Source organism: Gemmiger sp. An50, from assembly GCF_002161595.1.
Lineage (GTDB): Bacteria > Bacillota > Clostridia > Oscillospirales > Ruminococcaceae > Allofournierella.
The window spans coordinates 1-57,671 of sequence record NZ_NFID01000014.1 but is presented as its reverse complement, the minus strand read 5'-3'; the positions used below and the strand labels follow the sequence as shown (position 1 = coordinate 57,671).

50 protein-coding genes, 2 tRNA genes and 3 other RNA genes (1 of these 55 running past the window's edge) are annotated in these 57,671 nt (G+C 57.7%); 41 read left to right on the top strand and 14 right to left on the bottom strand.

Annotated features, from left to right (window positions below; genetic code table 11):
• The 8 genes from B5G03_RS12320 to B5G03_RS12285 form a co-directional block, all read left to right on the top strand.
• Positions 1-286: the 3' end of a ribonuclease J gene (locus B5G03_RS12320; RefSeq protein ID WP_087181993.1), read on the top strand. Its footprint begins 1,547 nt before the window's first position; 286 of the gene's 1,833 nt are visible here — the last part of the coding sequence; its start codon lies beyond the left edge, outside the window; the stop codon is at positions 284-286.
• A gap of 28 nt (positions 287-314) precedes the next feature.
• Entirely contained in the window at positions 315-2,300 is a 1,986-nt protein-coding gene (locus tag B5G03_RS12315) for a DHH family phosphoesterase (protein ID WP_087181992.1), read from the top strand.
• Between the two features lie 72 nt (positions 2,301-2,372).
• Positions 2,373-2,816 carry a 50S ribosomal protein L9 gene (gene rplI, locus B5G03_RS12310; protein WP_087181991.1) on the top strand — a complete coding sequence of 148 codons (444 nt, stop codon included), beginning with the start codon at positions 2,373-2,375 and terminating at the stop codon, positions 2,814-2,816.
• 155 nt (positions 2,817-2,971) lie between these two features.
• Positions 2,972-4,369, top strand: coding sequence for a replicative DNA helicase (gene dnaB, locus B5G03_RS12305; RefSeq protein ID WP_087181990.1), 1,398 nt, complete (start codon positions 2,972-2,974; stop codon positions 4,367-4,369).
• Positions 4,359-5,744, top strand: coding sequence for a tRNA lysidine(34) synthetase TilS (gene tilS / locus B5G03_RS12300; RefSeq protein ID WP_087181989.1), 1,386 nt, complete (start codon positions 4,359-4,361; stop codon positions 5,742-5,744). The genes dnaB and tilS overlap by 11 nt, the downstream gene beginning before the upstream one ends.
• A gap of 7 nt (positions 5,745-5,751) precedes the next feature.
• Positions 5,752-6,297 (top strand): hypoxanthine phosphoribosyltransferase, encoded by a 546-nt coding sequence (hpt, locus tag B5G03_RS12295; RefSeq protein WP_087181988.1) that lies wholly within the window; start codon positions 5,752-5,754, stop codon positions 6,295-6,297.
• A 62-nt stretch (positions 6,298-6,359) separates the two neighbouring features.
• Positions 6,360-8,528, top strand: a complete 2,169-nt coding sequence (ftsH, locus tag B5G03_RS12290; protein ID WP_087181987.1) for an ATP-dependent zinc metalloprotease FtsH — start codon at positions 6,360-6,362, stop codon at positions 8,526-8,528.
• Between the two features lie 21 nt (positions 8,529-8,549).
• Entirely contained in the window at positions 8,550-9,539 is a 990-nt protein-coding gene (locus tag B5G03_RS12285; protein ID WP_087181986.1) for a hypothetical protein, read from the top strand.
• Positions 9,540-9,622: 83 nt separating this feature from the next.
• Here B5G03_RS12285 and B5G03_RS12280 read toward each other — a convergent pair whose 3' ends face one another.
• Positions 9,623-10,324 (bottom strand): DUF6199 family natural product biosynthesis protein, encoded by a 702-nt coding sequence (locus B5G03_RS12280; protein WP_087181985.1) that lies wholly within the window; start codon positions 10,322-10,324, stop codon positions 9,623-9,625.
• A gap of 314 nt (positions 10,325-10,638) precedes the next feature.
• Here B5G03_RS12280 and B5G03_RS12270 point away from each other — a divergent pair, with 314 nt between their 5' ends.
• The 8 genes from B5G03_RS12270 to B5G03_RS12235 all read left to right on the top strand — a co-directional run bounded on the left by B5G03_RS12270 (position 10,639) and on the right by B5G03_RS12235 (position 20,096).
• Positions 10,639-12,615, top strand: a complete 1,977-nt coding sequence (locus B5G03_RS12270) for a DNA gyrase/topoisomerase IV subunit B (protein WP_087181983.1) — start codon at positions 10,639-10,641, stop codon at positions 12,613-12,615.
• 18 nt (positions 12,616-12,633) lie between these two features.
• Positions 12,634-14,883 (top strand): DNA gyrase subunit A, encoded by a 2,250-nt coding sequence (locus tag B5G03_RS12265; RefSeq protein WP_087181982.1) that lies wholly within the window; start codon positions 12,634-12,636, stop codon positions 14,881-14,883.
• A gap of 91 nt (positions 14,884-14,974) precedes the next feature.
• Positions 14,975-15,226, top strand: coding sequence for a preprotein translocase subunit SecG (gene secG, locus B5G03_RS12260; protein ID WP_058967158.1), 252 nt, complete (start codon positions 14,975-14,977; stop codon positions 15,224-15,226).
• Between the two features lie 88 nt (positions 15,227-15,314).
• Positions 15,315-17,411, top strand: a complete 2,097-nt coding sequence (gene rnr, locus B5G03_RS12255) for a ribonuclease R (protein ID WP_087181981.1) — start codon at positions 15,315-15,317, stop codon at positions 17,409-17,411.
• 145 nt (positions 17,412-17,556) lie between these two features.
• On the top strand, positions 17,557-18,732 hold the full coding sequence (locus B5G03_RS12250) for an MFS transporter (protein WP_087181980.1): 1,176 nt from the start codon (positions 17,557-17,559) through the stop codon (positions 18,730-18,732).
• A 4-nt stretch (positions 18,733-18,736) separates the two neighbouring features.
• Positions 18,737-19,420 carry a cyclic nucleotide-binding domain-containing protein gene (locus tag B5G03_RS12245; RefSeq protein WP_087181979.1) on the top strand — a complete coding sequence of 228 codons (684 nt, stop codon included), beginning with the start codon at positions 18,737-18,739 and terminating at the stop codon, positions 19,418-19,420.
• Positions 19,421-19,560: 140 nt separating this feature from the next.
• Positions 19,561-19,845 carry a DUF2508 family protein gene (locus B5G03_RS12240; protein ID WP_087181978.1) on the top strand — a complete coding sequence of 95 codons (285 nt, stop codon included), beginning with the start codon at positions 19,561-19,563 and terminating at the stop codon, positions 19,843-19,845.
• Positions 19,842-20,096, top strand: a complete 255-nt coding sequence (locus B5G03_RS12235; RefSeq protein WP_162613404.1) for a pro-sigmaK processing inhibitor BofA family protein — start codon at positions 19,842-19,844, stop codon at positions 20,094-20,096. The genes B5G03_RS12240 and B5G03_RS12235 overlap by 4 nt, the downstream gene beginning before the upstream one ends.
• A gap of 50 nt (positions 20,097-20,146) precedes the next feature.
• Here B5G03_RS12235 and rnpB read toward each other — a convergent pair.
• Positions 20,147-20,484: RNase P RNA component class A (rnpB, locus tag B5G03_RS12230), an RNA gene on the bottom strand.
• A 300-nt stretch (positions 20,485-20,784) separates the two neighbouring features.
• Here rnpB and gdhA point away from each other — a divergent pair.
• The 9 genes from gdhA to B5G03_RS12185 all read left to right on the top strand — a co-directional run bounded on the left by gdhA (position 20,785) and on the right by B5G03_RS12185 (position 31,677).
• A complete protein-coding gene (gene gdhA, locus B5G03_RS12225) occupies positions 20,785-22,134 on the top strand; it encodes an NADP-specific glutamate dehydrogenase (RefSeq protein WP_087181976.1) in 1,350 nt (449 codons plus the stop codon).
• Positions 22,135-22,252: 118 nt separating this feature from the next.
• Positions 22,253-23,113, top strand: coding sequence for an RluA family pseudouridine synthase (locus B5G03_RS12220; RefSeq protein ID WP_087181975.1), 861 nt, complete (start codon positions 22,253-22,255; stop codon positions 23,111-23,113).
• Positions 23,114-23,283: 170 nt separating this feature from the next.
• Positions 23,284-25,080 (top strand): peptidoglycan DD-metalloendopeptidase family protein, encoded by a 1,797-nt coding sequence (locus tag B5G03_RS12215; protein ID WP_087181974.1) that lies wholly within the window; start codon positions 23,284-23,286, stop codon positions 25,078-25,080.
• A gap of 116 nt (positions 25,081-25,196) precedes the next feature.
• On the top strand, positions 25,197-27,020 hold the full coding sequence (locus tag B5G03_RS12210) for a peptidoglycan DD-metalloendopeptidase family protein (protein ID WP_087181973.1): 1,824 nt from the start codon (positions 25,197-25,199) through the stop codon (positions 27,018-27,020).
• A 331-nt stretch (positions 27,021-27,351) separates the two neighbouring features.
• Complete coding sequence (locus B5G03_RS12205) at positions 27,352-28,635, top strand: UDP-N-acetylglucosamine 1-carboxyvinyltransferase (protein ID WP_058967148.1); 1,284 nt, start codon at positions 27,352-27,354, stop codon at positions 28,633-28,635.
• Positions 28,636-28,712: 77 nt separating this feature from the next.
• A complete protein-coding gene (locus B5G03_RS12200; protein ID WP_087181972.1) occupies positions 28,713-29,501 on the top strand; it encodes an MBL fold metallo-hydrolase in 789 nt (262 codons plus the stop codon).
• A 4-nt stretch (positions 29,502-29,505) separates the two neighbouring features.
• Positions 29,506-29,991 (top strand): 23S rRNA (pseudouridine(1915)-N(3))-methyltransferase RlmH, encoded by a 486-nt coding sequence (rlmH, locus tag B5G03_RS12195; protein ID WP_087181971.1) that lies wholly within the window; start codon positions 29,506-29,508, stop codon positions 29,989-29,991.
• 105 nt (positions 29,992-30,096) lie between these two features.
• A complete protein-coding gene (locus tag B5G03_RS12190; RefSeq protein WP_087181970.1) occupies positions 30,097-30,537 on the top strand; it encodes a WapI family immunity protein in 441 nt (146 codons plus the stop codon).
• Between the two features lie 111 nt (positions 30,538-30,648).
• Positions 30,649-31,677, top strand: coding sequence for a WG repeat-containing protein (locus tag B5G03_RS12185; protein ID WP_087181969.1), 1,029 nt, complete (start codon positions 30,649-30,651; stop codon positions 31,675-31,677).
• Positions 31,678-33,018: 1,341 nt separating this feature from the next.
• On the opposite strand, the gene B5G03_RS12175 is transcribed toward B5G03_RS12185, so the two are convergent.
• From B5G03_RS12175 to B5G03_RS17110, 4 genes are all read right to left on the bottom strand, one after another.
• A complete protein-coding gene (locus B5G03_RS12175; RefSeq protein WP_087181967.1) occupies positions 33,019-33,465 on the bottom strand; it encodes a DUF6650 family protein in 447 nt (148 codons plus the stop codon).
• A 130-nt stretch (positions 33,466-33,595) separates the two neighbouring features.
• On the bottom strand, positions 33,596-34,324 hold the full coding sequence (locus B5G03_RS12170; protein ID WP_087181966.1) for a hypothetical protein: 729 nt from the start codon (positions 34,322-34,324) through the stop codon (positions 33,596-33,598).
• 58 nt (positions 34,325-34,382) lie between these two features.
• Positions 34,383-37,457, bottom strand: coding sequence for a type I restriction endonuclease subunit R (locus B5G03_RS12165; RefSeq protein ID WP_087181965.1), 3,075 nt, complete (start codon positions 37,455-37,457; stop codon positions 34,383-34,385).
• 6 nt (positions 37,458-37,463) lie between these two features.
• Positions 37,464-38,012 (bottom strand): hypothetical protein, encoded by a 549-nt coding sequence (locus B5G03_RS17110; RefSeq protein ID WP_140401691.1) that lies wholly within the window; start codon positions 38,010-38,012, stop codon positions 37,464-37,466.
• 92 nt (positions 38,013-38,104) lie between these two features.
• On the opposite strand from B5G03_RS17110, the gene B5G03_RS12160 reads away from it, so the two are divergent.
• Positions 38,105-38,674: a restriction endonuclease subunit S gene (locus B5G03_RS12160; RefSeq protein WP_206423624.1), complete on the top strand. Its 570-nt coding sequence runs from the start codon at positions 38,105-38,107 to the stop codon at positions 38,672-38,674.
• Here B5G03_RS12160 and B5G03_RS12155 read toward each other — a convergent pair.
• From B5G03_RS12155 to B5G03_RS12135, 5 genes are all read right to left on the bottom strand, one after another.
• Positions 38,671-39,261 (bottom strand): restriction endonuclease subunit S, encoded by a 591-nt coding sequence (locus B5G03_RS12155; RefSeq protein WP_087181963.1) that lies wholly within the window; start codon positions 39,259-39,261, stop codon positions 38,671-38,673. The genes B5G03_RS12160 and B5G03_RS12155 overlap by 4 nt on opposite strands.
• Positions 39,262-39,277: 16 nt before the next feature.
• On the bottom strand, positions 39,278-40,261 hold the full coding sequence (gene xerA, locus B5G03_RS12150; RefSeq protein ID WP_087181962.1) for a site-specific tyrosine recombinase/integron integrase: 984 nt from the start codon (positions 40,259-40,261) through the stop codon (positions 39,278-39,280).
• A 107-nt stretch (positions 40,262-40,368) separates the two neighbouring features.
• Positions 40,369-41,529 carry a restriction endonuclease subunit S gene (locus B5G03_RS12145; RefSeq protein ID WP_087181961.1) on the bottom strand — a complete coding sequence of 387 codons (1,161 nt, stop codon included), beginning with the start codon at positions 41,527-41,529 and terminating at the stop codon, positions 40,369-40,371.
• Positions 41,519-43,021, bottom strand: a complete 1,503-nt coding sequence (locus tag B5G03_RS12140) for a class I SAM-dependent DNA methyltransferase (protein WP_087181960.1) — start codon at positions 43,019-43,021, stop codon at positions 41,519-41,521. The genes B5G03_RS12145 and B5G03_RS12140 overlap by 11 nt, the downstream gene beginning before the upstream one ends.
• Before the next feature lie 37 nt (positions 43,022-43,058).
• Positions 43,059-43,271: a helix-turn-helix domain-containing protein gene (locus tag B5G03_RS12135; protein ID WP_058964391.1), complete on the bottom strand. Its 213-nt coding sequence runs from the start codon at positions 43,269-43,271 to the stop codon at positions 43,059-43,061.
• Between the two features lie 173 nt (positions 43,272-43,444).
• Here B5G03_RS12135 and B5G03_RS17105 point away from each other — a divergent pair, with 173 nt between their 5' ends.
• The 9 genes from B5G03_RS17105 (at position 43,445) to B5G03_RS12095 (ending at position 51,086) form a co-directional block, all read left to right on the top strand.
• Positions 43,445-43,723, top strand: a complete 279-nt coding sequence (locus B5G03_RS17105) for a hypothetical protein (protein WP_140401690.1) — start codon at positions 43,445-43,447, stop codon at positions 43,721-43,723.
• Positions 43,724-43,735: 12 nt separating this feature from the next.
• Complete coding sequence (locus tag B5G03_RS12130) at positions 43,736-43,975, top strand: helix-turn-helix domain-containing protein (RefSeq protein ID WP_087181959.1); 240 nt, start codon at positions 43,736-43,738, stop codon at positions 43,973-43,975.
• Complete coding sequence (locus B5G03_RS12125) at positions 43,965-45,080, top strand: tyrosine-type recombinase/integrase (protein ID WP_087181958.1); 1,116 nt, start codon at positions 43,965-43,967, stop codon at positions 45,078-45,080. The genes B5G03_RS12130 and B5G03_RS12125 overlap by 11 nt, the downstream gene beginning before the upstream one ends.
• A 21-nt stretch (positions 45,081-45,101) precedes the next feature.
• Positions 45,102-46,610 carry a hypothetical protein gene (locus B5G03_RS12120; protein ID WP_087181957.1) on the top strand — a complete coding sequence of 503 codons (1,509 nt, stop codon included), beginning with the start codon at positions 45,102-45,104 and terminating at the stop codon, positions 46,608-46,610.
• 13 nt (positions 46,611-46,623) lie between these two features.
• On the top strand, positions 46,624-46,914 hold the full coding sequence (locus B5G03_RS12115; protein WP_087181956.1) for a DUF6809 family protein: 291 nt from the start codon (positions 46,624-46,626) through the stop codon (positions 46,912-46,914).
• A gap of 207 nt (positions 46,915-47,121) precedes the next feature.
• Positions 47,122-48,693, top strand: a complete 1,572-nt coding sequence (locus B5G03_RS12110) for a hypothetical protein (protein WP_087181955.1) — start codon at positions 47,122-47,124, stop codon at positions 48,691-48,693.
• Positions 48,677-50,392, top strand: coding sequence for a site-specific integrase (locus B5G03_RS12105; RefSeq protein WP_087181954.1), 1,716 nt, complete (start codon positions 48,677-48,679; stop codon positions 50,390-50,392). Before B5G03_RS12110 ends, B5G03_RS12105 begins: the two co-directional genes overlap by 17 nt.
• A 50-nt stretch (positions 50,393-50,442) precedes the next feature.
• Positions 50,443-50,685 (top strand): hypothetical protein, encoded by a 243-nt coding sequence (locus tag B5G03_RS12100; RefSeq protein WP_058964398.1) that lies wholly within the window; start codon positions 50,443-50,445, stop codon positions 50,683-50,685.
• Complete coding sequence (locus B5G03_RS12095) at positions 50,682-51,086, top strand: type II toxin-antitoxin system death-on-curing family toxin (protein ID WP_087181953.1); 405 nt, start codon at positions 50,682-50,684, stop codon at positions 51,084-51,086. The genes B5G03_RS12100 and B5G03_RS12095 overlap by 4 nt, the downstream gene beginning before the upstream one ends.
• Before the next feature lie 270 nt (positions 51,087-51,356).
• On the opposite strand, the gene B5G03_RS12090 is transcribed toward B5G03_RS12095, so the two are convergent.
• The 3 genes from B5G03_RS12090 to B5G03_RS12080 all read right to left on the bottom strand — a co-directional run bounded on the left by B5G03_RS12090 (position 51,357) and on the right by B5G03_RS12080 (position 53,399).
• A tRNA-Ala gene (locus B5G03_RS12090) sits at positions 51,357-51,432 on the bottom strand.
• A 235-nt stretch (positions 51,433-51,667) separates the two neighbouring features.
• A tRNA-Ala gene (locus B5G03_RS12085) sits at positions 51,668-51,743 on the bottom strand.
• A 387-nt stretch (positions 51,744-52,130) separates the two neighbouring features.
• Positions 52,131-53,399 (bottom strand): amidohydrolase family protein, encoded by a 1,269-nt coding sequence (locus B5G03_RS12080; protein WP_087181952.1) that lies wholly within the window; start codon positions 53,397-53,399, stop codon positions 52,131-52,133.
• 189 nt (positions 53,400-53,588) lie between these two features.
• Between B5G03_RS12080 and ffs the strand changes: the two genes are divergently transcribed.
• From ffs to ssrA, 6 genes are all read left to right on the top strand, one after another.
• Positions 53,589-53,687, top strand: an RNA gene (gene ffs / locus B5G03_RS12075) — signal recognition particle sRNA small type.
• Between the two features lie 84 nt (positions 53,688-53,771).
• Positions 53,772-55,592: a DNA polymerase III subunit gamma/tau gene (dnaX, locus tag B5G03_RS12070; protein ID WP_087181951.1), complete on the top strand. Its 1,821-nt coding sequence runs from the start codon at positions 53,772-53,774 to the stop codon at positions 55,590-55,592.
• Positions 55,593-55,610: 18 nt separating this feature from the next.
• The gene (locus tag B5G03_RS12065) at positions 55,611-55,949 is read left to right on the top strand and encodes a YbaB/EbfC family nucleoid-associated protein (protein WP_058965836.1); all 339 of its coding nucleotides are present in this window, start codon (positions 55,611-55,613) and stop codon (positions 55,947-55,949) included.
• A gap of 12 nt (positions 55,950-55,961) precedes the next feature.
• Entirely contained in the window at positions 55,962-56,561 is a 600-nt protein-coding gene (gene recR / locus B5G03_RS12060) for a recombination mediator RecR (RefSeq protein WP_087181950.1), read from the top strand.
• Positions 56,562-56,639: 78 nt separating this feature from the next.
• Complete coding sequence (gene smpB / locus B5G03_RS12055) at positions 56,640-57,107, top strand: SsrA-binding protein SmpB (RefSeq protein WP_058965841.1); 468 nt, start codon at positions 56,640-56,642, stop codon at positions 57,105-57,107.
• A 56-nt stretch (positions 57,108-57,163) separates the two neighbouring features.
• Positions 57,164-57,513, top strand: a transfer-messenger RNA (tmRNA) gene (ssrA, locus tag B5G03_RS12050).
• Positions 57,514-57,671: the final 158 nt, after the last annotated feature.

Genomic DNA, 57,671 nt, shown 5'->3' with positions numbered 1-57,671 from the left:
GTCCGAGGACGGTCTGGTCATCGTGGTGGCTACCGTGAATTCCCGCACCGGCCAGGTCATGGCCGGGCCGGACCTGGTCTCCCGCGGCTTTGTGTATGTGCGTGAGAGCGAGCAGCTGATGGATGAGGCACGCCGTCTGGTGACCCAGTGCTTCGAGAAGTGCGCCGCCGAGAATGTGCGGGACTGGAACAGCGTGAAGACCCGCGTGCGGGAAGTGCTGTCCTCCTACATCTACCGCAAGACCAAGCGCAGCCCCATGATCCTGCCCATCCTCATGGAGGTCTGACCCCAAACGCAAAGGAGGCTGTTGGGCCATGGATCTGAAACCCCGTTTCACACTGGAGGTCTTCGCCGGCGGGCTGGTGGTGTTGTGTGCGTTGCTGGCCGCTCTGGTGGGCCTGATGAAGCCGCGGCTGCTCTGGGTGCTGATTCCTCTGGTGGCTCTGGTGGCGCTGGCGGTGCTGCTGCTGGCACGGCGGATGCGCCGGGGACTTGCCCGGGTGCTGCAGTGCGAGAGCTTTGAAAACAGCCAGGCCCAGCTGAGCCTGGGCGCGCTGGCATTGCCGGTGGCGCTGCTCAGCGGCAAGACCCTGGTGTGGTACAACACCCCATTCCGTCAGCGTATCCTGGCGGACGAGGACCGGCTGCTTGCTCCGGTGGGCAAGGTGCTCTGCGGGCTGGACCTGCACCAGTGCGGCGAGCCTGCGGGCCAGGTGCTGGAGCACGAGGGCCGCAAATATAATATTTTTGCGTCGGCCACCGCTGGGAGGGAAGCGCTCACCGTGCTTTACCTGGTGGACGAGACCGACCTGCGCCAGCGGGCGGCGGAATACGACGCCACCCGCCCGGCGTATATGATCATCGAGATCGACGCCTACGCCGAGCAGCTGGCCGAGCTGAAGGACTCGGAAAAGGCCCGGGTGCTGGAAGGCATCAACCGGGTGCTGGAAACCTATATCGGCCGCACCACCGGCTTTTTGCAGCGGGTGAGCAACGCCCGCTACATAGCGGTGGTGGAGGAACGCCACATGAAGGAAATGGTGGCGGCAAAATTCGATGTGCTGGACAAGATCCGCGCCCTGGAGGGCGAGGTGAACGTGACGCTGTCCATCGGCGTGGGCCGGGGCGGCGATACCCTGCGCCAGTGCGAGGAGATGGCCCGCCAGTCGCTGGACATGGCCCTGGGCCGTGGCGGCGACCAGGCGGCGGTGAAGACCCCCGAGGGCTTCGCCTTCTACGGCGGCGTGTCCCGCAGCGTGGAAAAGCGCAGCCGGGTCAAGAGCCGCATCGTGGCCAAGGCTTTGTGCGACCTGATCCGCCAGGCGGACAGCGTGCTCATCATGGGCCACCGGATGAGCGATCTGGACTGCGTGGGCGCGGCCATCGGCGTGCTGCGCATCTGCAAAGGGCTGGACGCCCCCGCCGCCATTGTGGTGCGGCGGGAGGCCACGCTGGCCCAGAGCGTTTTGCAGGAGTTCGAGGCCGCGGGCCTGGGCGAGGACTTCATCTCGCCGGAGGTTGCGCTGGACGGCATGACCGACAACACCCTGCTGCTGGTGGTGGATACCCACATCAAGGGCCTGTTGGAAAGCGGCGATATTTACCGCAAATGCCGCCAGGTGGCGGTGATCGACCATCACCGCAAGGCGGTGGGCCATATCGACAACGCGGTGCTGTTCTTCCACGAGCCCTATGCCTCCTCCACCTGCGAGCTGGTGAGCGAGCTGCTGCAGTATGTGGAGGGGCAGCAGTTCCGCCCCACCTCCCTGGAGGCGGAGGCGTTGCTGGCCGGCATCATGCTGGACACCCGCAACTTCGGCATCCACACCGGCGTGCGCACCTTTGAGGCGGCGGCCTACCTGCGCCGCATGGGCGCCATGACCGAGCGGGTGAAGCTGCTGTTCAATTCCAGCTTGCAGGAATACACCGCCAAGTCCAATCTGGTGGAAAACGCCGATATTTATATGGGCTGTGCGGTGTCGGTCTCCGGCGAGCTGCCGCCGGATATGGCGGTGGCGGTGCCCCAGGCGGCCAACGACCTGCTCACCATCCAGGGGGTGGGAGCAAGCTTCGTGGCGGTGCAGCAGGGCAGCGGGGTGAACATCTCGGCCCGCAGCATGGGCGCCGTGAACGTGCAGGTCATTATGGAGCAGCTGGGCGGCGGCGGTCATCTGACCATGGCGGGCGCTCAGATGAAGGATACCACCATCGACGAAGCGGAAAAGCGCATCCGCCAGGCCATTGCCCGCTACCGGCAGGAGCAGGCCGAGGAAGAAGCCCGCTCCGGCAAAAAACGATAAACCCGGCCCCCGCGGCCGGCCAAAATACGCGGCGGTCCAACCAATGCCGCGCACATAAGGAGAGAGATACCAATGAAGGTTATTCTGAAGCAGGATGTGAAGAACATCGGCAAAAAGGACGAGATCCACGAAGTGTCGGACGGCTACGCCCGCAACTTCCTGTTCCCCCGCGGCCTGGCCGCCGAGGCGGACGCCACCGCACTGAACCTGGTGCGCACCAAGAACGAGGCCAAGGAGCATCACGCTGCCGAGGCTCTGGCCGCTGCCCAGCAGCTGGCCGCCACCATCAAGGACAAGACCGTTCTGATCAAGAGCAAGGGCAACGGCGGTCGTCTGTTCGGCAAGATCACCTCCAAGGAGGTGGCCCAGCACCTGAGCCAGATGGTGGGCACCGAGATCGACAAGCGCAAGGTGGAGCTGGAGCGGGACATCAAGGAGTTCGGCACCACCAACGCCACCGTGAAGCTGCACCCCGGCGTGACCAGCACCTTTAAGGTGAAGGTCGAGGAGCAGTAAAAAAGCGGAACTGCTGCGCCCAGTGGGGCGGCCATGGGGAAGAATGGCCCCGAAGGCCGCGCCCGCTGGGCGCTGCTTGCTGAAAGGCAGGCCGCGGCCCAAACCGGCAAAAGCCTGCCCGAAAAACCAACCGTAGCGAAAGGGAACGATGCCTGATGCAGGATACAAATTTTGAGCTGGACAGCATGAATCTGGCCGAGCCGTATAATATGGAAGCGGAGCAGTCGGTGCTGGGCGCCGCTCTGCTGGACAGCGAGCGGGTAATGCCCGCGCTGATCAATACCCTCAAGCCGGAGATGTTCTACTCCCGCCAGAACGCCGAGATCTTCAGCCAGATGGTGGAGCTGTATTCCGGCACCGAGCAGCTGGACGCGGTGACCCTGATCGACGCGGTGGCTTCCACCGGCGTGTTCGAGAGCATGGAGGCCGCCAAGGTCTACATTGCTCGCCTGGGCGAGGTGGTGCCCTCCATCAGCAACTTCTCCGCCTACGCCCGCATCGTGGAGGAGAAGTACCTCACCCGCCAGGTGATGCAGCTGGCCCAGAACATCCTCAAGCAGTCCAGCGCCCAGCCGGACGCGGATATGCTGCTGGAGAGCGTGGAGCAGCGCCTGACCGACATCCGCTCCAACCAGAAGCGGGAGGAGCTGACCAAGCTGTCCGACGCGTTTCTGGAGACCATGGCCACCCTGCAGAAGATCGCGGGCCCCAACAAGGACAAATATGCCGGTATCCCCACCGGCTTTACCTATCTGGATTCCATCCTCACCGGTCTGGGTCGGTCCGACCTGATCATCCTGGCCGCCCGCCCCGGTATGGGCAAGACCAGCTTTGCGCTGAACATCGCCACCAACGTGGCAAAAAAGAGCCACATTCCGGTGGCCATCTTCAGTCTGGAAATGAGTAAGGAGCAGCTGACCAACCGTATCCTCTCGGCTGAGGCCGGTGTGGACAGCCACTCCTTCCGTTCCGGCGCGCTGAGCGGCAACGACTGGGACGACCTGGCCCACGCCATGGACGTGCTGCACGATGTACCTATCTTCATGGACGACACCTCCGGCATCACCATCCCCGAGGTGAAGGCCAAGATCCGCAAGATCAACCAGGACCCGGAGAAGACCCCCATCGGGCTGGTGGTTATCGACTACTTACAGCTGATGACCAGCGGCAAGCGCACCGAGAACCGGGTGCAGGAAATCAGTGATATCACCCGAAACCTGAAAATCATGGCCAAGGAGCTGAACGTGCCGGTCATCGCCCTGTCCCAGCTGTCCCGTGCGGCGGAAAAGAGCAGCGGCCGGTCCGACCACCGACCCCAGCTGTCCGACCTGCGTGACTCCGGTTCCATCGAGCAGGACGCCGACATTGTGCTGTTTTTGTACCGCGAGGGCTACTACACCTCCATGAGCGGCGAGAGCCTGGAGGAGAGCGATTCCAGCACCGCCGAGTGCATCATCGCCAAGAACCGTCACGGCGAGACCGGCAAGGTGGACCTGGGCTGGGACGGCGCGCATACCCGCTTCGTGAACGTGGACTACAACCATGCGGGATGAGTGCAGGCAGCCGCAGGCCTTTGAGGAGCAGGTGCTGGGGAGCATCCACAGTCTGAACCTGCTGCAGCCCGGTGACCGAGTGATCGCGGCGGTGTCCGGCGGGGCGGATTCCATGGCACTTCTGCGCTTTTTCCTGCGTCGGGGCCGGGAGCTGGGCATCACGCTGGAGGCGGCCCATGTGAACCACGGCCTGCGGGACGCGGCGGACGCGGACGAGGCCTTTGTGGCGGAATTCTGCGCAAAAGAAGGCGTGGTGCTCCACTGCCACCGGGCCGGGCGGCAGAGCGAGCGGCGCAGTGAGGAATGGGCAAGGCGGCTGCGCTATGATTTCTTTGAACAGCTGACGAAACAAGACCCGGCGGTGAAGATCGCCACCGCCCACACCCTCACGGACCAGGCGGAAACGCTGTTGTTCCGGCTTGCCCGGGGTACCGGGCTGGCGGGCGCAGCGGGCATCCCGCCGGTGCGGGGGCCGTTCATCCGGCCATTGCTTGAATTGCCCCGCCAGGCCACCGAGGACTATTGCCGGGCCACCGGCACCCCCTTTGTGCTGGACGAGACAAACGCCAGCGATGCATACGCCCGCAACCGGCTGCGCAATCAGGTGCTGCCCCAGCTGGAGCAGATCAACCCGGAGGCCCAGCGAGCGCTGGGGGAATATTGCCGCCGGGCCCAGGGCTGGCTGCAATATTTTCGCCGCCAGGGGGAACACTTGCTGCAAACGGCCCGCTGCGGGGACGGCTGGAGCACGGCAGTGCTGCAAAAGGCGGACCCGGTGCTCCGGGCCGAGGCGCTGCGCTGCCTGGTGGAGGAAAAAACAACCCTGCGCCAGGCGGACCTGCCCAAGCTGGAGGCGCTGATCGCGGGGAGCAGCCGTGCGGCTCAGCTGGCGGGCGGCGTGCGCATCGAGCGGTGCGCCGGGGTGCTGCGCTGGGCGCAGAGCACCGAAGAGCAGCCCGCTCCGCCACAGCCTGCCGAGCCGGGGGAATACCGGCTGCCCGGCGGCTACCGGCTGCGGCTGGAGCTGGCGGAAGGCGAAGAATGTGAACAAATCAAAAAATTTGCCGGGGGCCGGAAAAAGGGCTTAAACAATTGTGTGGATTATGATAGAATAAGGAGTAGTTTGTCTCTGCGTACCCGCCAGCCGGGCGACCGGTTCCAGCCGGAGGGGCGCAGCGGTAGCAAGAGCCTGAAAAAATACTTCAACGAGGCGGGAATTCCCGGTGCACAGCGTGCGCTGGCGCCCCTTCTGGCCCAGGGCAGTCAGGTGGTCTGGCTGTGGGGCGGTGGCGTGGCCCAGGGGTTTGCCCCCACAAGCGCCACCAGCCGTATCCTGGTGATCCGCCCGCTGGAACCAAGCGACAAGGAGCAGTGAATTAACAATGAGTCAGAGCAACGATATCCTGCAGGTATTACTCACCGAAGAGCAGCTGAAAGCCAAGTGCGCCGAGATGGGTGCCCAGATCACCAAGGACTACCAGGGCAAGAACCTGCTGCTGGTCACCGTGCTGAAGGGCGCGGTGGTCTGCCTGGCCGACCTGATGCGCTGCATCGATCTGCCCTGCGCCATCGACTTCATGGTCGTTTCCTCTTACGGCAGCGGCGTGAAGACCAGCGGCGTGGTGAAGATCGTGAAGGACCTGGATCAGGACCTGTCCGGCAAGGACATCCTGATCGTGGAGGACATTCTGGACTCCGGCATGACCCTGAGCTATTTGAAGGGCCTGCTGCAGGGCCGCAACCCCGCCAGCATCCGCATTGCCACCCTGCTGGATAAGCCCAGCCGCCGCAAGGTTGACCTGCAGGCGGACTATGTGGGCTGTGAGGTGCCGGACGAGTTCGTGGTGGGCTATGGCCTGGACTACGACGAAAAGTACCGCAACCTGCCCTATGTGGGCATTCTCAAGCCCGAAGTGTACACCAAATAACATGCGCACGGGGGCGCGAAGCAACGGCCGAAACGCGGCCGGGCTCCCGTGCGGAATAGGAGATGAAGTCTTTGCAGCGTAAACCAAAATTCAACGGCATGATCATCGTCGTGCTGCTGGCGCTGAGCGTGTTGGCTCTGAATCTGTGGAGCCTGATGAACACCTCCACCACCACCATGAGCTACTCCCGGGTGCTCAGCTACTTCCAGTCCCAGCAGGTGGTCGGTTTCGAAATGGACCTGAACACCGGCGACATTAAGCTGGCTCTGGTGGAGGGCGACGTGGAGCTGCCCTCCAATGCGGTGGATACCGGCAAGCAGCCCGCCACCCGCGGCCAGCTGACCCAGGGCGGCATGTTTGATCTGATCCGCAGCCAGAGCCAGAGCGCCACCGGCGCCAAGGAGACCGTGGACCGGCTGCCCAGCGGCGAGGGCATCTGGCAGGTGGAATACCGCGTGCCCTATTTCAGCATTTTCTACGAAGAGGTGCAGCCCTACGTCCAGGCCTACAACGAGGCCCATCCGGACGCCCCCATGTATCAGGACTACACCCCGGTGAAGAGCAGCGTGCCCATCTGGGACATCATGATGATGGTGGTCATGGTGGGCAGCATGATCTTCATTTTCTACGTGATGTTCAAGGGCAACCAGGGCGGCAACATCATGAACGTGGGCCGCGCCAAGGTGAAGGACCAGAACGACGACAAGCGCAAGACCACCTTTGCAGATGTGGCCGGTGCGGATGAGGAAAAGGCCGAGCTGGAAGAGATCGTGCAGTTCCTCAAAAACCCCGGCCAGTTCAACAGCCTGGGCGCCCGCATCCCTCACGGCGTGCTGCTGGTGGGCCCTCCGGGTACCGGTAAGACCCTGCTGGCCCGTGCCTGCGCAGGCGAGGCGGGCGTGCCCTTCTACTCCATCTCCGGTTCCGATTTCGTGGAGATGTATGTGGGCGTGGGCGCCTCCCGTGTGCGCGATCTGTTCGACAAGGCAAAGAAGACCGCGCCCAGCATCATTTTCATCGACGAGATCGACGCGGTGGGCCGCCAGCGCGGCACCGGTCTGGGCGGCGGTCATGACGAGCGCGAGCAGACTTTGAACCAGATGCTGGTGGAGATGGACGGCTTCGGTGCAAACGAGGGCGTCATCGTCATCGCGGCCACCAACCGGGCCGACATCCTGGATCACGCGCTGCTGCGCCCCGGCCGGTTCGACCGTCAGGTCTATGTGGGCCTGCCGGACGTGAAGGGCCGCGAGGAGATCCTGAAGGTACACACCCGCAAGAAGCCGCTGGCTCCCGATGTGAACCTGAAGACCATCGCCCAGTCCACCGCCGGTTTCGCCGGTGCGGACCTGGAAAACCTGGTGAACGAGGCGGCCCTGCTGGCTGCCCGCCGGGGCAAGAAGGCCATCACGGAAAAGGAGATCGAGGAAGCCTCCATCAAGGTGGTGGCCGGCCCCGAGAAGAAGAGCCGTGTGGTCACCGAGAAGGAGAAAAAGCTCACCGCGTACCACGAGGCAGGCCACGCCATCACCAGCTGGTTCTGCCCCACCAACGATCCGGTGCATCAGATCAGCATCATTCCCCGCGGCCAGGCGGGCGGCTACACCATGTACCTGCCCGACAAGGACGCCAGCTATGTGACCAAAACCGCCATGCAGGAGCGCATTGTGAGCCTGCTGGGCGGCCGTGTGGCCGAGAGCCTGGTGCTGGACGATATCTCCACCGGCGCGTCCAACGACCTGGAGCGCGCCACCCAGACCGCCCGCAGCATGGTCACCCGCTACGGCTTCTCCGAGCGGCTGGGCCCTGTGGTGTACGGTTCCGACCCGGAGGAGACCTTCCTGGGCCGTGATTTCAGCCAGGGCAAGGGCTATTCCGATTCCATTGCCGCCGAGATCGACAGCGAGATCCGCGACATCGTGGACGAAGCCTACGAGAGAGCTCGCCGCATCCTGAGCGACAACATGGATAAGCTGCATGTGGTGGCCGCCGAGCTGATCAAACGGGAGAAGCTGTCCGGCGAGGAGTTCAAGACCCTGATGGAGGGCGGCACCCTGCCCGAGACCGAGCAGCCCGCCCCGGCGGCAGCACCCGCTGAGCCGGTGCAGCCCGCGGAGCCTGCCCAGGCCGCAGAGCCTGCTGAGCCCGCCCAGCCTGCCGAGACCGCTGAGACCGCCGAGCCTCTGCCGGAGCAGCCGGACCAGGGCGAGAAGCCCGAGGGCTCCCTGTAACAGGAAAGGAGTAACGCTCTTATGGAAGAGAATTTCGACCTTTTGGCCCAATCCCGCGCCAACTATTACACCAAGGGCAGCCCCATTCAGTTCGTGAAGGTGGAGCTGCTGAAGGGCGACCAGAGCGGCGACATCGCGGTCTGCCTGTCCTTTAAAAACATTTCCAGCCAGCCGGTCACCGGCCTGCTGGTGGAGTTCAAGTGCAAGGACCGCACTGGCACCGTGGTCTGCCAGGACCGGTTTGAGTACCAGGGCCTGAACGCTGCCAATGGCCAGATCTTCGGCTCGGACGACGCGGTCTACATCAGCCAGTCTCCGGTGGGCAGCGTGGAGGTGGACCTGCTCCAGGCCTACCTGGCCGACGGCACCGCTCTGGACTTGACCGGCTATGTGCGCACCCGCCTGCCCGCGCCGAAAAAGCTGCCGGAGGACCTGGCCAGAAAGCTGAGCGAGCGCACCGGCAAAGAGGGGCTGCAGTTTGTGCCCCAGGTGCTGGATCAGGGCTGGTACTGCGCCTGCGGCGCCTTCCATCCCCGCGAGGAGAGCGGCGTGTGGTGCAGCGAGTGCGGCTCCGACCGCATTCTGCTGCAGAACACCCTGTCCAGCATGCTGCAGGCGGCACAGACCGCCCAGCAGCCCGCGGCGGACCAGCAGCCCACCCGCATGGTGCCCCCGGTTCGCCCGGAGGAGCCCACCCGCGCGGTGCCTCCGCTGCGCAACCAGCCGGACCCCAGCTATGATGTGCCCCCGCTGCATCCCGATGAAGAGGACGACGCGGACATGACCCTGGCCGATGACCGGGGCCGCGGCCATTATTCCGCTCCCCGCGGCTACAAGGCCGCCCGGGACCTGTACGAGGAAGAGGACGGCTACGAGGAGGAGTACGAGGAGTACGACGACGAGGAGATGGACCCCCGGGACGTGATCGCAGAAAAGATCATCCGCTGGGCCCCGCCCATCACTGCCGTTCTGTGCGCCATCGTGGCTCTGATCGGCTTTTTGCTGGCCTGATACCCGCTGAACGACCAAAACAAAAAGACCTTCCGCATTGCAAGCCGCAGTGCGGAAGGTCTTTCTTTCGCTGTGGAACCGGTTCAGTGCATGAACAGGCTGGCTCCCACGCAGTACAGCATGGCCAGCACCAGAACCACCCGGCCAAACTTCTGACCGGCACGGTACCAGTCGCTGGGCTCTCCGCCGTCCACTTCCAGGCCGTGGCGCATCAGGAAGAAGTTGGGGAAGCGGATGTCCACCGCAAGGCAGGCGGCCAGCAGTAGAAGGGGCAGCAGGAACATGGGGCTGCCAAAGGTCTCGCACCGGTCCGATACCGCCCAGGTGTAGAGCTGGTTGCGGCTGGGAAATTCCGGCGGCGGTTCTTGCGGACCCACATGAATCTGCACGATCTCATCCAGGTCAAAATCGCCCGCTGTGTCGGTCAGCATGTACCAATCCCCCATGGAATGGGCCTGGCCGGTAAAGGTCAGGGTTCCGTCTTCATAAATTTGGGTGGAAAAGCCGTCCGAGCCGAGCAGCACCCGGTAGTTTCGGGTCTCACCGTTCAAGGTGAAGGAAAGCGCGGCTTCGCTTTCGCTCTGTTCCATCCGCAAAGTGCAGGCGGCTCGGTAGTCCTGCCCGGAAAACACCCCCGCCTGCCGCCGGGCCAGGAAGATCCCGTCGTACCAGTAGCCGGGGCGGAAGAGGGCCCAGAAATAAAGCGCCAGCAGCAGGGCGGCCAGCACGGCACCGGCGGCGAGAAGAGGCTTTTTGCGGCGTATCATCCACTGAGGAAACGTCATGAGAAATCATCCTTTCACGGTGAAGATGGAAGGGGAAATCTGCTCTGCCCTCATGATACCATGCCCGCATTTTTGCCGCAAGGGCAGGGAGAAAAAGGCCGCCGAGCAGCCGCCCGGCGGCCCGCAAACGGCCCGGCAGAGCGCCCTGCCGGGCCCGGCGCGCCTTGACATTTTCCGGCGGGGCGTGGTTAAATAATATGGTATGCATTCAAGAACGTAAGAAAATCCCCGGTGCGCGAGGGCTTGCCTTCGACACAGACAGGCGGGGAAAACGGGGGACAGAAGCCCCCAAAACCAACAGGAGGTAGAACAGGTTGGCCAAAAAACAGGAATATGGCAACGACAGTATTTCCAGCCTGAAAGGCGCGGACCGGGTGCGCAAACGCCCTGCCGTTATCTTTGGCTCGGACGGCGTGGAGGGCTGTGCCCATTCCATCTTCGAGATCCTTTCCAACTCCATCGACGAGGCCCGCGAGGGCTACGGTGAGAAAATTCTGCTCACCCGCTTTGCGGACGGCAGCATCCAGGTGGAGGATTTTGGCCGGGGCATCCCGGTGGACTATAACCCCAAGGAGCAGCGCTACAACTGGGAGCTGGTGTTCTGCGAGATGTACGCCGGCGGCAAGTACTCTGCCGGGGAGGACAACTACGAATATTCTCTGGGACTGAACGGCCTGGGTCTGTGCGCTACCCAGTATGCCAGCGAGTGGATGACCGCCGACATTTACCGGGACGGCTTCCACTATCATCTGGACTTCAAGCAGGGTGAGCCTGCGGGCGAGATGGTGAAGGAGCCCTTCAAGGGCCGCCGCACCGGCAGCGTCATCCGCTGGAAGCCGGACACGCAGGTGTTCACCGACGTGAACGTGCCCACCGAATATTTCACCGACACCATGAAGCGGCAGGCGGTGGTCAATGCGGGCCTGGACCTGATCTTCGTGGACCAGACCGGACCGGAAAAGCAGACCATCGAGTTCCGCTATGAAAAGGGCATCGAGGACTATGTGAACGAGACCGTGGGCCTAGATTACATCACCCCCACCCGCTTTTGCGAGTCCACCGCCACCGGCCGGGACCGGGAGGACCAGCCGGACTACCGGGTGAAGATGAGCGCCGCCTTCTGCTTCTCCAACAAGGTGCAGATGCTGGAATACTATCATAACTCCAGCTGGCTGGAGCACGGCGGCAGCCCGGACCGTGCGGTGCGCACCGCCTTCGTGAACCAGATCGATAACTTTTTAAAGACCAAGGGCCTGTACAAAAAGAACGAGAGCAAGATCACCTTCGCCGACGTACAGGACTGCCTGGTGTATGTGTCCAGCACCTTCTCCACCCGCACCAGCTACGAGAACCAGACCAAGAAGGCCATCACCAACAAGTTCGTGGCCCAGGCTATGACCGAGTTCCTGAAGCACAATCTGGAGGTGTACTTCCTGGAGAACCCGGAAGAGGCCCAGAAGATCTGCCAGCAGGTGCTCATCAACAAGCAGAGCCGCGAGCATGCGGAAAAGACCCGCCAGAGCATCAAAAAGACGATGACCAGCCAGATCGACATCGCCAACCGGGTGCAGAAGTTCGTGGACTGCCGCACCAAGGACGTGAGCCGCCGCGAGCTGTACATCGTGGAGGGTGATTCCGCCATGGGCGCGGTCAAGACCAGCCGGGACTCCGAGTTCCAGGGCATCATGCCGGTGCGCGGCAAGATTCTGAACTGCCTGAAGGCGGACTATGACCGCATTTTCAAATCCGACATCATCACCGATCTGATCAAGGTGCTGGGCTGCGGCGTGGAGCTGGGCGGCAAGGCCAAAAAGGACCTGGCCACCTTCAACCTGGACAACCTGCGCTGGAACAAGGTGGTCATCTGTACCGACGCCGACGTGGACGGTTACCAGATCCGCACCCTGATCCTGACCATGCTCTACCGGCTTACCCCCACCCTGATCAACGAGGGCTACGTGTATATCGCCGAAAGCCCGCTGTACGAGATCAACACTAAAAACAAGACCTACTTTGCCTACACCGAGCCGGAAAAGGCGAACATCCTTTCCCGCATCGGCAAGGAGAAGTATACCATCCAGCGCTCCAAGGGTCTTGGTGAGAACGACCCGGAGATGATGTGGCTCACCACCATGAACCCGGAAAGCCGCCGCCTCATCAAGGTGAACCCGGAGGACGTGGAGCACACCGCCGCCGTGTTCGACCTGCTGCTGGGCGACAACCTGGCCGGCCGTAAGGAGCACATCGCCCAGCACGGCGTGGAATACCTGGACGATTTGGATCTTTCGTAAGGGGAGGAGAGAAGAGCAATGGCAAAAAAACAGACCAAACGCGCCGCCCCCGCCCGGCCCCAGCTGGGCGATAACGTGGAGATCCTGGACGCGGGCGTTGTGATCCAGAGTCCCATCACCGAGACCCTGGAAAAGAACTACATGCCCTACGCCATGAGCGTCATCGTCTCCCGCGCACTGCCGGAGATCGACGGCTTCAAGCCCGCTCACCGCAAGCTTTTGTACACCATGTACGGCATGGGCCTGCTGAAAGGCGCCCGCACCAAGAGCGCCAACATCGTGGGCAGCACCATGCACCTGAACCCCCACGGCGACGCGGCCATCTACGAGACCATGGTGCGCATGGGCCGGGGCAACGAGAGCCTGCTGGTGCCCTTTGTGGATTCCAAGGGTAACTTCGGCAAGGCCTACAGCCGCGACATGGCCTACGCCGCCAGCCGATACACCGAAGCCAAGCTGGAGGCGGTGTGCGAGGAGCTGTTCCGGGACATCGACAAGGATACCGTGGACTTTGTGCCCAACTACGACGGCACCACCACCGAGCCCACCCTGCTGCCGGTGACCTTCCCCACCATTCTGGCCAACAACACCCTGGGCATCGCCGTGGGCATGGCCTCCAACATCTGTTCCTTCAATCTGTCGGAGCTGTGCGAGACCACCGTGGCCCTGATGCGCCACCCGGATCATGACCTGCTCAGCACCATGCCCGCCCCGGATTTTGTGGGCGGCGGTGAGATTCTTTACAATGAGGCCGAGCTGCGCAAGATCTACGAGACCGGCCGCGGCAGTGTGCGGGTGCGCGCCCAGTACCGCTACGAGAAGGACGGCAACATGCTGGAGATCACCCGCATCCCGCCCACCACCACGGTGGAAGCGGTGATGGACAAGATCGCCGAGCTGGTGAAGGCCGGAAAGATCAAGGAAATCAGCGACATGCGCGACGAGACCGACCTGCACGGCCTCAAGCTGACCATCGACCTGAAGCGCGGCCAGGACCCGGACAAGCTGATGCAGAAGCTGTTCCGCACCACCCCCCTGGAGGACAGCTTCGCCTGCAACTTCAACCTGCTCATCGGCGGCCAGCCCCGTGTGCTGGGTGTGCGGCAGATTCTGAACGAGTGGGTGGCCTTCCGTGTGGAATGTGTGCGCCGCCGCACCTATCACGACCTGCAGGGCAAGCAGAAGCGTCTGCACCTGCTGAAAGGCCTGGAGGCCATTCTGCTGGACATCGACAAGGCCATCCGCATCGTGCGGGAGACCGAGGAGGACGCCGAGGTGGTGCCCAACCTGATGATCGGCTTCGGCATCGACGAGACCCAGGCCGAGTACGTGGCCGAGATCAAGCTGCGCCATCTGAACCGGGAATACATCCTCAAGCGCACCCAGGAGATCGCCGACCTGGAGGCCGAGATCGCCCGCCTGGAGGACATTCTGAAATCCGAGGCCAAGATCCGCCGCATCATCATCGAGGAGCTGAACGCGGTGGCCAAGAAATACGGTCAGCCCCGCCGCTGCCAGATTCTGTACGACGTGGAGACCGCGGACTCCGCCGCCGAGGAGGAGAGCCTGCCGGATTACCCGGTCACTGTCTTCTTCACCCGGGAGGGCTACTTCAAAAAGATCACCCCCCAGTCGCTGCGCATGAGCGGCGAGCAGAAGCTCAAGGAAGGCGACGAGGTGGTACAGCAGATCGAGACCCGCAACGACGCCTGGCTGCTGTTCTTCACCGACCAGCGGCAGGTGTACAAGTGCCGCGCGGCCGATTTTGCAGACACTAAGGCCAGCGTGATGGGCGAGTTCGTGGCGGCCAGCCTGGGCATGGACGAGGGCGAGCTGCCGGTCTACATGGCAGTCACCCTGGATTACAAGGGCTACATGCTGTTTGCTTACGCCAACGGCAAGTTCGCCAAGATCCCCATGAACAGCTACGCCACCAAGCAGAACCGCAAAAAGCTGCTCAAGGCCTACAGCGACAAGGAGCAACTGGCCTGTATGGTGCAGCTGCCTGAGGAGACCGAGCTGGCCGTTCGCACCAGCGGCGGCCGGATGCTGTTGGCCCACACCACCCAGATCGCCGAAAAGCAGACCCGCGACACCGCGGGCGTGGCGGTGATCACCCTGAAGAAGAACCAGCACATCGAATGGGTCAAGCCCGCCGGTGAGCTGGAGCTGGCCAACCCCCACCGCTACCGGGTGCGCAGCCTGCCCGCCGCAGGCGCTCTGGTGCGGGAAGAGGACGTGGCCGAGCAGCTGCAGCTGGGCCAGTAAAACCGGGTAAAACCCTTGCATTTTGCGGGTCTGTGTGGTATCATCATACTTGCATATTAGCGTGTATAAAAAGCGGAGGAGCGTTTACACTATGAGTATCATCGAGATCATCAGCGGTGTCGTGCTGATTCTGGCCGCCATCGTGATCGTATTTTTGACCCTGTCCCAGGAGTCCAAGGGCCGCGGCCTGTCCGGCGCCATTGCCGGTGAGGGCGGCATGATGGAAGCCGGCCGTACCCGTGCCAAGGACGTGAAGCTCGCCAAGTACACCAAGATCGTGGGCATCGTTTTCTTTGTTGTCATGATCGCGGTCAGCGTGCTGAGCGTTATGAGCATGAACTAACAAGCAAGAGGGCCCGCATTGTGCGGGCCCTTTTTGTCTGCACGGTCCTGTGCAAGGGGCGCAGGGCTCAGAGAGGGAGGGAAGCGTCATGTCCATTCGATCCAAGATCCTGCGGGAGCTGGAGAAAAAGCCCAGACGTCTCAAAGAATTGAAGGACAAGCTGGGCAACGACAAAAAGGTGAAGCAGACGGTGGAAGAGCTGCAGAAAAAGGGCAAGATCCGCCAGAAGAGCGGCGCCTATTTCCTGGCGAAGGATGCCAAAGCCGAGGGCACGCTGGAGTGTGTGCTGGTCAAGCTGGGGCCCAGCTTCGGTTTTGCCGCGCCGGAAAACGACCAGAAGGGCGATATCTTCATCCCCGGCCGGGCGCTGAGCGGCGCGCTGCCCGGCGACCGGGTGCTGGTGAAGCTGTTCGACAAACCCAAGGTGCCCGGCTCCCGGGAGGGTGAGATCCTGGCTGTGGTGCAGCCCCGCAAGGATTTTGTGGGAACTGTGATCCGGGAGAAGGAGCGGCTGTATTTTCTGCCGGATGAATGCCCCTTCGTGCGCCTGCAGGTGAAAAAGAGCGCCGCGGGCGGCGCGTCGGACGGCGATAAGGCGGCGGTGGAGCTGCTGAGCCGGGGCGAGGATTATGAGGACCACCGGGTGGGCGTGGCGCTGCGCTTCGGCAGTGCCCAGGCTGCCAAGAACTGCGCCAAGGCTCTGCTGTACGCCGCCGGAGTGGACCGGCACTTCCCCGAAAAGGTGAAGGCCGAGGCCCGCAAGCTGGAGGGCATCCAGTCCTCGGACCTGAAAAAGCGCACCGACCTGCGCAGCTGGCCCATCTTCACCATCGACGCCGCCTCCACCAAGGACATCGACGACGCTATCTCGCTGATGGCAGTGGAAAACGGCTGGGAGCTGGGGGTACACATCGCGGATGTGAGCCATTATGTAAAGCCGGGCAGCGAGCTGAACAAGGAGGCCATGCGCCGGGGCACCTCCATCTATTACGCGGACAGCGTGATCCCAATGCTGCCCCGTCAGCTCTCCAACGGGTTGTGCAGCCTGAATCCGGGCGAGGACCGGCTGGCCTTCTCCTGCATCATGCAGCTGACCGAGGATGGCCAGCTGCGGGACTTCCGGTTTGAAAAGACCGTGATCCGCAGCCGGGTCAAGGGCGTTTACAGCGAGCTGAACCAGCTGCTGGCCGGGGAGGAGACCCCCGAGCTGGCGGAAAAATACGAGGAAGTATGGTCCCAGCTGCCTTTGATGCAAAAGCTCTACGAGCAGCGGGCGAAGCTGCGCAGCGAGCGGGGCGGCATTGAGCTGGAGACCGAGGAGGCCAAGCTGCAGCTGGATGAGGACGGCCGCTGCGTGGGCATCCAGCGGCGCAGCCGCGGGGTGACCGAGTGCATGATCGAGGAGTTCATGCTGCTGGCCAACCAGTGCGCGGCCCAGCTGGCCCGCCGCAATCAGCTGCCCTTCCTCTACCGGGTACACGAGGCCCCCAATCCGGAGCGGGTGGAGCGGCTGACCGGTATGCTGCGGGTCTGCGGCCTGCCGGACCACTTTTCCGGCGAAGCGCCCACCCAGAAGGAGCTGGCCGCCCTGCTGGATTCCACCCGCGGCACCGACCTGCAGCCGGTGGTGCACACCGGCGTGCTGCGGGCCATGGCCAAGGCCTGCTACGAGCCGGAGCCCAAGGGCCATTACGGCCTGGCGCTGGAGGATTACACCCACTTCACCAGCCCCATCCGCCGGTATCCGGACCTGGCCATCCACCGCATCCTCAGCGACTGGCTGGGCGGCACCAGCCTGGAGGAGCTGAACCGGCGCTACGCTTGGTTTGCCCGGGAGGCCAGCATCCGGTCCAGCGCCTGCGAGGTGGCGGCCATGCAGCTGGAGCGCTCCACCGAGGCCTGCTACAAGGCGGAATACATGCACGCCCATCTGGGCGAGGTGTTCGAGGGCGTGGTCTGCGGCGTGGCGCCCCAGGGCATCTATGTGGAGCTGGAAAACACCGTGGAGGGCCTGGTGCACGCTGAGAGCATCTGCAAGGGCGAGCCCCAGTTGATCGAATCCATGCGATTGAAGGACCCGGTGAGCGGTCGTCAGTGGAGCCTGGGCGACCGGGTGCGTGTCCGGGTGGACCGGGCGGACGTGGCCCTGGGCCGGGTGGATTTCTCTCTGGAAGAAACTGAGTAACCCCAAACGCGGGCGGACCAGACAGGCCCGCCCGTTTTCTGTGACGGATGTCCTGCCCGGCAGCGCGCCGGTCATGATACAATAAAGCATACGCGGCGGCAAGCAAGCTGCCGGTCCACCCATCCCCAACAAAGGAGAAGCATTGATGAAGCGTACCCCCTTGAAGGTGGCCATCGGGGCCATCTGTTTTGTGAATCTGCTGTACATGATCCCGTCGGTGGCGGTGTCCGGCATGGTGGCCGCCTTCCCGGACCAGCCCCAGAACACGGTGCTTTTGCTGCTCACGCTGCCCAACCTGACCGGCATCGCGGGCATCGTGGCCGAGCCCTGGCTGGAACAGCGGTTCAGCCGCCGCCAGCTTTCCATCACGGCGCTGGCCGTGTTCTTCGTGTCGGGCCTTGTGAGCTTTGTGCTGCGGGAAAACCTGCCCGCCCTGATCGCCGCCAGCATGGTCATGGGCGCGGCCTACGGCATGCAGGCCACCCTTTATCCGCTGCTGGTGAACGACGGCTTTGAGGGCGAGGAGCGCAGCCGGGTGATGGGTATGGTCACCGGCATGCTGCAGCTGGGCCGGGTGGCCGCCACACTGGTGGGCGGCATGCTGGCCCGCCAGGGCTGGTACAACGTGTATCTGTGCTTTCTGGCGGTGCTGGTTCCGCTGGTTCTGGCGGTGCTGTTCCTGCCCAAGAAAAGCCACAGCGAAGAAGGCCCCAAAGAGGACGGCGATTGGTTCAGCCTGTCCGGCGCGGTGCGTCTGGCGGTGGAGGGCTTTGCCTTCGCGGCGCTGTTTTATATGGTGAACACCCACCTTTCCCTGTACGTGGAGGGCTACGGCCTGGGCGATACCGCCCTCACCGGCGTGATCAGCGCGGTGGGCTGCGTGCTGGCGGGGCTGATCTCCACCGTTTTTGCCTGGTTTGAGCGCCACACCGGCCGCTTTACCATGACCTGGGCCTTCGGTATTCTGGGCGCGCTGTATCTGGCGGGCGGTTTGTGGATCAGCCTGCCCGGCGCGGTGCTGTGCGTGGCGGGCGCGTTTTTGGGCATGGGCCTTTTCAGCCCCAACCTGATGCTGGGCTTCTCCCGCTGTGCGGGACCCCGCCGTCTGGCTGCCGTCACCGCGGCGGTGCTCACGGTGGTGAACGTGGGATATTTCGCGTCGCCCTATATCACCGGTTTTCTGGCAGGCTTTGTGGGCGAAAGCCCGGCGGACGTGTTCCGGGTCGCCGGAGTGTTGGGCCTTGCCTGCGCGCTGGGCTCGGCGCTGGCCAGCCGCAAGCCTCAGGCTCCGCTGCAGGCCGCTCAACAAAAAGCGAGGTAAGAAGATGGAAAACAAGCAGGACCGGCTGGAACAATACTGGAAGCAGCTGGAGGACTTCGGGCTGGAGCGGAGCGACTACCCGGACGCCCGCCTGCGTCAATACCGGCGGGGGGAATTCCTCTGCCGTCAGGGCTGCCCCATGGAGGAGCTGCTCTTCGTGGTGGAGGGCCGGGTGAAGGTGTGCGCCGTCACCCCGGCGGACAAGACCCTGCTGTTCTGCTACAACGGGCCCGGCACCCTGGTGGGCGAGGTGGAGCTGATGACCGGCGAGGCCGTCACCACCAGTCTGCAGGCGGACGGCACCGTGCGCTGTGTGGCGCTGCCCATGAAAAAATACGCTGCCAGCCTGCGGGGGAACATCCGGTTTATGAATCGGGTGGCCCACATGCTGGCCCAGATCGTGGCCCGCAACGCGGTGAACGACACCTTCAACATCCTTGCTCCGCTGGAAGCCAGGCTGCGGGCCTACATCGCCCACAGCCAGCGCCAGGGCGTATTTGCAGGCCGTCTCACCGAGACCGCCGAATATCTGGGCGTGAGCTACCGGCACCTTTTGCGCACCATGAACGACCTGTGCGCCCGGGGCATCCTGGAAAAGACCCGGGGCAGCTACCGCATCCTGCAGCCGCTGGAGCTGGATCGGGAGCAGGAGACAGGGGAGTGGAGCGTTCCCCGCACCAAAGAGTAACGAAGAAACGCCGCGTGCTTTGTGTTTTGCAAAGCGCGCGGCGTTATTTTTTTGTATGGGGATGGAATCGGGTCGCGTATACCGGGCCATACTGGAAGCATATCCATAAACAGGAAGGATTCGAAGGGAGTGGATCGCCAATGATGGAAGCTGCCGCCAAACGGCCGCCTGCGCTGCAGCGGGTGGCCCGGGCCCTGACCGAGGACCGGCAGGAGCGGCTGGACCGGGAGGCATGCCAGGTGCTGCCCCTGGAGGAGCAGCTGCGCCGCTGCCTTGCGCAGATGCGCCAGAACCAGATGTGCTTTGATCTGGAGACCGAACCGGAGCTGATCGACGCACTGATCTATGAATACCAAGCCATTCAAAGCCGTTACCGCTACTACCAGCGCAAGGCCCGGGCCCAGGGGCTGCGGGCCATCCTGTGACGGCGCTGGCCCTGGGGGCGGCCGTGCTGCTGGTGGCAGTGGGGCTGGCCGCGGGGCGCAGCCGCCGCCCGGTGCGCACGGCGCTGAGCGCGGCGCTCACCGGAATGGGCGCGCTGGGGGCGGTGAACCTGCTTGCGCCGGTCACCGGTGTGAGTCTGGCGCTGAACTGGGCCACCAGCTTTATGGCGGTGGTGCTGGGCGCGCCGGGGGTCATCACCCTGCTGCTGCTGGATTTGCTTTTGGGGCTTTGAACATCAAAAAGGGCGTGTTTCCCCAACGGGAAACACGCCCTTTTTGATAGAAAACGACCGGACCGTAAGCCGGGTTCTGTATTAAACGACAATCTGTCTAGACCCTGCGTTGCCGCAGGGTTCATGCCACCTCCGGGGCGCGCGGGGAACGCTGTATGCCCCATACGGGTGTTGCTTCTGGTAGGGTTTACATAGCCGCAAAGTCGCCAGTGCGCTGGTGAGCTCTTACCTCGCCTTTCCATCCTTACCGCAAAATGCGGCGGTTTCTTTCTGTTGCACTATCCCTAGGGTCGCCCCCGGCTGCCGTTAGCAGTTACCATTCCCCTGTGAAGCCCGGACTTTCCTCAGAGCGAACGCAATGCCGCCCCGCTGCCGTATGTTCCACTCGTTTTCCGCTCCATATTGTATCACACAACGGCTTTCGACGCAAGCCCGGCACGAAAACCCTGCCTTTTTGGGAAAAGTATGACTGATTCGACAAAGCGTTTTGTGAATTTGCACAAAAAATATTGGCTGAATCGCTTTAAAAAACTGCTTGAGCAGTTGAAGTTTTTTCTTGCAAACACTTTAATGCGGTTTTATAATAAAATGCATAGCAGTGCAGCAGGGCTTTGGCCCTGATCGATAAACGCGATAGATTCCGATCCGCTGCCTATCAATGATGATCGTTTGAAAGGGGAAGTACGTTATGTTCAAAAACGATTACCTGGCCCGTGTATATGCACAGGTGGAAGCCCGCAACCCCAACGAGCCTGAGTTCCTGCAGGCCGTGCGCGAGGTTCTGGAGAGCCTGCAGACCCTGGTGGAAAAGCACCCGGAATATGAGAAGAACGGCGTTCTGGAGCGCCTGGTGGAGCCCGAGCGCTTCATTCAGTTCCGCGTTTCCTGGGTGGACGACGCCGGTAAGGTCCAGGTGAACCGCGGCTTCCGCGTTCAGTTCAACAGCGCCATCGGCCCCTACAAGGGCGGCCTGCGCCTGCATCCCAGCGTGAACGCCTCGGTCATCAAATTCCTGGGCTTCGAGCAGATCTTCAAGAACAGCCTGACCGGCCTGCCCATGGGCGGCGGCAAGGGCGGTTCCGACTTTGACCCCAAGGGCAAGAGCGACGCCGAGATCATGCGCTTCTGCCAGAGCTTCATGACCGAGCTGAGCAAGCACATCGGTCAGTTCACCGACGTTCCCGCCGGCGACATCGGCGTGGGCGCCCGTGAGATCGGTTACATGTACGGCCAGTACAAGCGCCTGCGCAACGAGTTCACCGGCGTGCTCACCGGCAAGGGCCTGAATTGGGGCGGCAGCCTGGCCCGCACCGAGGCCACCGGCTACGGCCTGTGCTACTTCACCCAGGAGGCTCTGCAGTGCATGCGGTCCGACAGCTTTGCCGGTAAGACCGTTGTGGTGAGCGGCAGCGGCAACGTGGCCATCTACGCCTGCCAGAAGGCCTCCGAGCTGGGCGCCAAGGTAGTTGCCATGAGCGACTCCACCGGCTATGTATACGATCCCAACGGCATCGACCTGGCCCTGATGAAGGAGATCAAGGAGGTCCGCCGCGCCCGCATCGTGGAGTACGCCAACGCCAAGGAGAGCGCCACCTTCACCGAGGGCTGCAAGGGCATCTGGACCATCCCCTGCGACATCGCCCTGCCCTGCGCCACCCAGAACGAGCTGGACGGCGAGAGCGCCAAGGCTCTGGTTGCCAACGGCTGCACCGTGGTGTGCGAAGGCGCCAACATGCCCAGCACTCCCGAAGCCATCGAGATTTTCCTGGCCAACAACGTGCTGTATGGTCCCGCCAAGGCGGCCAACGCCGGCGGTGTTGCCACCAGCGGCCTGGAGATGAGCCAGAACAGCCTGCGCCTGTCCTGGACCTTCGAGGAAGTGGACGAGCGCCTGAAGGGCATCATGAAGGGCATCTTCCACGCTGCTTACGATGCTTCCGTAGCCTGTGACGCCCCCGGCAACCTGATGGTGGGCGCCAACGTGGCCGGCTTCATCAAGGTGGCCGATAGCATGATCGCTCAGGGCATCGCCTACTAATCATTGCATTTTCTTTGGGGCACCCCGCGCGGGTGCCCCTTTTTGTTTGCCCGACAGTGCGGGAAAATGCTATAATGCCAGTACAACAGCAAAACCAACGAAAGAGGGAAACGACCCCATGGAACTGAGCTTTATTGTGCCGCCCCGCTTTGAGGGCGGCTGCCTGCGGGATTTTCTGCGGGCCAGCGGCGTGTCGGCCACGCTGATCAAGGCGGTGAAAAATGAGACCGGCGGCTTCTGGGTGGAGGACGGCCCCGCCCGTACCTGTGACACAGTGCACGCCGGGCAGATGGTTACCTTTGTGCTGCCGCCGGAAAAGCCCACCACCGTGGAGCCCCAGGACATCCCGCTGACCATCGCCTACGAGAGCCAGCACGTGATGGTGTTGGAAAAGCCGGCGGGCATGGCGGTGCATCCCACCCTGAATTACGCGGACGGCACCCTGGCCAACGCCTACATGGGCCTTTTGCGCCAGCGGGGCCAGCAGGGCGTGTTCCGGCCGGTGAACCGCATTGATAAGGACACCTCCGGCCTGGTGCTCTGCGCCAAAAACGCCTATGCCGCCCCGCTGCTGGCCAAAGGGGTGAGCAAGGTATACCGGGCGGTGCTGGAGGGCTGTCCGACCCAGAAGGAGGGGCGAATCGACGCGCCCATCGCCCGCGCACCGGGCAGCATCATCCTGCGGCAGGTGGCCCCGGAGGGCAAACCCAGCCATACCAGCTACCAGGTGGAGACGGAGAAAAACGGCCTGTGTCTGGTGGCGGCGGTGCCTATTACCGGCCGCACCCACCAGCTGCGGGTGCATTTTGCCCACATCGGCTGCCCGCTGGCCGGGGATGAACTGTACGGCGGAAGCCGCCAGCGCATCGGACGCCAGGCGCTGCACTGTGCCCGGATGGAGTTCACTGAGCCGGGCACCCAAAAAACCGTGGTGGTGGAAAGCCCGCTTCCGCCGGATATGCAGAGCCTGCTGGAATAAACGTACAAAGGCGGCGCGTCCCCGCAGAGGGGGATGCGCCGCCCTTTGCTTGTGCCGGAAAAAGTTTGAAAACCCTGTGAAAATGGCCGCCCGCCGGTTGCGTTTTGTTCTACAAGTTGTCTATAATGATATTGTACACTTTGTAGAAGAAAGGCGGCGGGCGCTTTTTTATGGCACAATGCGTGGAAAATAAGACCCCGAACGGGCAGAAAAACAGCAGACAGCGGTGGCTCCGGCTGCGGGCGGAGGCAGTCCGTCTGGCAAAGCGGCTTCGTTTCAGCCGGGGCGCGGCGGTGCTGGGGCAGTTTCTCTACGATGTGGGCTTCTGGGGGGAGTATACCGCCCGGAGGCTGGTGCGGGGAAGCTGGAAGGCCTGCTGCTTTTTGGGGCAGCGCTGTGCGTATGTCTGGAACCGGGCGGCGGGTCTGGCAGGAAATGCGCTGAAAACCGGCGCGCAGGACCTGACCGCACCGTTCACCCGCATGGCAAACGGCGCGAAGAACATCCGCGCCCGGGTGCAGGAGGAAAAGCAGGCAGGCACAGCCCACGCGGCCAGGGAGGGCCTGCGCTACTTTGCCTTGGGCGTACACAAATATTTTCCGCTTTTGGGCCGGGCGGCGGCATACGTGCTGCCGGTGGCGGCGCTGGCGGTGTTCGGTTATACGGTACATACCGTGCTGGAATACAACTATGTTCTGGCGGTGGAAGTGAACGGCAGCGTGGTGGGCTATGTGCAGACCGAGCAGGTATTCGACTCCGCGAGGGAAGAGGTGGCCCAGCGAATCAACTACGCGGGCGCGGGGGAAGAAAGCTGGACCGTGGAACCCTCCTACCAGATCGCGGTGGGGGAGCAGGTGCTGAACGAAAACCAGATGGCGGATGCCATTCTGGAAAGCTCCAGCAGCGAGATCCAAAGCGCCACCGGCCTGTATGTGAACGGCGAGCTGGTGGCAGTGACCACCGAGGGAGACCGGCTGCGCCAGGAGCTGGACAATATGCTTGCCCCCTATCAGAACCCGGACGACCCGAACCTGACCGTGGCCTTCAACAAGGAGGTGCGCTGCGAGGACAGCATCTACTTTACCAGCACGCTGGTGCCGGTGGATGAGATCATCGGGAAGCTGCACGGCGAGGAGCAGGGCGCGGTTTACTACACCATCCAGTCGGGCGATACTCCCTGGACCGTGGCGGGCAGCTTCGGCATCAGTGTGGACGAGCTGCAGGCCCAGAACCCGGACTATGATTTTAACTCCAATTCCGGCTTCCCGGTGGGCTGTCAGCTGACCATCAGCCAGGCCATGCCCTACCTGCAGGTCAAGCGCACTCTGGTAAGTACCTATCAGGAGACCATCCCCTATGAAACGGAGGAACAGCAGGACAGCACCCTGCCCATGGGCACGGTGCAGGTGGTGCAGGAGGGAGCCGAGGGCCTGGCCGAGATCACCCAGCAGCAGGTGTTCTACGGCGATTCCTCCACCCCCAGCGAGACCACGATCATCGACCGGGTGGTGGTGCAGGAGCCGGTGAAGCGCATTGTGGCCATGGGCCAGTATGTCCCGGCGGAAAATATTGCCTATCTTTCCGACGGCAGCACCCTGATCTGGCCGGTGCCCGCCTACCGGGGCATCAGCCGGTGGATGCTGGGCGCAGGTGGCAAGATTCACGGCGGCGTGGATATCCGAGCCAATTACGGCACCGAGATTCTGGCGTCGGCCTCCGGTCAGGTCACGGTGGCGGGGTATCACTGGAGCTACGGCAACTATGTGGTCATCAACCACGGAAACGGTTACCAGACCCTGTACGCTCATGCCAGCAGTCTGGCGGTGCGGGCCGGGCAGACCGTGGCGCAAGGGCAGGTGATCGCCTATGTGGGCTCCACCGGTAAATCCAGCGGAAACCATTGCCATTTCGAGATTCGGTTGAACGGCGCGCGCCAGCAGCCAAGGGACTTTTTCCCCAATAAATGAGGGTTCTTTTGAAAGGAGTGTGAAAAAAACTGCCAAATCCTTGCCCTTTTGACCCCTTTCGCGCTATAATGGGGGATGTATAAAAGCAAGGAAGGAGGGCGGTCAGGCTGGCGATTTTGGAAAAGACCCCGGAAACGGAAGAGAAAACCAACCAACAAGAACAGCAGACCGGCTCCCCCTCTCCCGGAAAAGGCCCGGGCAGATGGGAAGCGATCAAACAGAAAATCCTGCAGAAGGCTGGCCCCTGGATTGAGCGGGCCAAGCGGCACCCGGAAACAGCGGTGCTGGGGCAGTTTTTATATAACGTAGGCTTTTGGGGCGAATATACCGCCCGGCGGATGGTCCGCTTTGTGTGGAACTGCATCCGCAAGGCAGGCGAACGCATCGTCTGGTTATGGGGCCTGGGAGCGGGGCTGGCAGGGAACGCGCTGAAAACCGGCGTGCAGGACCTGACCGCACCGTTCACCCGCATGGCAAACGGCGCGAAGAACATCCGCGCCCGGGTGCAGGAGGAAAAGCAGGCAGGCACGGCCCACGCGGCCAAGGAGGGCCTGCGCTACTTTGCCTTGGGCGTACACAAATATTTCCCGCTTTTGGGCCGGGCGGCGGCATACGTGCTGCCGGTGGCGGCGCTGGCGGTGTTCGGCTATACGGTACATACCGTGCTGGAATACAACTATGTTCTGGCGGTGGAAGTGAACGGCAGCGTGGTGGGCTATGTACAGACCGAGCAGGTGTTCGACTCCGCCAAGGAAGAGGTGGCTCAGCGTATCAACTACGCGGGCACCGACCGGGAAGGCTGGACCGTGGAGCCCTCCTACCAGATCGCGGTGGGCGAGGAAGTGATGGACGAAAACCAGATGGCGGCCGCCATTCTGGAAAGCTCCAGCGACGAGATCCAGAACGCCACCGGCGTTTACGTGAACGGCGAGCTGGTGGCGGTGACCACCGAGGGGGATGTGCTGCAGGCAGATCTGGACAGCATGATCGCACCCTACGAGGACCCGGAAAACCCGAACCTGACGGTGGAATTCACCAAGGATATCCGGCTGGAAAACAGCCTCTATTTCACCGACACCATCGTGCCGGTGGAGCAGATCATCGAGAAGTTCCACGGTGAGGAGCAGGGCGCGGTGTACTATACCATCCAGTCGGGCGATACCCCCTGGACCGTGGCGGGCAGCTTCGGCATCAGTGTGGACGAGCTGCAGGCCCAGAACCCGGATCTGGACTTCAATTCCAGCTCCGGCTTCCCGGTGGGCGGCCAGCTGACCATCAGCCAGGCGATGCCCTACCTGCAGGTGAAGCGCACCCTGGTGAGCACCTATCAGGAGACCATTCCCTACAACACCGAGGAGCAGGAGGACGAAGACCTGGCCTTCGGTACCACCAAGATCATTCAGGACGGCGCGGAAGGCCTGGCTGAGGTGACCCAGCAGCAGGTGTTCTACGGCGATTCCTCCACCCCCAGCGAGACCACGATCATCGACCGGGTGGTGGTGCAGGAGCCGGTGACCAAGATCATTGCCAAGGGCAAGAAGCTTGCCAACGGCGATCTGGCCAGCACCGGCAGCGGCAGCCTGATGTGGCCGGTACCCGGTTACAGCTACGTGAGCCGCTGGATGAGCAGCTACCACAAGGGCGCGGATATCTGTGCCCCCTATGGCACGCCCATCTATGCGTCGGACAGCGGCGTGGTGACCACCGCCGGCTACCACTACAGCTACGGCAACTACGTGATCATCAACCACGGCAACGGCTATCAGACCCTGTATGCTCATGCCAGCCGTCTGAACGTGCATGTGGGCCAGGCGGTAAGCCAGGGCGATGTGATCGCCTATGTGGGCTCTACCGGCAATTCCACCGGTAACCATTGCCATTTCGAGGTGTATGTGAACGGCGTGCGCCGCTCCGCCCGCGAGTGGTTCCCCTACAAATAAGTGGAAAACCGGTTGAAAACCCGCAAAAAGGCTTGCGCTAAGCCGAAAAAACTGCTATGATTAACCTCGGACTTTCCTGGGCTTTGCCCGGAAAAGTCCGGGGTTTTTTTGCGGAGATTTCGGCATCGGGTTAAAAAGATGCTTTTCTGCGAAAAACATCGATTAAACGGAAACATAGATCCCGGATACATGTGCGCAGCTGGCGCATAGAGGTTACAAAATACGTAAATACTACTCTCAAACCTTTCATTCCGCGGAGATCCGGTGTATAATATAACAGTTGTGATGCAGTTGAAGCAGAACGCCTCAAAGCGCGCAAAGGAGAGTTATCGTGGAGAAATTTGTTATCAACGGGGGTAAGCCCCTTCAGGGCGAAGTGACCATCAGCGGTGCGAAGAACGCGGTGGTAGCCATTTTGCCCGCCACTATCCTGGCAGCCGATAAATGCGTGATCGAGAATGTGCCCGCCATCAGCGATGTGGCCGTCTCGCTGGAGATCCTCACCGCCCTGGGCGCTAAGGTGCGGATGCTCAATAAAAATACCTACGAGATCGACACCACCCACATCAACAGCACCGAGGTTCCGGACGATCTGTCCCGTCAGATGCGGGCGAGCTACTATTTCCTGGGTGCATTGCTGGGCCGCTTTGGCTCCGGCCAGGTCGCCATGCCCGGCGGCTGCAACCTGGGTCCCCGCCCCATCGACCAGCACCTGAAGGCTTTCAGCGCTCTGGGCGCGGGCGATTCGGTGGAGTACGGCATGATCAAGGTGAGCGGCAGCCCCCTGAAGGGTGCCCATGTGTTCTTTGACAATGTGTCGGTGGGCGCCACCATGAACGCCATGCTCAGCGCCGTGCTGGCCGAGGGCCAGACCGTGCTGGAGAACGTGGCCAAGGAGCCCCACATCGTGGACCTGGCCAACTTCCTGAATATGATGGGTGCCGACGTGCGCGGCGCGGGTACCGACGTGATCCGCATCCGCGGCAAGAAGAGCATGCACGGCTGCACCTATTCCATCATCCCGGACCAGATCGAGGCCGGCAGCTACATGGTGGCTGCCGCCATCACCGGGGGCAACGTGCTCATCAAGAACGTGATTCCCAAGCATCTGGAGCCCATCACCGCAAAGATGGAGCTGGCAGGCGTGACCGTGGAGGAGTATGACGATTCCATCCGCGTGTGCCGCACCGGCGATCTGATGCCGCTGAAGATCAAGACCATGCCCCATCCGGGCTTCCCCACCGATATGCAGCCCCTGATGACCGTGCTGCTCACCACCGCCAAGGGCACCTCTATCGTGACCGAGGGCATCTGGGAGAACCGCTTCCGCTATGTGGATGAGCTGGTGCGCATGGGCGCCAACATCCAGGTGGACGGCCAGGTGGCCGTGATCGAGGGTGTGCCTGAGCTGCAGCCCGCGCCGCTGCGCGCTTCCGACCTGCGGGCAGGTGCCGCGCTGGTCATGGCCGCACTGAGCGCCAAGGGCACCAGCGAGGTTTCGGAGATCGCGCACATCGAGCGCGGCTACGAGGATCTGGTGGAAAAGCTGCAGGGTCTGGGCGCAGACATCCGCCGGGTGGAAAAGCCCGCTGCCGGTCTGCCGCAGGCGCTGTGATCGCACTCTGATCGAAGATGAAAAAAGGCCGCGGAGCTGCGTTTTCCGCGGCCTTTCGTATACATATAGGAGAATTCATGGCATTTTTTACATCTCTTTATTCCGGTTCTTCCGGAAACTGCTCGGTGGTGCGCTGCGAGGGCAAGTATCTGCTCATTGATATGGGCAAGAGCTGCCGCACCACCCTGAACGCCCTGAAGGAGATGGGGCTGACCGTGGCCGACATGCAGGGCATCCTGGTGACCCACGAGCACTCAGACCACATCCAGGGCCTGCGGGTGTTTTTAAAGCATTATAACGTGCCGGTCTACGGCTGCAGCGCCACGCTGGACAACCTGCTGGATATGGAGCTGGTGCCCCCGGCGGCGGAGCTGATCGCCATTGAGGGCCGGCCGGAGGAGATCGGCGGCTTTGTGGTGGAGGCGTTCCCCACCAGCCATGACGTGCCCTGCTGTGGCTACCGCATCCGCACGCCGGACGGCGGGGTCATGGCCATCGCCACCGACCTGGGTGTGCTCACGCCCCAGGTGCACCAGGCGCTGGCCGGGGTAAAACTGGCGGCGCTGGAATCCAACTACGACCGCAACTGCCTGATGATGGGGTCCTATCCCTATCATCTGAAACGGCGCATCCAGTCTGACCGGGGCCACCTGGACAACGCGGAGTGCGCCGCCAAGGTGCTGGAGCTGCTGCAGGACGGCTGCGAGAAGATTGCCCTGTGCCATCTGAGCCGGGAAAACAATACCCCCGAGCTGGCGCTGGCCACGGTGCGGGAAGCGATTCTGTGCGCGGGACTGGTGCCCGGCGAGAACGTGGTCATCCAGGCCCAGAAGCGCAACGAGCCCAGTGATTGGATGGAGTTTTGATAACATGCAAAAGATCGATTTGATTTGTATCGGCAAGCTGAACGCCAGCTATTTTGCCGCGGGTGTGGCCGAGTACCAGAAGCGGCTGGGTGCCTTCTGTGAGTTTCGTATCATCGAGCTGCCGGAGGAGACCATCAGCGAAAAGAACGCCAGCCAGGCGGTGATCGACAAGGCCCTGGAGAAGGAGGGCCGGGCAATCCTGGCCAATGTGCGCAAGGGCGCGGCCCTGGTAGCGCTGTGCGTGGAGGGCAAGCTGGTTTCCAGCGAGGAGCTGGCGGCGGCCATTGCGGACCGGGCCATGAGCGGCGCGGGGGATATGGCCTTTGTGATCGGTTCCTCTCATGGGCTGGCCCCCATGGTAAAGCAGGCGGCGGCCATGAAGATCAGCCTGGGGCGCATTACGCTGCCCCATCAGCTGGCCCGCCTGGTGCTCACCGAACAGCTCTACCGGGCTTTTGCCATCAACAATCATATTAAGTATCATAAGTAATAAAAGCGGCCTGCGGAAATGCACAGGCCGCTTTTTGCGCTTCTATGGCCTTTGCCGGACGGCGAAAGACGTGGTATATTTGAGATGCAAAAGGAGGGGAAAACCATGAGGATTTGTTTGCGGGGGAATAAACCGGGGGAGTATTTTCAAATCGAACTGCCGGAGCGTACAGAGATTGAAGTTGACCGTGATTTGGATGACGGTTACGGTATCCCGGCCAGGCTGACCATTGCTGTGGGATGCCTGTACGCCCGGCTCGATGAGATTCCCGTGGTACCCGATGCCCTGTATTATTTTCACAACCAGTTGACCAGGTGCTATGAACAGTTGCGGGGAGAAGCGATATATCAGCCGCTCATCGAGGAGGAGCTGGAATTTTCCGTGAGAATGACCCAACAGGGAAAAGCTCTCCTGGTTGGATGCGTGAGAAAAGGCAATGAGGAAACGATGTGTGTGGAATTTGAAATGAAAACGGATCAATCCTGCTTTCCGTCTGTAATTCAGGAGATCAATGCCCTTGCAGAAGAATATTGTGCTGTACAGTGAGCGGTAAGAGGATTGCAGTTTTTGAAAAATTCACAGTTTCGTGGTACAATAACAAAAACCCGGCCCGCGCTGCAACAGCGCGCAGGGCCATCACAGAGAGGAGAATCCCCCTTGAATAAAAAATGGATCGCCGCCGCGCTGGCGGTGTGCCTGGCGGTGGGCTTTACCGCCTGCAAAAAATCGGATGAGGGCTACGGTGTGACCGAGATTGGCCCGGAAAAGACCAGCGCGCCGTCCACTGTGCAGCCGCAGCCCAGCGCGGAGCCTACCGCCACCCCGAAGCCCCAGGCAGGCTTTGTGGTGGGGCCGGTGAAGGATGTCGACATCGTGGCCTCGCTGGCGGATTACTCCGCGCCCTCCCAGACCCAGCTGAGCCTGGAGGAGCGGGAGCAGCTGGCTTTCTTCAAACAGAACGGCAAGACCGGCGTGATCGACCTGAAGGGCAATATCGTGATTCCGGCAGAAAAGGACGTGCATTGGTGTCCGGTGTGCGGCATCACCAACGAGGGTGAGACCGAGATTTACAACGCCAAAGGCGAGGTGATCGGTTCCGGCGGGCATGGCCAGTTTGAGAGCCCCATTTATTACGATACCAAGACCAAGGCCCTGTATCTGGAAAACATGGAGACGCTGGTTTCCTGGAACCAGGAGATGCTGAATACGTTGGAGCCGGTGATTGCCACTGTGGTTACCCTCACCCCCACCACCCAGGAGGATTCTGGCTGGAAGGGCAGCTTTTTGAACGACGAATCCTCTCCGGTGATCGTGGGCGAGACCGAGGGCTATATGCTTTTCAAGCCGGATGGCACCGCGCTGAGCAATCAGGTTTATGAGGAGATCCAGCGGGCCAGCACCGGGACCTTCGCGGTGAAGCAGAACGGTTTGTGGGGCTATGTGAACCAGGAGACCGGCGAAGAGATGGTGAAGTGCCAGTATCTGGAGGCCCTGCCCTTCAACGGCGACCGGGCCGCGGTAAAGGCTGAGAGCGGCTGGGGGTATATCAGCCTGACCGGCCGCCAGAAGACCAGCATGGACTTCCTGGGCGCAGCCAGCGCAGCGGACGAGTCCACTGCATGGGTACGCACCGCTGAAGGCTGGGGCGTGGTAAATCTGAGTGATTACCCCCCGCAGGCCAGCTGAGCAAAACAAATCAGAACAATGTAAAAGCCCACCGGCGCAAAATTTGCGCCGGTGGGCTTTTTTACTGCGGAAGAGGGCAGACTCAAAACAAAAAGAAAAAGACCTGAAACCGAAGTTTCAGGTCTTTCTGGTGGAGATAAGCGGGATCGAACCGCTGACCTCTTGAATGCCATTTTATGGGACTATTAGTACAAATGGAAAAGCCGAAAAATATCGCGGAATCAAGCCATTTTCGGGCTCTTTTGTTTCTATATTTTAGTTGCAAAATACGCCGATTCAATACCAGTTCATTACGACCTTTGGATGGACAAATTTTGCAGCGCATTTGGTACAGAACTTACTGTGTGATCTGTACACACCCGCACCTCTCAAAGCTGGAGAAATCAAGGTTTTAGCGCCCCTGCCCCATAAAAAGCAGAGGGTATTTGTGAGGCCTGAGCGGGCAAAATCGGTGGGTATTTGTGGCAGGTGCGTACCGCTCGGCTTCCATCCGAAGTAGTGGCGGATTTTGCCAAAAATCAGAGGGTATCGCGGTGTCCTTATCCCGTGAATCTATTGTAACAAATCGCCGTTAAAATGGGAAGTAAAAAAGCAAAATCGGAGGGTATTTCTGGCGGTTTTGCACCTACCGATTTGTACTGTTTTAGAGCGGTTTTATACCAGCCCTACCCACCGATTTTTTATGGTTCCTTAAATGTTATCCAAACGGACGTACGCGTTCTCAAGAGTGCCTTTAGAGAGTGGGTGGGGGTATGCCCGCGAGCCAAATCTTGCCGAAAAGGTACGCTGGATAGCCGAGCAAACCGCACAGCCTACCGGCCTTTCCCGTTTTGGTCAGTATTTGACCCTGCTCTTTGAAGCGGATATGCTGTTCGGCAACGAGGACCGTCACCTGAACAACATCACCGTGCTGTGCCGGGGAGATGGTTTTAGCTACTGTCCCCTCTTCGATTTCGGGGCGGGGCTGCGCTCCAATACGCGGGACTACCCGTTGGACATTGAGCCGCGCGCCCACCTACGGCTACTGCACGCGCTTCCACTGGGCACTACCTTCAGCCGACATGTCCAGGCCGCCCAGGCCGTCTACGGCCCCCAGCTGGAGTGGGGGGACCGTCGATGACATCGTCGACGCGCTGACAGGACCAATTGGTTTTTATGCCCAGCGGGACTGCGCCGATATCGCTTGACAGGTAACGGCTTGTATTCAGATACAGGCCGAGAAGCTCCAGTGATGAAGGTATATTAGCTTCTCTCGCACTCTTGTCCCATTGGAAAAACCTATAGAATCCATAGGGCTTTCTTTGACGGACGATTGGCTTCCCGCTCTTGAAGGTCATGAATTCAATCTGGAATAACTTTCACGAAACTCAAATCATAGGCAGATGTTAATTTATTTATATTTTTCTTGAACTCTTTGCGGAAAGTGCTCATGGCTTGGGAAAAGGTAAAATCCACCCAATCTCCATCTTTGTTTTTATAAATTATCCCTGCTATAGAAACCGATTGTAAACGATCCAGAAAATCATTACACGAATCAACCATTTCATGCAGACAATTGATGGTCTCTTCATCGTAATTCTGTTTCTGGAGTGTATCGTAGAGTTTGGTTTTAATTTCAATAGCGGATTTTGCGCACCACGACTTAGTTTCCATTTCAATTGGATTCACTAGTAATCGCTTTGTTTCCAAGAAACAAAGCAGCGCTTGGAGATTATGCTTTGTATCTTCTGTGTATTCCCACGATAAACCACCAAATGGAGTATCAATTCCAGTAATTCTTATTCCCATTTTGTTACTATTTTCCTATTTTGATTCTCTCAATATTTGCTCGAGAGAACACATCCGTCATTTTCAACGCCTGTAAGCATATTAAGCTATGAGTATCTTTCTTGTCGCTTTTATCTTACTTACGTAAAAATCATTTCAATATCTCTGTAGCAGGAATACATCCCGCTCCTAAAACTATCTTATCCATATTCTTTATGTACAGCTCGGCATGGTTGTCTAGGGGCTTCGTGTCAATAAAAACTCGCCATTCTTTTTGATACTCATAGCGCTGAGATTTTATAAACGCGATACTCCACGGTCGGTTGCTTATAGTCTCGATTATTCGTCGCGGCGGCAAGGATTCTTCTTGTACATATTCAACAAATCCTTGGTAACCAACAAATTCTATTGTCTTAAACTGTTGTTCAATCGCTTGGATGGCTTTTTTCGCGTCCAAAACAACGATAAAAATGTCCTGAGTTTCATCCTCTTTTTTATATCGTAAAACCGCGTCTTTCAAATTCAGAGGATCTTTTGGATTATAATATAACTTACCTTCGGACACATTAATGTCGTTTTCTCCTGCGGCAAAAAAGCAATATACATATCCATTTATCGTACACTCTACATCTTTAAGCACAATATCCGGATTACGAAAATCACTTGTTGAACTAACTTCCAGTGTCGCATGCATTGATTCGTCTATAAGTTTTCCTTCTTTGTGGTCTCCCTGGAAGCCTTCTTCCATATTTCGAAAAAAATCCAGAGTATTCATGTATAATTGTCCTGTTGCGATAAATTGCAGCATATATCTTTTGTTGTTGAATATGCGAATCAAATACTTCGGTAAATGGACATCATCATAATCTTCAATCATCATAGTTTTCACCGATCTCTCTATCGCGACTCATCATGCAACATCTTGATTCACTCATGTGCTATGCATTATCCGTCCACATCTCGCACTGGCTCATGACCGTCTGCACGGCGTCCTCCATGCCCTCGGGCGGATACTTGTGCTTTTTCAGAAGGCGCTTGACCAGGCGACGCATGCCGGCGCGGGCGCTTTCTTTTTTCTGCCAGTCGATGGTGCGGTTTTTGCGCAGGGCATCGGTCAGCTCCTTGGTGATGGCAATCAGCTCGTCGTTTTCGTAGAAGTCCTTGATGGCCTGGGGTTTGGTCAGCGCATCGTAGAAGGCCAGCTCTTCCTGGTTCAGCCCCAGCTTTTGGCCTTCGGCGTTGGCAGCAGCAATATCCTTTGCCAGCTTCAGCAGCTCTTCGATGACCTGTTCGTTGGTCAGCATTCCGTTGAGATACCGGTGCATGGCACTCTGGATGATTTCAGAGAACTTTTCCGACTTCACCACGTTGGTTCGCCGGTAGAGGGACACCTGCTCCGCAATCAGCTTTTTCAGCAGCTCCACGGCCAGGTTCTTTTCTTTCATGCGGGAAATCTCTTCCAAGAACTTGGGATCGAACAGAGAGAACTCGGTACCCACGTCCGAAAACAGATTGATGACCCCTTCGCTCTGGATGCTGTGTTTCAGCAGCTCGTTGATTTTCTGGTTGACTTCGGGCAGAGTAAACTTCTTCCCTGTTCCGCCGGTGGCCAGGCGGACAAGCATCGTCCGCACTGCCTCAAAGTAGGCCGCTTCAAAGCGGGTCTTTTCGTCCACCAGGCTGCTGCACAGGGTGAGCGCCTGTTTCAGCAGCAGAGCCTCTTTAATATAGACGCTCTGGGTTCTGTCCTTTTCGGGCAGGTCGTGCTGCTGCACCGATTTGCCCAGCAGAAAGTTGACGCCGCCGCTAATCATCCGGGCTTTTTCCAGGTCGTCGCCGGTCAAAAAGCGGATGTAGTCAAAGCCGTGGAACAGATCCCGGCAAACCTCCAGCTTCTCCAGGAACTTGGGATAGGCTGCTTTGCTCACGTCCGGGTCGCCGTAGTTCTTTTTATCCCGCACGGTGTAGTCGTTCATGGCCTGTTTCAGGGCGGCGGCAATGCCCACATAGTCCACCACCAGACCGCCTTCTTTGTCCCGGAATACCCGGTTTACCCGTGCGATGGCCTGCATCAGGTTGTGCCCGGCCATGGGCTTGTACACATACATGGTGGCGAGGGACGGCACATCAAAGCCGGTGAGCCACATATCCACCACAATGGCGATTTTCAACGGAGAATTGTTATCCTTGAACTTGCGGGCAAGGTCTTCCTTGTGGGCCTTGTTGCCGATGACCTCCCGCCATTCCTCGGGGTCGTTGTTGCCCTGAGTCATCACCACGCCTACTTTTTCTGTCCAGTCCGGGCGCAGCTTGAGAATGCGCTTGTAAATCTTCATGGCGATGGGGCGGGAGTAGGCCACAATCATGGCCTTGCCGGTGAGCAGGTTGGCGCGGTAGTTCTCGTAGTGATCCAGAATGTCATCCACCAGAGAGGCAATGGTCTGGTCATTGCCCAAAATGGCCTCCATCTGGCCCAGCTGCTTTTTGCTCTTTTCAATGACAACCGAGTCGGCGTTCTGAGCCATCAGGTCATACTCCGCGTCAATGAGACGCAGGGTGTTTTCGTCCAGCTTCAGGTGGATGACCCGGCTCTCGTAGTAGACCGGGCGGGTGGCGCCGTCCTCCACAGCCTGGGTCATGTCGTAAATGTCGATGTAATCACCGAACACCTCGCGGGTGCTTCGGTCCTTGGAGGAAATGGGCGTACCGGTGAAACCGATGTATGTAGCATTGGGCAGGCTGTCCCGGATGATGCGGGCGGTGCCGATGGAGGTTTTCACTTCCAGCTCGCCCTTCTCATTCTGACGGGTGACGATTCTCTCGGTCAGGCCGTACTGTCCCCGGTGGGCCTCGTCCGCCATGACCACGATGTTCCGCCGCTGGGACAGCGCCTCGCCGGTCTCCTCGAACTTCTGCATGGTAGTAAAGATGATGCCGTTCGCCTGCCGGTTTGCCAACAGCTCCTGCAAATTCTGGCGGCTCTCGGCCTGCTGGGGTGTCTGGCGCAGGAAATCCTTACAGCGGGAGAACTGGCCGTACAGCTGGTTGTCCAGGTCGTTCCGGTCAGTTATCACCACGATGGTGGGGCTTTCCAACGCCTTTTGCAGATAGTGGGCATAGAAGACCATGGACAGCGACTTGCCGCTGCCCTGCGTGTGCCAGAATACGCCGCCCTTGCCGTCGGTAACGGTGGCGTGCTTGGTGGATTCCACGGCCTTTTTGACCGCGAAATACTGGTGATAGCCCGCCAGAATCTTGAAGGTGTTGGCTCCATCCACATTGAAGCAGACAAAGTTCTGGAGAATATCCAGAAACCGCTGCTTTTCAAAGATGCCCTCAAAGAAGGTGTCAAACTGGGCAGCCTGGGTGTTCTCGTAGCTGCCATCCTTGGTTTTCCACTCCATGAAGCGGTCCTCGCCGGAGGTGATGGTGCCTGCTTTGGAGGTGAAAAGGTCGCTCATTACGCAGACCTGATTGTAGATGAACAGGCCCGGGATCTCGTGCATATAGTTCCGCAGCTGGCGATAAGCGGCGGAGGCATCGGTCTCCTCACGGGAGGGGGATTTCAACTCCATTACAACCAGCGGTAGACCGTTGATGAACAACACCACATCGGGGCGCTTTTCGCTGTTTTCAATCACGGTCCACTGGTTGATGACGGTAAATCGGTTGTTCTCCGGGTGCTGATAATCCACCAGATAGACCAGCCCGGAGCGTTCCTCGCCCTTCACCACGAACTTGACCGGCACGCCGTTTTGCAGATAATCGGTGAAGACCATGTTTTTCTGCAACAGCGAACCGGACTCAAAGTTTTTCAGCTTGTAGATCGCATCGTCCAGCGCCGCTTGGGGCAGACCAGGGTTGATGGCCTGGAGCGCAGGCAGCAGTTCGTCCTCATAGAGGGGAGAATGATAGTCCCGCTCGATGTCCGGGCCGTAGACATGGGAATAGCCCAGGCTTTCGGTGAACAACTGCAACACGGCGTTTTCATAGTTGGATTCGGTGAAGGGCATGGTGGGTCACCTCGTAGAATATCTTGTGTACCATACATCAAACGCATTATCGCTGCGTTCGGTTTCCGAAAGCGTATGGGTATTCGAATCAACAGTATATCGGGAGCATTTTTGAATCTCTCCGTCTTTATACCAAACCAAGCTGCAAGTAGTTGCTGCGATATAGACATGTATGCCCTGTTTATATCTGTAAGAAGTTTCCAGAGTAAATCCAATAAGTTTTTCTCTATCCTTTCGAAAATGGTCCAGGTTCGTATCGTTGGGGGTTTTTACTTCCACAACTAGACAGTTGTTTTCATTGTCACCCCGACTATGAACTATAATGTCAGGATAGGTAAAGTGCTTATTCATTAAACTTTTGGGTTTCTCACCATTCCTGTTGTACTCACAGTCAACGGTAAGTCCAGATTCAGCCAAGTCATTCGCCAGATAAAGCCCAAGTCTAAAAACGATGGAACGTTCGCTACACTTCCTTTTAATCAATGAATAATCTTCAAGGTATAATTTAGCCAGTGCCCTTGTAAATTTCACTCGCACATTAACGTGATTAGGCATTTTTTCTCCTTTAGTCAGGGTTAAACGATAATTTACAGCAGCAAGCGCAGGCATTATATAAACATTATTTCCCATATAGTGTGGGTGATGAATTGCCTGATGGTTGGCGCATTGGCTCAGTTGGCGAAATCATCGAAATACACGATTCTAAACGGATTCCTCTCTCTGGTGCTGAAAGAGCAAAAATGGAGAAGAAAACATATCCCTATTATGGAGCAGCAGCTCTCATGGATTATGTAGATGATTACATTTTTGATGGCAAGTATCTCCTGCTCGGAGAGGATGGTACCGTGGTTGACGAAGCTGGCTATCCAATCCTGCAATATGTATGGGGGCAGTTTTGGGTAAATAACCATGCTCATATTCTCACTGGTAAGCTCGGCTTCAATGTCGAGAGTTTATATATGCTCTTTAAGCAAACGCCGGTAAAGGCTATTGTTACCGGAGCTGTCCAGCCGAAGATAAGTCAAACCAACTTGCGCTCTATTCAAGTAGTAATTCCTCCCCCAAAACTGCTGACGGATTACAATAGCCAGATTGAACCTTTGTTTGCACTCCTGCGGACAAACGAGGAAACAAACAAATCCTTAACTGCACTGAGAGACACACTACTTCCCAAACTTATGTCCGGTGAACTTGATGTCTCTAACATCCAGCTTTAAGCCGCTAAATTATCGTTTATACTCTTATTACATTCTATCTTCTCGTCAATGGTCTTTAGACACAATGCTATTTTTCTCTGGGTTTCAATGGGCGGGACTGGAACCACAATTTTTTTGAATGTTGTTTTGTTGAATTTGGGTTGCGCGCTACCAGTTACAATAGAAGCTATCGCGTGTTGCCCAACAGGGCTTTTGAACCAGTAATAATAGAAATCATCAATTCCTTTTGTTCTCAACATGATAGAATTGGGAGCAAGGCTCATTTTGAGCGTAAGTGTCGGACATCTAAATACTGTGCCAACATTTGCTCCAACATTGGAAATGATTATTTCTCCACCATAAAGTTTACTTTTGCTCAAAAACTCATAGGCGTGTTCATCAATATAAACAAAGTCACCCTTGAAGTTATTATTATAATCAACTAATCGAATTAAAACTGCAACATCAGGTTCTTCTTTGTATTGAACATTCTGAGCCAGAGAAGCGAAACTACCATTGGCAACATAATCAGTTATAGTATTTGAATAATCTCCTATGGTTGAAAGTTCCCATGAAGTGGGAAGAGTGCCGTATTTCCATTCAAGCATAACTGTCACCATCCTATCATCCGATGTACTTTCTGTGTGCCAGCTTCACATTTTGTTGCTTCACCATTGCGTAGTGCATGGTCGTATCGATCTTTTGATGCCCTAAGAGCTGCTGGACTTGTTCTATGGGCATTCCCTTGTCTATGGCTGAGGTCGCCAGCGTTCGCCGGAATTTGTGTGGGTGTACTTTGGGCAAACTCAAGCGTTTTCCCAGCTCCCGAAGCCGTGTCTCCACACCGCCGATCATCAGCCGGTCGTGTGGAGCTTTCAGCGAGACGAACAGTGCCGGGTTCGCATCCGTGCGCTCGCTGAGGTAGTTCTGCAAATGGATTTTTGTCCTTGCATCGAAGTAGACAAGGCGCTCCTTGTTGCCCTTACCGATTACAACACATTCCCGCTCGTTGAAGTCGATGTCCTCTCGGTTTAGCATGACCATCTCTCCAACACGCATCCCGGAGGAAGCGAGCAGATCAATAATTGCTAAATCCCTTGTGGTCGCGCAGCTATCCCGCATCAGCTCTAATGCCTCGTCCGTGTAGGTGTCTTTGACCACCTTTGCCGTCTTTACCTTGTGAATCCGGCGTACCGGACTTTTCAAGATGAAGTCTTCGTCTTCGAGCCATGAGAAGAAGCTGGACAGTATGCGCCGGATGTTATCAATCGTTACCTTGCTGGATCTGCGTTGCGTCTGGTAGGTGGTCAGGTACTTGCGAAGATCATCCGTTGTTATCTGACTGGCCTTCTTAGCGATGGCAGACAGCATGGATTCAATCGTCTTTCGGTAATACTTCAAGGTCTTCTCGGAGCAGCCCTCAATGCGCTTGGCAGAAATAAAAGCATCAACTGCATCTTGTTCATCCTGCTTGGCATCAGTTCCTTCTTGGCTGATACTCACACCTTGCAAAGCCTCAGCCAAAGCGCTGCCTAACTGTAACAGTTGTTCATTGTTGAGATACGGCAGCATTTTACGCTGTATCTCTTGGATAAGTTGTTCTTTCATCGTCGTTCTCCTTTGTATTTAAGAGAACGATGAACAGTGGCAGTTCCTTTGAAGTGACTCTCGCCACTGATGAGAGTTAATAGGGCGACAAACGATAATTTAGCGGCTTAGAGTTGGATGCCGGAGACATCGATCTCGCCGCTCATCAGCTTTGGTAACAGCGAATCTCTCAGTGCAGTCAAACGCTCATTTTCAAGAAGGTTATTCTCGATTTGAGGTATAACAGACCAAGCAAAATCAGCAAATGCTTGAAGTGATTGCTCATTTGCGAGCGGGATTTCAAACGCGGCAATCATCTTCGTTGTTAAGCTGCCTCGAATACTACTTGAATCTGAGATTGCACGAAGTTCGTCGTATCTGTTGGCCAGATTCCAAAACAAATACGGCAAAATTTTCCTCTCAGATTTAATGACGATTACGGATTGATTGACATAGGTATCAATTAAGAGCATGGAGGTCTGTCCTCTCGTGAAACCTTGACCGGCAGATGCCATAACAATATCGTATTTTGTAGCCAGTTTGGTAGATGAATTGTCAATGCCTGCTTGCGTAATGGTCTTCTCTGTCGAGATCACAAAACGATTCCGTGTTTCGCCGGACGAAAACCATCCAAATGTGCCATTCCAATAAGCTGCATTTGATGTCATGGGGGTCCCTCCGCTGTATATGCGTTCAGCATAGTTGCCAACGGTAGTCATTTCGCAATCATTTTCCTTGAAAAGCGATGTGTAGTAGGCGTTGACCATCTCATATAAATTATCGTTTATCTTGTTGTTCAATTGACATTTATCGTCAAGAAAGCGCAATAGGGCTCCAATCTTTCTTTGTTCTGTTATAGATGGTAAATCAATTTCTAAGTTTTGCACAACATCTATTTGTACACGTTGTCTCCCAGAGGAACCCACCATAGACTTGATTGCTGCATCACGAACAAGCGGGCTGCATATCAGATAATACAAATAATCTTCATCAGAAATTCCTGCCTTAGCACGGAAAACGATATACTCTGTGGAACCAAATCCGGTTTCTCTGTCATCCAAAATCGCGACCTTCGCTGTTTTTCCGTTCTCCAAACAAGGTGTAATTCTCGCCATAATAGTATCCCCATTACGGAATTTTGTTCCACCGTTGAACGGCTCTAACGTGTAGCTTAGAATGTCACGGCAAAAAGGTTGCAGTTGGTCCATTGCTACTTTTTTTGCAACTGTCCCTTTTTTTAGCGATTCTTTCGGGTTGAACTCCGCAATATCAGCCAGTTTACACTTCATACCCAATCGCCCCCAGTCGCTCCTTGATCTGCGCCTCCAGCTCGTGGGACTTCCGGAACAGCTCGGACAGCTCCTTGGTCAGCCGGTCCATCTTTTCCTCGAAGGGTTCGCCGTCCTCCTCCTGCTCCTCGATGCCTACATACCGGCCGGGGGTGAGGATGTAGTCCTGTTTGGCAATCTCCTCGGTGTCGGCCACGGTGCAGAAGCCCTTGACCTCCTCCAGCGTGCCGCCCACAAAGGCGTTGTAGGTGTCCGCCAGCTTCTGAATGTCCTCGTCGGTCAATTCACGCAGCTTGCGGGTGACCATGGTGCCCATCTTGCGGGCGTCGATGAACAGGGTCTTGCCTTTCTGCTTTTTGTTCCTGGCCAAAAACCACAGAGAAACGGGAATCTGGGTGGTGTAGAACAGTTGGGAGGGCATGGCCACGATGCAGTCCACCAAATCCGCGTTGATGATGTTTTTGCGAATGTCGCCCTCGCCTCCGCTCTGGGAGGACAGGGAGCCATTCGCCAGCACCATACCCATGCGGCCACCCGGGGCCAGGTGCCAAATCATATGCTGCAGCCAGGCAAAGTTGGCGTTGCCTGCGGGCGGCGTGCCGTACTGCCAGCGCACATCGTCCAGCAGCTTGTCCTGCCCCCAGTTGGCCAGGTTGAAGGGCGGGTTCGCCATGATGAAATCCGCCTTCAGCTGGGGGTGGCAGTCGTTGAAGAAGGTGTCGGCGTTGAACTTGCCCAGGTCAGCCTCGATGCCCCGGATGGCAAGGTTCATCTGGGCCATCTTCCAGGTGGTGGGGTTGGAGTCCTGCCCAAAGACGGAAATCTTGTTGATGTTTCCGCCGTGGTTCTCAATGAACTTTGCCGACTGCACAAACATTCCACCGCTGCCGCAGCAGGGGTCGTACACCCGGCCATTGTAGGGCTGCAAAATCTCCACCAGCGTTTTCACCACACAGGCGGGGGTGTAGAACTCCCCGGCCAGCTTGCCCTCCTGCTCGGCAAACTTGGACAGGCAGTATTCATAGGTGCGGCCCAGAATGTCCTTGCTGTTGCCGTGCTCCACCATCTGAATATTGGTGAACAGGTCCACCACTTCGCCCAGGCGGCGCTTGTCCAGTTCCGGTCGGGCAAAGTTCTTGGGCAGAATGTCCTTGAGGCGCTTATTCTCCTTCTCGATGCACCGCATGGCTTCGTCGATGACGGTGCCGATCTCCGGGGTGTGGGCAGCTGCCGCAATGGTGCTCCAGCGGGCGTTCTCCGGCACAAAGAAGATGTTCTCGGCGGTGTATTCGTCCTTATCTTCTTCAAAGCCGTCCCCCTCGGCCACCAGTTCGTTGTACTTGGCCTCGAAACGGTCGGAAATGTATTTTAAGAAAATCAGGCCCAGAACCACAGATTTGTATTCCGAGGCGTCGATGTTGCCCCGCAGCACGCAGGCCGCGTCCCAAATTTGTTTTTCAAAACCAATGTTGCTGGTGTTTACTTCTGCCATGTGTTCCTCCTGCTATATAGAATCCCTGGTATCGGGTTCACTCAATTCTTTTCCCATCCGGGAATTCAATCACGATTTTTACGGTAGCGCCCAGGGCACTGCCGATTTTCTCCCAGTCTTCCATGCTGAATTTCCCTGTGTTGAGCCGGTTGGAAAGCGTCTGAGGCGACCAACCGGCATTGCGTGCCAAATCCGCTTTGGACATGCCAGAATAGGCACAGGCCATATCAATCAGTTGTTTCACGGTCATTTTTACATCACCTCATTTCCCATTATATATAGTATCGTTTATTGCGTCAACGATACTATATATTTTTTCACGAAATTATAAATAAAATCATTGACACTATAAATGATTTCGTGTATAATAAAGGCATGGAAAACACCACCTCAAAGATTTCGAGCATAAGGAGGCCGATTACAATGAAAAACGCTGTTCGCACCTGCAACCACTTTATTTATGAAGTGGACAACATCCCGGACCATCGAAGCCGCCGGTTTGGCTGTTGTCCTTGCCTGATGGCTGTGAGAGAGTTTGTTTCGTTCCAACAAAAAAGCCGTGTTCAGGCGGCCACCCGAACACGGCAAGCGCAAAATCAACCCACTTTAAATAAGTCCATTCTGCCCTTTCATCATACCATGTCGGCCCATGCAAAGCAAGCCGGGGAGGGCAGTTCTCGAATATCCACACTTTATATATAAAGGAGAACTGACATGAAAAAGGAACTCGCCTTTGAAAAAAGCTACCTCACTGTAGCAGACGTGAAAAGCTATCTGTGCATCAGCACCTCGGCGGCCTATGAGCTGACCCATCGCAAGGATTTCCCGGTCTGCCGGCTTGGATCGTCCATCCGCATTCCCACCCAGCTGTTCCTGGCCTGGGTGGAAAAACACACCCGCGTCCCGGCCGATTTGGCCCCTGTCCAGAAGGAGGTGGCCTTCCATGTCGGGTAAACGCGCAAAGGGGGAGGGATCTGTCCACCGACTCCCCAGCGGGAGCTGGCAGAGTCAAGTTATGGATGGCTACACCGATGAGGGAAAGCGCCATATCGTCAGCTTTACGGCCCCCACCCGAGCGGAGGCTTTGGCCCGGCTGCGGGAGTATCTTCTGAACAAGCAGGAGGTTACCGAGCAGGAAACGCCCGAAGTACCGCTATTCGCAGAGTATGCCCAGCGCTGGTATGAAGCCTACCGCTCTCAGGTAGAGGAGACTACCTATGCCAACTATCGCTACACCTTGAAGCTGTTGAACGGTGCCTTTGGTAAGCTTCCACTGAACGATATCAAGGTGGCACAGGTGAACCAGTTTGTCAACGGACTGGCAGCTAAAGGTTACTCTGCTTCTCAAATCAGCAAATGCCGGTCCATGCTGATTCAGATTCTGGATGTGGCCGAAGCGGATGACCTGGTGGTAAAGAATTACGCCCGGCGGGCTTTCCGCACCACCAAACAGCTGAGCAAGGAAAACAAAACTCACGCAAAGGATGCGTTCTCAGTGGAAGAGACTGAGCGGTTGCTCATCGGCTTGCCCGACAATCTACTGGGCAACAGCATTCGCCTGATGCTTGTTTCCGGCCTGCGGCTGCAGGAACTGCTGGCCCTGACACCCCGGGACATTGCCGAGGACGGTAGCTGGGTCCGAGTGAACAAGGCTGTCAAGATGGTAGATGGTACCCCCAAGTTGGGAGACCCCAAAAGCTACACCAGCCGGCGAGTTGTCCCTATCGCGCCCAAGTATCGTCATATTGCGCTTTGGCTGCGGGAGAACGGCGGACAAGCGTTTCTCTGGTGTGCACCCCGGCAGGAGAGCCTGCTCTATAGCACCGGCACAGTGCGCCGCAAGTACTACCGACTGCTGGAGAAATACCCGGATGTACGCCGGCTTTCGCCCCACTGCTGTCGCCACACCTATGTGACCCTTTTGCAGCGTCAGGGCGTACCCATGGAGACCATTGCCCGGCTCACCGGTCACACTGACATCAAGACCACAGGAAACTATCTTCATATTTCCGGCGATACACTGGCTAGTGCCGTAACTTCACTGGAACAACTGATTTGATTATAGAAAGAGGTATAAATCATGGAAAAGGAATACAACATCTCCATCAACATCACCCCCAAAGCCTTTGAGGGGCTTGCCCGGCAGGGGATGCTCTGCCATCAGGGCATCTGCGAGTTGTGCGACGACGCACTTGCCGCCGCTCTGCCTGGCGAAAAGGCCCGCGTCTGCGTGGCGCTGGCTCCGGATTCGGACAAAAACTATCTCAATATTGCGGTGGCCGACTGGGGCTGCGGCATGGAACTTGCCGCCCTTACCAATGCCCTTCAGCTGGGCAGCGCTCCGCTGAGCAATGACCGCCTGAATGAACATGGATACGGACTCAACAACGCGCTGGCCTGCCTGTCCGGCGGCACCGGTGACTGGTGTATCTACACCCGCAGCCAGCCCGGCCCGTATTTCAAGGTCAGCGGTCCCTTTGACCTGAACATGACCGTCAAGATGACCGAGTCCATCGACCTGCCGGAAGGGCTGAATCTCCAGTGGCCCGATCCCTCCACGGTTATCCATGTGCGGGTACCGATGGCTATCGCCCGCACCTTGCAGCGACAGGGCAACCGAAAGCTCAGCGACCTGGTCACTCTTCGGATGTGGCTGATTGAGCATCTGGGCGTTGCGTATCGAGGCTATCTGGAACTGGACCCGGTCACACTGGAACCCAGCGCCAAAATTGCGGTGACTGTGAGCCAGAGCAGCCTGCTGGTGCCACCCATCCCAGTCCCTATGATGATGGGCCGTACCGAAAAGCTGGAGGTGGAGCTGGGCGGCCAGGTGGTGCCAGTGACCTACGTCCACGGTACCCTCGATAAATCGAAACAGGAACATCTGGTGCAGGGCAGCAAAGCCCGTTTCTACTATCAGTGCAGCCAGCCCACACAGGGCATTGATATCCGGCTGGGCAAGCGGGTAATTGCCACTGCCCAGTTGGGGGAAGTTTGGCATCGGGAAGATGGCAGCCCTCTTTGCCGGCACAACAGCTACAACGATTTTGTGGGAGAACTGATTCTGCCGGAGCTTCCCCGGGGCGTTCTGGCCACTCTCAACAACAAGACCGGCATCGACCGCAACGACCCGGATTGGGATGTGGTCTTTGAAGCACTGGCGGATTTCCCGCCGCAGAAAAATGCCGCCGCACTCAGCGAGGATGAACTGAAAAAGAAGTGGATGAAAATCCTCAAGGCCGCCAATCCGGAGGACGATGTGACCAGTGAGATCTCCGTCTGGCCCACCGGTACCCGCGTGGATGTGGTGGACAAAGGAGCGAACGGGAAATGCGACATCTACGAGCTGAAGACTCGTAAAGCGGAACCACAGGACCTGTACCAGCTGCGGATGTACTGGGATGGCCTGGTGCTGGAGGGCATCCAACCCACCCGGGGAATTCTGCTGACGGCCAAATATAACGATGCCATCCGGGAAATGGCAGAGCAGATGAACAGCCTGCCGACACCCAACCTGCCGGATGGTACACCCAGCGAACCCTACCGGTTTTTGCTGGCGACCCATCAGGAAAAAGAACTGTCTGTATAAGGAGGAAACAAAAATGATTCTGGATGCTATCTATAACGGGGATTTCCGTCCGGGTGAAACCGGATTTATGGATCGCGAGGACTATCGGGAAGCCATGCGGGCGGCGGAACTTTTCCGTGTTCAGCTGATGGAGAGCATTGGGCAGGAGGATAATCTCCTGCTGGAACAGCTGATGTGTTACATCCAAGACGCCGAAGCCGCCGCTTGTGCCAGCAGCTTTCAGCACGGATTTTCCGCAGGACTTCTGCTGATGCAGGAAGCACAGACTCTGATGCGGGAAAAAGGCATTTCCGAAAAGGAATAAAAACTGCACCGATAATGACAAACAGCAAACAGCGGACCTGGAGCATTTCCAGGTCCGCTGTTCTGTCTTTTTGCAAATAATGCAAGAATTTACAAAATGTTCATAATTAAAACGGCTTTTTCGCTGCGACCACCCCGAAAAGTGAATATGATACAAACAGAGGAAGCGAAATAGCACCAACTTCTGTAAGGAAGGGAGGGAAGTTATATGGCACATTCCAAACATGATATTCCATTTTACGGAGGCACTCTGCGCCACCTGACATATACCAAGAAAGGCATCCCTACAGCAGAATGCAATTTAATTGACCCAAACACAACTTGTCCCTACACAAACGCCGAGCTGTATAAAGCTTTGTTGCGTCGCAGTAATGAGCGCCCGGCGCTGGCTACCGCTGTTGTACATGAGATCCGCGAAATAGCCAAAAAAGCAGTAAGAAATCCCAACGCAAAGTTTAAGCAGCAGTGTAGCGGCAAAACGGAAGCCGACGCAGACAAACTGGCGAAAAAGGAGTTATATCCGCGTTTGGCGCTCATTGCCAAACTGCTTTATCGTCCAATATGGGAAAGTCTTGTTGCAGCAGGACGCCCTACTATTGCGGATTTTGTAGAGTACATGGGCGATGATTTGTTCCGCACCGCCACACCAGGCGACCGGCCGAATCTTATGTCGGCATTGCACACGACGATTCTTCCGGTTATCAAGGAAAAGCGTCTGGATGAACTTGCCACCGAAGAACAAGCCAAAAAAGAAAAAGACAAAATCAACCGCCTGCTCAAAAAGACGCATGCAAAAGATACAAAACGCAGGAATACAAAACGCGCCTACACCGAGTTGTTTCGTACCATTGTGGAAAGCGGATTTGCTGAATGCAAAAGCGCACTGGAACTGGCCGATGCAATCGAGATGACTAAGCAGCAAAACCGTAAACTGTCAAACAGCATTTTCCCAGGGCATTTGGATGATAGTCAGCGCTGCGCGCTGTTTACCCTTTTATCTGACCAGGCCTATTGTCACGAACAGCTTATCGTTGCTTTGGTGTACTCCGGCCTTGATCTTCGTGAGATTGCAGCACTTACTTATGGCGATATTGATCAATTGACACTGTGCAACGAAATCTGTGTGACCATCACAGTTGAGAAAATCGTATACGGCCAAAACACCGACGCGACTGTTGCTGGTCTTAACAATGAGAATATGCCTGTAAAGCGTTTGCGCAAGGTGGTGCTGTATCCATGGGCAGCGGATATTCTTCGCCAATATGTTGAGCGGCTGCAAGAAGAGGGATATTCGTTTGCTCAAATTGAGAAAATGCGGCTTTCCTATTCGATATTGCGCAAAGAATCGCTCGCTCCCTTTCAGATGGAAGCTGCCATCAAACAGCTTCTTCGGGAAGCAGAAATTCCGAGCATATCGATTCCACACACGCGGGACGGAAAAACGGAGATGACGATTAAGGAACCAAGCTACTCACTACTTTACTTGGATGCGCAGTATGTTGCTGGTCTCTGCGGAGCGAATTTACCGATGCTGCACGCTATGTTCGGGATGGCCTGGACCGAAATGGACGAAGAATCCTATCTTGACCTTCTAGGCAACCAGTATGCCGTAGCGCGCTATCTGCATTTGAAGCGCTTTTCTCCCTATGAGCCCGCTTTGCTGAAACGCCGCGTGCTGCTGGTTCGGAATAGCACCCGGGAACTCCAGAACTTTAGAATTTCATCGCATTGCGCGATATCGGCCAGATGGAGGGAAAAACACGATGATAAAAATCATTGAATACAGTGGTGTGAAATTTCGGGTGAGCTTTTGCTATCCAAAGAACATTAAAGACACAAAATACCCTTGCCGAGCGTTGGTGACGCCGCTCGACGAAAACGAGAGGAAAATCACCAAACGGCAGTTGTACGGAAAAGACAGCGATGAGCCGGTAAATCGCTTTGTATCCGGCCTAAACCCGGAAGATATTGAGAAGAATCGCATCCCGGACGTTATCAATAAACTGCTCGGACTGATGCAGCAGCGGGGGTTGTATACTCCATCTGATTGTGGCAAGCTGTCACAAGAAACAGATTTGGCAGTAATCGCAAAATCGGTAAAAGAGGCATTTTTTAACAAGTATAGTGCCAAATACAAGTGGGCACAGAGCACCTGTTATAAGTATCGGCAACAGTATGACTATATGACAGAAGCTCTGCAGGGTATTGATTATCGCACGCTCACACCAGATATAGAAATTCTGATACAGGAAAATATCTGTCGTGCGGCATTACTGGACACAAAAAAAGACAATGAATGGGTTCCAGGCTTGACACCACCCGCATCGGCTAAGACAAGGCTGTATCTTTTATATCGGCTGTTGGAACTTCTGCGCAATACAGAAGACTACGATATTGCTCTGACTCCTTCGCGATACCAAGGAAAAACCTCACGAAAAAAGCTGCTTCTTGCGCGTACCGATCATGCCCGCAATTTGCCCAGTGACCTTCTGAGTAAGTTGTGCGATACGGATGTGCTGGCCGGACAAATAGGGATCTTGGCAGATACAGGTTTGCGAATCAACGAATATGGAGGCCTGCTGTTTTGTTCTGTCGGGTATGCAGACGGCTCACAGGGGCGCATGTATTTTGTACGGGTCAGCGGTCAGCTTAGTCGGCAAAATACACGCACGGAATACCCTAAGACAGACCCCTCCTATCGGCTCATTCCAATTTCACAGGAACTCGGAGAACGGCTGATGGCAGAGCGTGAAAATCTTGAACTGCGGTATGGCGATATTTCTTTGCTGCTGCGCATTGGCCAGCCGGAAGAATTTATGTATTCCAACGCCCCCGCTACCGTTGCCTCCCATATGCATCAATTGAGTGAACAGATTCCCCAGCTGTTGCGCCAGCCTGAATTTTTGGAAGCAATGCGCCGAAATCGCCCCTGCACCTTTGATAAAGCAAGCCAGGATGAATATTTGTTCGGTATGTTGACCCCGCATGCTTTACGCCGATTTTTTTGCACCTGGTTATATACGATGAGCGGGGTTGACACCAACGAGATTTATTTCTTCATGGGGCACTTGAATAAAAATGTACGCCAGCGATCAGGCCCTTGTGGCCCGACGCCAGCCGAAATATATCGTCTTTGCCTGTTGAAACATGTCAGTCCGACCCTGTTTCACACCCCACACTCTTTGAAATACAATCTGGGGGAGAAATACCGTGAAACAGAAGTACCTGCTTGCTCCGTGGAATTTACGATTCCGCCCGAAACATCCTGGGAAATCGTTGTTGAGGATTCCGAGCCCTTTAATCACGTGGCGTTGAGGGGAAATGGAATCACATGGGATGTCAGGTATCAAGATGAGTTTCGGCCGAACCCGAATCGATATGCTCTGCTGGCGACCGAAGAGATGTATACCATCCAGTCAAAAGGCAAATTTTTGGATGCGTTGAAAAAGGCAACAAAAGGCGAGAAGCTCAATAAATAGGTTGTATTCAACCTATTTATTGGTATAATGAAAAAGGAGGTGGTTTTCTCATGTTGCTTGATACCCGCGAAATGATTTCCGTGACTGAAGCCAACCAAAATTTCTCTCGGGCAACCAGGATTGCCGACCAGCGTGGCAAGGCCGTGATCTTGAAAGGCAACCGGCCCAAGTACTTATTGCTGGACATCGAAGCGGACCCGCGTTTGCTTTTGTCGGATGATGAGCTGATCGGGATTTCTGCCACCCGCATTTTCAAAAATCACCGGGCAGCGTTTGAGGAGTTGGCAAAATGATTGTATTGTCCACACAAAAAGTAATGCAGCTTCACCAGTTCCTCATGCAGGAGACCGGTGGGCTGGATGGTATCCGGGATGAAGGTCTGTTTGATTCCGCTGTGCAAGGTCCCTTCGCCACGTTTGGAGGCCAGGAGCTTTACCCCAGTATCGAAGAGAAAGCAGCAAAGCTGGGAGTTACCCTCACTAAGAATCATGCTTTTCTGGATGGAAACAAGCGCATCGGTGCCTATGCACTGCTCATCTTCCTGGACGTAAACGGCGTGGCAATGGAGTACTCTGATGCTGACTTGATTTCTCTGGGCCTTGGTATGGCCGACGGCACGCTGGATTACGAAGATGTTCTGGGCTGGATTCACAAGCATAAGACAGGGGAGCTTTCCCGGCCTAATCCAACTTGACATCATGCACAAAACAAAGACGCTAAATTTTGTGTTTTGACGGACGTGAAACCAGATGTTCGGGCATACTTTTATGGATTTTTGATAACAAGTCTGGCCTGTGCCGCTTTCGTTATGGAGCGGATTCATTATCCATTCATTATGCGTCAGAAAACGGGGAGCAAAGCATCCTCTCAAAAAGCGGGTTTGCGGGCGGTTCCGTGGCACGGAACCGCCCGCAAACCCGCATAAACACAAGAAAAAAGCACCCATCTTTCGATGGATGCTTTCTGGTGGAGATAAGCGGGATCGAACCGCTGACCTCTTGAATGCCATTCAAGCGCTCTCCCAGCTGAGCTATACCCCCAGATATTTGCCGCCGTTTTTCGACTGCTTGATTATTATAGCAGGAAATATGGGGTATGTCAACAGAAAAAGAAAAGTTTTTTCAAAAAAATGAAAAAAGGCGAACGGCCCTTCGGAAAGGGGAAAACGGTAGCCTTTTCATGGCGTAATATCTGCTGCCCCGGATTGGTTTTCCACCGTGAAGACGATTCATGGTGGAAAAGAAAAAGACCTGAAACCGAAGTTTCAGGTCTTTCTGGTGGAGATAAGCGGGATCGAACCGCTGACCTCTTGAATGCCATTCAAGCGCTCTCCCAGCTGAGCTATACCCCCAGATGATTGCTGCCGTTTTTTGACTACTTGATTATTATAGCAGGACTTATCCCAATCGTCAATACCCAATTTGAAAAAATTTTACTTTTTTCGGTGCGGGCAGGGAAGTTCCCTAATTGTCACGCTCCGGGCGAAGGGAAAGGGGCCAAGGATGGAAAAGTCCCGTGCAAGGATTTGATGGCCTGCTAAGACGGAATCCGGTATGATAGTGCCATGAGGTTAGTTGATCCTAACCAGAACGGTATTGGTCACCGCCTTTTGGGGATGCCGCGCTGCGGCGGGCAGGAGACCGATCCGTCCATCCCATAACCCTCCATAACGAAAAACGCCAGAGGGCGGCGCCGGTTTTGCTTCCGGCGCCGCCCTCGGCGTTTGTATGCAGAAAAATCAGAACAGCCGTTGGCCCTGCACGTACTTGGCGCAGGGAGCGCCGTCGCCCAGATAGACCATCCGCTCCAGCCGCTCGGGCAGGCTGCACAGCCGGGTGGTGGGCAGGTTGGAATCGTCCATCACGATGGCGTCGAACTCGTAGCCGGGCTCAAAGCTGCCCACCTTGCCGAAGAAGGCGCCGCCGCCCTTGGTGGCCAGATACAGCACCTCGGGCATGGTCAGGGCGGGGGTGTTCTGGTCCACCAGACGCCAGCGCAGCTTGGAGCACTGGATGGCGTCGGTCATGGCACGGAAGATGGACAGATGCGCGCCGCCTGCCACGTCGCTGCCCAGGCCTACCTTCTGGCCCTCCAGCAAAAAGCTCTTGATGGGGGCAATGCCGGAGGAAACGTTCATGTTGGACTGGGGGCAGTGGGCGATGAATACGCCGTTCTCCTTCATGCGGGCGCGCTCTTCCGGGCCGCTCCACACGCAGTGGGCCATCACGGTGGGGCATTCGCCGCCGAACAGGCCGAACTGCTCATAGGCCTCGCCGTAAAAGCGGGTGCCGGGGCACAGCTCGCTCACCCACTTGATCTCGGAAAGATTTTCAGACAGGTGGGACTGCATGGGTACGCCGAATTCCTTCTGCAGCTTGCCCAGACCGGCCATCAGCTCGTCGGTGCAGCTGGGGGTGAAGCGGGGGGTGAGCATGGGCTTGCTCTTGGTGAAGGCGGCGCTGTCCAGTAGCCACTGGCGGGTCTCAGCCAGAGATTCCTCGCAGGTCTCCCGCAGGATGTCCGGACTGTTGCGGTCCATGTTCACCTTGCCCACGTAGCAGCACAGACCGGCCTTCTCCAGCAGCTCCATCAGCTTGAGAGTGGCGGGCCGGTGAATGGTGGCGAAGATGCAGGCGCGGGTGGTGGCGCTGTGCAGCAGCTGCTGGGTGAAGATGCTGTAGGCCTTCTCGGCATATTCCGGGTCAGCAAACTTGCTCTCTTCGGGGAAGGCATTGGCCTCCAGCCACTGCAGCAGCTCCATGTCCATGCCCAGGCCCCGGTAGGCGTACTGACTGGCATGTACGTGCAGATCCACCAGGCCGGGCAGGATCAGCTTACCGCTATGATCCTCCACAGGCAGATCCTTGTACTGCTCGGGCAGCTGGGCGAATACGCCCGCTACCTTCTGCTCTACGCATACCAGATAACTCTCGGGATAGATGGCCAGCTGGCCGGGAGCGGGGGTGAAGAAGATATTGCCTTTCAGGGCAAAAGAAGTCTGGTTCATGGACTACTCCTTTTATTACATTATTAATGGGAAAAAACATCTTAGAAAACGGCCGCCGAATATTATAACGGAATTCACGAAAAAGAGCAAGGGGAAAATGCAACAGAAAATCTCTTGCATTTATGGTGGTTTTATTATATAATAGCACTGTTCGGACAGAGCCAAAACGGTGCGCTGTTCGGCATACGGATGCGGGCCCTGTGCGATGGGGCCCCATGAACCATGTCAGGCGGGGAACCGAGCAGCATTAAGTGGTCTGCCCTGTGCGCCGCAGGCAGCCTGCATCCGTATGCCAAGCAGCGCAAAGGCAGGCGCATTGGCGCTTGCGGGCCTGTCCGTTTTTTGTACCGGCAGAAAGGAGGGCACGGCAAAATGTATCGGGCGCTTTACCGCAAATGGCGGCCCCGCACCTTCGAGGACGTGGTGGGCCAGCAGGGCATTGTGTCGGCCCTGAAAAACCAGATTGCCACCGGCCGGGTGGGCCATGCCTACCTGTTCACCGGCACCCGGGGCACCGGCAAGACCACCTGCGCCAAGATCTTCGCCAAGGCGGTGAACTGCCAGGACAAGACCAGCCCGGACCCCTGCGGCGTCTGCTCCATCTGCAAAGGCATCGACGACGGTTCTATCCTGGACGTGGTGGAGATCGACGCCGCCTCCAACAACGGCGTGGACAACATCCGCGACCTGCGGGACGAGACTGCCTATACCCCCAGCGCATGCGCCTATAAGGTATATATCATCGACGAGGTGCACATGCTCTCCATTGCGGCGTTCAACGCGCTGCTTAAAATCATGGAGGAGCCGCCCAGTCATGTGATCTTCATCCTGGCCACCACCGAGATCCACAAGGTACCGGCCACCATTTTGTCCCGCTGCCAGCGGTACGACTTCGGCCGCATCAAGCCGGAGGACATCGCCGCTCGAGTGAGCTACGTGGCCGCTCAGGAGCAGCTGGAGCTGACCGAGGGCGCGGCGGCGCTGATCGCCCGCCTGGCGGACGGCGCACTGCGTGACGCGCTGTCCATTCTGGACACCTGCGCCGGTGTCTCCACCCAGATCGACGAGGAGCTGGTGCGGCGGATGGCCGGTGTGACCGACCGCAGCTACCTGTTCCGAATCAGCGAGGCGCTGCACAACAAAAACGCCACCGAGGCCCTGGCCGAAGTGGCCCAGCTGCGCCAGCAGTCGGTGGATATGAAGCGCCTGTGCGAGGAGCTGATCGCCCATTACCGCAACCTGATGCTGGCGGCGCTTCCCGGCGGCAAGGCCCTGCTCAGCGGGGTGGCCCCGGAGGAAGAAGCCCAGTATCTGCAAACCGCCGAGGGCATCCGCCAGGGCGAGAGTGTGCGGGCCGTGCGCCTGCTGGGCTCCGCGCTGGAAAAGATGGGCCGGGGCACCGACCAGCGCATCGAGCTGGAGCTGGCCCTCTTTGCCCTGACCGAAACGCCGCAGGCTGCCCAGCAGCCGGTGCAGACAGCACCGGTCCAGCAGCAGGCCCCGGCCTTTGGCCAGCAGAGCGCGGCTCCCTTTGCGACAGCACCCTTTGCTGCCGCCGATCCCGCACCCTTCGCGGTGCGCCAGCCGGAAGCCGCGGTCCCGGCAGCAGCTGCCCCCAAGGCGGCTGCACAAAGTGCCGCGTCCCAGAGTCAGGATCTTCCGCCCTGGGAGCTGGATACGCCCCCTGTGAGCGTACAGGAGGCCCGGGAGATGGCGAAACCGGCGGACGCGCCCATCGCGGCGGCCCAGCAGCCGGAACCCCTGCCCTGGGAGGCAGAACCCATCCAGCAAAAGGAGGTTCCGCCCCCGGTGGAGCAGGTCCAGCCTAAGCGGCAGAGCCTTGCGGCCCCCGCCAAGGGCGAGCCGCCCCAGCCCTTTGAGCCCTGGCCCCAGGTGGTCGCCATTTTGGAAACCCGGGACCGGCAGCTCTATTCCCACCTTCACAAGTCCCGCGCCGTGTACGACGGCCGCCGGGTGCTGATCGAAGGCGGACCAACCTTCCGAGACTTCATCCGTGTGAACAAGGAATCCCAGGAGATCTTAAAGCAGATCATCCAGGAGGTGACCGGCGTGCGCTGCGGCATTGGCCCCTATGTGGACAAGTCCAAGGCAAACGGTGTGTCTCACACGGTAGAGGATACTTTAAAAGAACTCGCGGCCCAAGGGGTCGACGTGGTCTACAACGACAAATAAGCTAAGGAGAGAATACCCATGAAAGCAAGACTGCCCCAGGGCTTTGGCAAGCCCGACGTGAACGCCCTGATGCGCCAGGCCCAGAAGATGCAGGAAGAGATGAAGGCCAAGCAGGAGGAGCTGGAGAACACCGAGTACCAGGCTTCCGCTGGCGGCGGCATGGTTCAGATCACCATGACCGGCAAGCACGAGATCACCTCCATCAAGATCAATCCCGAAATCGTGGACAAGGACGACATCGAGATGCTGGAGGATATGGTGGCCGCTGCCGTGAACGAGGCTGTTCGCGTGGTGGACGCTGACTCCGACAAGGCCATGCAGGAGCTGACCGGCAACGCCAACTTCCCCGGCCTGTAAGGAGCGATCAGCATGGGATACAACGCCGCGCCGCTGGAGCGGCTGGTGGAACAGTTTTCCAAATTTCCCGGCATCGGGCGCAAAGGCGCCACCCGCATGGCCTATCAGGTGCTGAGCATGCCCGCCGCCGAGGCGGCCGAGCTGGCCAAGGCCATTGAGGAGGCGCACACCAAGCTGCACCGGTGCAAGGTCTGCCAGGATTACACCGAGAACGACCTGTGCAAGGTTTGTTCCTCGCCCAAGCGGGACCATTCGGTGATCTGCGTGGTGGAAAGCCCCCGGGATGTGACAGCCTTCGAGCGTACCCGGGAGTATAATGGACTGTACCACGTGCTGCACGGCCTGATCTCGCCCATGGACGGCATCGGCGCCGATCAGCTTTGCGTGAAGGAGCTGCTGGCCCGCCTGCATGACGGCGAGGTGAAGGAGGTCATCATGGCCACCAACCCCACTGTGGAGGGCGAAGCCACCGCCATGTATCTGGCGAAGCTCATCAAGCCCCTGGGCATCAAGACCACCCGCCTGGCCTATGGCCTGCCGGTGGGCTCCAGTCTGGAATACGCCGATGAGACCACCCTCTATAAGGCGCTCAGCGGCCGAGGCGAGCTGTAACCGGCTTGACAAAGCCGACCGCAGCGGGTTATACTTTGTAAACAGAAGCCAAGGGCGCACACCGGAGGAGGTGACGAAATGCCCGAGCAGGTGAAAACCAAACAGATCGCCGCCAACCGGCAGGCACGGCACGAGTATTTCGTCATGGAAAGCCTGGAAACGGGCATCGAGCTGGTGGGCACCGAGGTGAAAAGCCTCCGCATGGGCCAGGTGAACATGAAGGACTCCTGGGTGGATGTGGAGAACGGGCAGCTGATCGTGTACGGAATGCACATCAGCCCCTATGAAAAGGGCAACATCTTCAATCGGGACCCGTTGCGGCCCCGGCGGCTGCTGGCTCATAAAAATGAGATCCGCAAGCTGGCGCAGGAGATCAAATTGCAGGGCTATACCCTGATTCCGCTTTCGCTTTATTTCAAGCATGGCAGGGTAAAGCTGGAGCTTGGCCTGTGCAAGGGCAAAAAGCTGTACGACAAGCGGGCCACCGCGGCCCAGCGCGCCGCCCAGCGGGACATTGACCGGGCCATGAAAACACAGCGGCGGTAAGGCCGCAAACCAAAAGCGCAACATTCGCTTTCCGGGCGGAATTTCCGCCCTTTTATGGGGATGTAAAGGTTTCGACGGGGAGAGGAAAGCGCGAGCAGCGGGTAGTGGATGGGGGCCACACTTTAAACGCCTCCGAAAAAATAGCTAACAACAATAAATTAGCTGTCGCTGCCTAATTATAGGCGGCTGTCCTGCCTGTCTTAGTACCGAACAGGGCCAGGGCATCGATTAGGTACTGAACGTGAGCAGCCTTAAGCTTTGCGGGCGGCCATGAACTCATGAAGCTACCAATGTGTCGGCCTGTTTGCCGGCCTGGCACAAAGGAAATGTTGTAGACAAACTGCACCCGGAGATACTCTCGTGGACTTCTTTTCGGACGCGGGTTCGATTCCCGCCATCTCCACCATAAAACGCCCGAATGCCGATGGCATTCGGGCGTTTTCCTTTTTTCTCATATAAAGAACCACAAGCTATGCTTGTGGGCGAATCTAGCACGAGCGTCGAACAGAAAAAATGCCCGTTTTAACTAAAGGAACATCAGACAACAAAGAAGAGCGTAAATCC

Coding starts and splice junctions, on each gene's coding strand:
- B5G03_RS12315 (WP_087181992.1), top strand. CDS start 315: ATGGATCTGAAACCCCGTTTCACACTGGAGGTCTTCGCCGGCGGGCTG.
- rplI (WP_087181991.1), top strand. CDS start 2,373: ATGAAGGTTATTCTGAAGCAGGATGTGAAGAACATCGGCAAAAAGGAC.
- dnaB (WP_087181990.1), top strand. CDS start 2,972: ATGCAGGATACAAATTTTGAGCTGGACAGCATGAATCTGGCCGAGCCG.
- tilS (WP_087181989.1), top strand. CDS start 4,359: ATGCGGGATGAGTGCAGGCAGCCGCAGGCCTTTGAGGAGCAGGTGCTG.
- hpt (WP_087181988.1), top strand. CDS start 5,752: ATGAGTCAGAGCAACGATATCCTGCAGGTATTACTCACCGAAGAGCAG.
- ftsH (WP_087181987.1), top strand. CDS start 6,360: ATGAAGTCTTTGCAGCGTAAACCAAAATTCAACGGCATGATCATCGTC.
- B5G03_RS12285 (WP_087181986.1), top strand. CDS start 8,550: ATGGAAGAGAATTTCGACCTTTTGGCCCAATCCCGCGCCAACTATTAC.
- B5G03_RS12280 (WP_087181985.1), bottom strand. CDS start 10,324: ATGACGTTTCCTCAGTGGATGATACGCCGCAAAAAGCCTCTTCTCGCC.
- B5G03_RS12265 (WP_087181982.1), top strand. CDS start 12,634: ATGGCAAAAAAACAGACCAAACGCGCCGCCCCCGCCCGGCCCCAGCTG.
- secG (WP_058967158.1), top strand. CDS start 14,975: ATGAGTATCATCGAGATCATCAGCGGTGTCGTGCTGATTCTGGCCGCC.
- rnr (WP_087181981.1), top strand. CDS start 15,315: ATGTCCATTCGATCCAAGATCCTGCGGGAGCTGGAGAAAAAGCCCAGA.
- B5G03_RS12250 (WP_087181980.1), top strand. CDS start 17,557: ATGAAGCGTACCCCCTTGAAGGTGGCCATCGGGGCCATCTGTTTTGTG.
- B5G03_RS12245 (WP_087181979.1), top strand. CDS start 18,737: ATGGAAAACAAGCAGGACCGGCTGGAACAATACTGGAAGCAGCTGGAG.
- B5G03_RS12240 (WP_087181978.1), top strand. CDS start 19,561: ATGATGGAAGCTGCCGCCAAACGGCCGCCTGCGCTGCAGCGGGTGGCC.
- gdhA (WP_087181976.1), top strand. CDS start 20,785: ATGTTCAAAAACGATTACCTGGCCCGTGTATATGCACAGGTGGAAGCC.
- B5G03_RS12220 (WP_087181975.1), top strand. CDS start 22,253: ATGGAACTGAGCTTTATTGTGCCGCCCCGCTTTGAGGGCGGCTGCCTG.
- B5G03_RS12215 (WP_087181974.1), top strand. CDS start 23,284: ATGGCACAATGCGTGGAAAATAAGACCCCGAACGGGCAGAAAAACAGC.
- B5G03_RS12200 (WP_087181972.1), top strand. CDS start 28,713: ATGGCATTTTTTACATCTCTTTATTCCGGTTCTTCCGGAAACTGCTCG.
- rlmH (WP_087181971.1), top strand. CDS start 29,506: ATGCAAAAGATCGATTTGATTTGTATCGGCAAGCTGAACGCCAGCTAT.
- B5G03_RS12190 (WP_087181970.1), top strand. CDS start 30,097: ATGAGGATTTGTTTGCGGGGGAATAAACCGGGGGAGTATTTTCAAATC.
- B5G03_RS12175 (WP_087181967.1), bottom strand. CDS start 33,465: ATGGGAATAAGAATTACTGGAATTGATACTCCATTTGGTGGTTTATCG.
- B5G03_RS12170 (WP_087181966.1), bottom strand. CDS start 34,324: ATGATGATTGAAGATTATGATGATGTCCATTTACCGAAGTATTTGATT.
- B5G03_RS12165 (WP_087181965.1), bottom strand. CDS start 37,457: ATGCCCTTCACCGAATCCAACTATGAAAACGCCGTGTTGCAGTTGTTC.
- B5G03_RS17110 (WP_140401691.1), bottom strand. CDS start 38,012: ATGCCTAATCACGTTAATGTGCGAGTGAAATTTACAAGGGCACTGGCT.
- B5G03_RS12155 (WP_087181963.1), bottom strand. CDS start 39,261: ATGCTTGAATGGAAATACGGCACTCTTCCCACTTCATGGGAACTTTCA.
- xerA (WP_087181962.1), bottom strand. CDS start 40,261: ATGAAAGAACAACTTATCCAAGAGATACAGCGTAAAATGCTGCCGTAT.
- B5G03_RS12145 (WP_087181961.1), bottom strand. CDS start 41,529: ATGAAGTGTAAACTGGCTGATATTGCGGAGTTCAACCCGAAAGAATCG.
- B5G03_RS12140 (WP_087181960.1), bottom strand. CDS start 43,021: ATGGCAGAAGTAAACACCAGCAACATTGGTTTTGAAAAACAAATTTGG.
- B5G03_RS12135 (WP_058964391.1), bottom strand. CDS start 43,271: ATGACCGTGAAACAACTGATTGATATGGCCTGTGCCTATTCTGGCATG.
- B5G03_RS17105 (WP_140401690.1), top strand. CDS start 43,445: ATGAAAAACGCTGTTCGCACCTGCAACCACTTTATTTATGAAGTGGAC.
- B5G03_RS12130 (WP_087181959.1), top strand. CDS start 43,736: ATGAAAAAGGAACTCGCCTTTGAAAAAAGCTACCTCACTGTAGCAGAC.
- B5G03_RS12125 (WP_087181958.1), top strand. CDS start 43,965: ATGTCGGGTAAACGCGCAAAGGGGGAGGGATCTGTCCACCGACTCCCC.
- B5G03_RS12120 (WP_087181957.1), top strand. CDS start 45,102: ATGGAAAAGGAATACAACATCTCCATCAACATCACCCCCAAAGCCTTT.
- B5G03_RS12115 (WP_087181956.1), top strand. CDS start 46,624: ATGATTCTGGATGCTATCTATAACGGGGATTTCCGTCCGGGTGAAACC.
- B5G03_RS12110 (WP_087181955.1), top strand. CDS start 47,122: ATGGCACATTCCAAACATGATATTCCATTTTACGGAGGCACTCTGCGC.
- B5G03_RS12105 (WP_087181954.1), top strand. CDS start 48,677: ATGATAAAAATCATTGAATACAGTGGTGTGAAATTTCGGGTGAGCTTT.
- B5G03_RS12100 (WP_058964398.1), top strand. CDS start 50,443: ATGTTGCTTGATACCCGCGAAATGATTTCCGTGACTGAAGCCAACCAA.
- B5G03_RS12095 (WP_087181953.1), top strand. CDS start 50,682: ATGATTGTATTGTCCACACAAAAAGTAATGCAGCTTCACCAGTTCCTC.
- B5G03_RS12080 (WP_087181952.1), bottom strand. CDS start 53,399: ATGAACCAGACTTCTTTTGCCCTGAAAGGCAATATCTTCTTCACCCCC.
- dnaX (WP_087181951.1), top strand. CDS start 53,772: ATGTATCGGGCGCTTTACCGCAAATGGCGGCCCCGCACCTTCGAGGAC.
- B5G03_RS12065 (WP_058965836.1), top strand. CDS start 55,611: ATGAAAGCAAGACTGCCCCAGGGCTTTGGCAAGCCCGACGTGAACGCC.
- recR (WP_087181950.1), top strand. CDS start 55,962: ATGGGATACAACGCCGCGCCGCTGGAGCGGCTGGTGGAACAGTTTTCC.
- smpB (WP_058965841.1), top strand. CDS start 56,640: ATGCCCGAGCAGGTGAAAACCAAACAGATCGCCGCCAACCGGCAGGCA.